Consider the following 56,961-nt stretch of genomic DNA (forward strand, 5'->3'; position numbering starts at 1 on the left):
AAGGAAACAGCTAACCACCAGTGACAACACTGCCGCCCGCGGACCACATCAAGGCACGCGGGCATATCGGCGATCCTTGAGCATGATTCACGCGCTTCCCGCCGGGAGTTAAGCCCTTAAAGAACGAAACCCGCCAACCGGATGAAGGTTGACGGACACATCGGTGATCGCTAGTCGCGGGCCACGAAACGACAGCAACGCACGCGGACTACTCGGAGGAGCTCCACGGCTCAGACTCCGCGAGGATGAGTTCATTTATGGCGCCGAACGTGTGCATGGTTCCGCGTGAAAGGTGGACACGGAGAGGCTTTCCGACTTCGCCCTCCTCGATGCGGTGCCAGGAGAAGTCGGTGCGGACGAGCTCTCGATTCTTACGCTCGATGATGTGCAGGCCGTGGTCGAGGAGGATTGTTTCCGCGTCGGTACGGATGAACCACACGCGGTCCCCCACGCTTCGGCGCTTGAGGCCTGACAGGGCTCGATGGTCCTCGCGCAGGCGGGTGACGGACTCGACAACACCGAACCGGTGCTCAAAGCCCTCGGCATCGGCTATGACGAGCGGCCGGCCGGGACCGACAGGCCGCAGCGCAGAAACTCGCCAAGCCACCGGCTGCCCGAGCTGGCCATCCTTAGACACGGGGCGTACAACCGCCACGCAATCGGACGGAGAAGTGAGCTCGATGTTCGCCCGGTGTTGAGTCGGGGCTGGTGCGGTGGACGGCTGCGTCGAGGTGGATGCGGTGGGCACCTGAGGAGCCAACGTCACCCGGTGAGATGGCGTGATGACGAGCCAGAGGCCTTCGGCGACGAGGTTGGCGTCGAGAGGCACAAGCGGTGGGTGGACGGCGGCCATGGACTCCAAGCGGGCCGTGAGGTCGTCGTCAGGCACGCCCCAGCCGTACCCTTCTGCCGCCAGCATGCCGAACAGGGTTCCCAGGGGAAGATCCGGCTGACCTTCCCACGCAGCGCGCAAGGCGGCGAGGGTGCGGTCAATGCGGGTTGGGTCAAACATGATTCTTAAGCCTAGTAGGCCCGCGATCACCAAAGCCGCCCAACCCCAACAGGGATTGAGCGGCTTTCAGACCTGCTAATCAGGAAGGGCCTTAGGCCCTAGCGAGAATTAGTCGAGGATCTTGGTAACGCGGCCAGCGCCGACGGTGCGGGAGCCCTCGCGGATAGCGAAGCGCAGGCCCTCGTCCATAGCGACCGGCTGGATGAGCTCTACAGACATCTCAACGTTGTCGCCCGGCATAACCATCTCGGTGCCCTCAGGCAGCTTGATGACGCCGGTAACGTCGGTGGTGCGGAAGTAGAACTGCGGACGGTAGTTGTCCATGAACGGGGTGTGGCGGCCGCCCTCTTCCTTCTTCAGGACGTAGACGGAACCCTCGAACTTGGTGTGCGGGGTGTAAGCGCCCGGCTTGATGACAACCTGGCCACGCTCGACGTCCTCACGCTTGGTACCACGCAGAAGCAGACCACAGTTGTCGCCAGCCTCGGTGTAGTCCATCATCTTGCGGAACATCTCGATACCGGTAACGGTGGTGGAGGTAGCCTTGTCGCGGATACCGATGATCTCAACGTCCTCGTTGACGTTCAGGGAACCACGCTCAACACGGCCGGTAACAACGGTACCGCGGCCGGTAATGGTGAAGATGTCCTCGATCGGCATCAGGAACGGCTTGTCCAGCTCGCGCTCCGGATCCGGGATGGAGTCATCGCAAGCCTGCATCAGGTCAACGATGGACTGTGCCCACTTCTCGTCACCCTCGAGAGCCTTGAGAGCGGAGATGTGAACGATCGGAGCTTCCTCGTCGTAGTCCTGCTCGGCGAGCAGCTCGCGGATCTCCATCTCGACGAGCTCGATGATTTCCTCATCGTCAACCATGTCGCACTTGTTCAGTGCAACGAGGATGTACGGAACGCCAACCTGGCGAGCGAGGAGCACGTGCTCACGGGTCTGCGGCATCGGGCCATCGGTTGCAGCAACAACCAGGATGGCACCGTCCATCTGAGCAGCGCCGGTAATCATGTTCTTGATGTAGTCGGCGTGGCCCGGGGCGTCCACGTGTGCGTAGTGGCGCTTCGGGGTGGAGTACTCAACGTGGGAGATGTTGATGGTAATACCGCGCTCCTTCTCCTCAGGAGCCTTGTCGATCATGTCGAAGGCGAAAGCGGTGTTCTCCTCCGGGTAAGCGTCAGCCAGAACCTTGGTGATCGCTGCGGTGGTGGTGGTCTTGCCGTGGTCGACGTGTCCGATGGTGCCGATGTTCACATGCGGCTTCGTACGCTCGAACTTCTCCTTTGCCACTGTTTGTCCTCCTGGACTCTATGGCGGCTACGTATTTCGCAGCCACGTGGTTTGTATTGCCATTGGCACTTCGAGCCGAAGCTCATAAGCGCTAATGACGCTTTCTTACGTGCCAGTTACACGATCCTAGATTTATGCCGCAGTTTTTTCAAACTGCCCAAATAGGAGGTAACCCCGCCCATCAGGTGCGGACGTTGACCCTCGACAAGAATCAATTTAAAGGATCCTGGGAGGGTAACGGCCGGCTCAACGCGCAAAATGTTTACGCACTCAGCGGACCGCTACCTCCCCAGCGCTGGGGCTGGTGCCTACTGGCGAAGACTACCAGCCCCACAAGGCAGGGAGTCCATCGGACCCCCCTTAAACCTTAGGCCTTGGCGCCGGTGCGCTCCTCGATGATGGCCTGTGCCACGGAGGACGGAACCTCAGCGTAGGAATCGAAGACCATGGTGAAGTTTGCACGGCCTGCGGTGGAAGAACGCAGGTCGCCGATGTAGCCGAACATCTCGGACAGCGGCACCTTAGCCTTAACCACCTTGGCGCCGGAGCGGTCCTCCATAGCGAAGACCTGGCCGCGGCGGGAGGAGATGTCACCGTTGACGGTGCCCATGTACTCCTCCGGGGTGACGACCTCAACGGCCATGATCGGCTCGAGCAGAACCGGCTTTGCCTTGGCGACGGCTTCCTTGAGGACCTGAGAACCGGCCAGCTTGAAGGCCATCTCAGAGGAGTCGACGTCGTGGTAAGCGCCGTCCTCGAGGGTGGCCTTGATGTTCACCAGCGGGAAGCCAGCGACGAAGCCGTACTGCATAGCGTCCTGGATACCAGCGTCGACGGACGGGATGTACTCCTTCGGAACGCGGCCACCGGTGACGGCGTTCTCGAACTTGTAGGTTGCGGACTCGCCCTCTTCCAGCTCTTCCGGATCCGGGTTGTACGGCTCGATGGTGACGATGACCTTTGCGAACTGACCGGAACCACCAGTCTGCTTCTTGTGGGTGTAGTCCAGGGACTCGACCTTCTTGCGGATGGTCTCGCGGTAGGCAACCTGCGGGTTACCGATGTTTGCCTCAACCTTGAACTCGCGCTTCATGCGGTCCACCAGGACGTCGAGGTGGAGCTCGCCCATACCGCCGATAACGGTCTGGCCGGTCTCTTCGTCGAGCTCGACGGTGAAGGTCGGGTCCTCGGCAGCCAGCTTCTGAATAGCGGTACCCAGCTTCTCCTGGTCGGCCTTGGTCTTCGGCTCGATGGAGACCTTGATAACCGGGTCCGGGAAGTCCATGGACTCCAGGATGATCTGGTTGTCCTTGTCACACAGGGTGTCACCGGTGGTGGTTTCCTTCAGACCAATGACGGCGTAGATGTTGCCGGCATCCGCCTGCTCCACCGGGTTCTCCTTGTTGGCGTGCATCTGGAACAGCTTGCCGATGCGCTCCTTCTTGCCCTTGGTGGAGTTCATAACCTCGGTGCCCGGCAGAACCTGGCCGGAGTACACGCGGGTGAAGGTCAGCTGACCGAAGAACGGGTGAGCAGCAATCTTGAAGGCCAGTGCGGAGAACGGGGATTCCACGGACGGCTTACGGGTGATGACCTCATCCTCGTTGCCCACAGCGTGGCCGGTGATCTCACCGACGTCGAGCGGGTTCGGGAGGTATGCCACGACGGCGTCGAGAAGCGGCTGGATGCCCTTGTTGCGGTAAGCGGTACCACACAGGACCGGGTAAATCTCAGAGGCGACGGTCATCTTGCGGATGGCGGTCTGGATTTCTTCCTTGGTCAGCTCCTCGCCACCGAAGTACTTCTCCATGAGGGCCTCGTCGGACTCAGCAACGGCCTCGAGCAGCTTCTCGCGGTACTCCTCGGCCTTCTCCTGCAGGTCGGCCGGGATCTCCTCGATGGTGGGCTCAGCGCCGGTCTCGACCTTGCCGCGCCAGGTCACGGCCTGCATGTCGATGAGGTCGACGACGCCGTCGAAGTCATCCTCAGCGCCGATCGGCAGCTGCAGAACCAACGGCTTAGCGCCGAGGCGGTCGATGATGGTCTGGACGGTGAAGTAGAAGTCCGCACCCATCTTGTCCATCTTGTTGACGAAGCAGATACGCGGAACGTCGTACTTAGCGGCCTGACGCCACACCTGCTCGGACTGCGGCTCGACGCCTTCCTTACCGTCGAAGACGGCAACAGCACCATCGAGAACACGCAGGGAGCGCTCAACCTCAACGGTGAAGTCAACGTGGCCCGGGGTGTCGATGATGTTGATCTGGTTGTTCTTCCAGAAACAGGTAACGGCGGCGGACGTAATGGTGATGCCGCGCTCCTTCTCCTGCTCCATCCAGTCGGTGGTGGAAGCACCGTCGTGGGTCTCGCCGACCTTACGGTTGATGCCGGTGTAGAAGAGAATACGCTCAGTCGTAGTGGTCTTACCAGCATCGATGTGAGCCATGATGCCGATGTTGCGGACCTTGTTCAGGTCCTTAAGCACTTGTTGTGCCACAGTAAATACCCCAACTTAATTGTCGTCGACGCCCGAGCCAGCTTGTGACCGACTCACATAAAATGACGTCTTCATGGATAGGTCTTGGTCTATTTTGCCACGTCCAGGCTTTCGCGTCAGCGTGAGGTCGCAGGGCTTTAAGCCCTACGCCATAAAAAATGGCCCGAACAACGCTATTAAGGTTTAGATTCCGCACCGACTAGCGTGCGCTGCTCCGCCGAAGGGAGCGCGTGCACGCACTGTCAGCGCAGGTAAACGATGATATCGCTGTTCGAGCCATAATGCCGTGTGGCGGGTTATACCGCAGGTATTACCAGCGGTAGTGGGCGAAGGCGCGGTTGGCCTCAGCCATCTTGTGAGTATCCTCACGACGCTTAACGGAAGCGCCCAGGCCGTTGGATGCATCGAGGATCTCGTTTGCGAGGCGCTCGATCATGGTGTTCTCACGACGCTGGCGGGTGAAGGTCACCAGCCAACGCAGAGCCAGGGTGTTGGAACGGGCCGGCTTAACCTCAACCGGGACCTGGTAGGTAGCGCCACCGACACGGCGGGAGCGAACCTCGAGGTCCGGGCGGATGTTGCCCAGGGCCTTCTCCAGGGTGCCGACCGGATCGGTGCCGGTCTTCTCGCGGCAAGCCTCGAGAGCACCGTAGACGATGCGCTCAGCGGTGGACTTCTTGCCGTCCTGGAGGATCTTGTTGACGAGCATGGTGACCTGCTCGGAGTTGTAAACCGGGTCCTTAACTACAGGACGCTTCGGTGCAGCATTCTTACGCATTGTTGATTACTGTCCCTTCTTTGCGCCGTAGCGGGAACGAGCCTGCTTACGGTCCTTCACGCCCTGGGTATCCAGTGCGCCGCGGATAATCTTGTAGCGAACACCCGGGAGGTCCTTCACACGACCACCGCGGACGAGCACCATGGAGTGCTCCTGCAGGTTGTGGCCCTCGCCCGGAATGTAGGCGGAAACCTCGATACCGGAGGTCAGGCGCACACGGGCAACCTTACGCAGAGCCGAGTTCGGCTTCTTCGGGGTGGTGGTGTACACGCGGGTGCACACGCCACGGCGCTGCGGGGAGCCCTTCAGGGCGGCCGTAGCAACCTTGGCCTTCTTGTCGTGGCGGCCCTTGCGGACCAGCTGCTGAATAGTTGGCATAAATCTAGTCTTTCTCTATGACTTCGGCTTGAACTGACCGCTTGACTCGCCCAAACATGCAAAAATAGGGGCTCTTCTCCGGGGCCCTACCGCATGTCCAGAACGCTCCTCAACCAGATACCGGCTGAGATGTCGATCAGACTTTTCATCCATAAAGATGAAACCTTGAACAGACTACCACCAGCGCGCTGATCTGCCCAAATCCGGCCTGTGGCTCCCCCCAGTTGCCTCAGTAACCGGCGCGTACTAGCGCCACTCCCAGGTCAGGTCCGCGTCTACTGCGCGCTCGGCAAAGTGCTCTTTTTCCTGCCGCTCCCACGTTTCGAACCACTCTTCATAACCGGGGTCACGCTCGAGGGCGCGCTCGCGGCGCTTCTCGCGTGGGCCGTCGATGTGCACGGTTACCACGCAGCCGCGCTGCTTGGCGACGTCCACGGTGGCCCCAGTGACTGAACCCACGCCCTCGACGATCAAGTCATCGCGCTCATCCACGCTGGCCCAATCTTTTGGCGCGTTGGCCTCCCAATCCCAGCGCCAGTACCCCGGGTTATTCTCCCGCAGCACTTGCTCCGCCACCATGGCGGAGCCTTCTTCCAACCCGTGCCAGCCGGGGTAGAACTCGTCCAGGTGGACTACCCGCCACCCGGTACGCTCCGCCAGGGCCGCAGCGGTCCAGGTCTTGCCGGCGCCGGAGGGGCCGTCGATAAGCACGGTGACCGGGCGCATCGGGCGCTTGCGCGCTGCGGCGAGCGACAGCACATCGTTTAAGAGTCTGTCCATCTCCGCGGCGTGAGTTTGGGCAGTGTCCTTACCGCCTTCCCGATGGTCCGTGCGGTCCGTGTCCTGCATGTGTTCTTTCACCACTTCTGGGTACGTCTAGCGTGCAGCGTTGCGAGAGTTCGTCCTAGAGTCCGAAGAATCTCCAGGACCCACTGAGAACCGAAACTACCACCGGTAGCGCCGCGAGGCCGGCTCCCACCACCATGGCTAGCCAGTCCCGCGCGACTAGGCGGGAGGGCCGCGCCCACGTGCGCTGGCCACCGCCCGGCGGGGTGCGGCCAAACCCGCGCGCCTCCATCGCCGTGGCCAACTTGCCTCCGCGGCGCAGGGCTAACACCAACAACCCGAAGGACATGGTGATGAGGTGCTTGATGCGGCCTTCGTCGCTCAGCCCACGCGCGCGCCGCGCCATGGCGAGGTACTGCCAGTCGGATTTGAACAGCGTCATCATGCGCACCCCGGCCACCGCCCCGATGACAAACCGGGAGGGCAGCTTGAGGATCTGGGAGAGGGCGTCGCCAAGCTCCGTCGGGTCAATATCCCGCGCCAACACCACCATGGGCAGCGCCACCGCCAGAACGCGCAGGGTGATGGCGAGGGCCAGCTCCAGCGAGTTATCCGTGACCGTCATCAGCCACCAGCTGAAGTACTCCCGCCCGCCGGGCTCGCCATAGAGCAGCATCGAGATTCCCGACAGCGGCGCAATAAGAAACAGGAACCACCCTGCCTTAAACAACCGCGTCCACGACACCCCACACAGCGGCGCGAAGAGCAACGTCATTCCCAAGGACACGGCCGCGGAGACCCAATCCACGGAGAGCAACAAGGGCGTAACCCACACGAACATCAGGAAGATGCGCGTTAGCGGATTCATCCCGCGCAAAAGATCTGTACTAGCCACGGCTCACCTCCACTCGGTGGTCCCCCAACGCGGAAATGAACAGCGGGTCGTGGGTCACCGACGCAATCGTCGTCCCCTCATCCGCCATGCGCCGCAGCAACCCCACCAACTCAGTGAAGGTGTGGGGGTCTTGACCGAAGGTGGGCTCATCAAGGAGCAGCACCTCCGGCGCCGTGACCAACGCCGTGGCCACGGACAGCCTGCGCTTCTCCCCTCCGGACAGCGTAAACGGGTTGGCGTTGAGCACATGCCCCAGGCGCAGCGACTCCACGAGCTGATCAATCCGCTTCTCTGGCACCTCGCGGCGCATGACCCGCGGTGCCACGCGCAGCTCCTCCGCCACCGTGCGGGCAACGAACTGGTGCTCGGGGTTCTGGAAGACAAACCCAATGCGGTCCGCCAACTCCCGTGACTTCCACGTCAACGGCGAGCCCTTAAGCCCCCGCCGCACGTACTCTGTCACACCAATCTCTCCGGACACTGCCGGAAGCAGCCCCGCCACCGTCATCAGCCACGTGGTCTTGCCCGCACCATTCGGCCCGGTAATCACCGTGGATTTCCCCCGCGGCAACGCGTAGCTGCGCGGCGGCCCGAAGCGGGTGACCAAGTCGGTGCTCCACAGCGCCGCCGATTCCGGCACTCCCCCAGCGCTGCTTGGCGACGTCTCCCCGTCCCCCCGCGCCTGCGGCAGGCCGATCACCGAACGCTGAGCGACAACGCTATCCACCGGACCGTCAGCGACGATGCGCCCGTCCTTGAGCTCAATCGCGCGGTCGAGTACCCCTTCCCACGCCGCGTGTTGATGCTCGACCACGATGAGAGTCGCGCCGGTGCGCTCCACCATGGTGGACACCGCCTCGATGACTTCCAGCGCGCCTTCTGGGTCGAGGTTCGCAGTGGGTTCATCGAGCAGCACCATGCCCGCCCCCATCGCAATAACACCAGCTAAAGCTAGGCGCTGCTTCTGCCCTCCGGAGAGACGCTCCGTGGGGAACGACAAGTCAACATCAGGACCCACCATCGATAGCGCCGCAGACACCCGCTGCCAAATCTCCGAGCGCGGAAAAGCCAGGTTCTCACAGCCAAAGGCCACATCATCCCCCACACGCGCGGCAATCACCTGCGAGTCCGGGTCCTGCAGGACCAGCCCCACCGGAATCGTGCGCCCGGGTGGCTCGACGTGGCCGGAGGCATCCTCCAGAAGGATCTCGCCTACGCGTGTGCCTTCATCATCCCCGCCCAGCACACCCGCAATGGCCGCCAGCAACGTGGACTTCCCGGACCCGGAATCACCGCACAGCAGCACCTTCTCCCCCGGTGATACAACCAAGTCAATATCCGCCAGCGCCGGCGCACGCCTCCCCGCGTGCGTCCAGCCATAGCCACGGGCCACAAGCTTCGTGGCCCCAGTACTACCCAGATCAGCCATCAACTAAACCAACACTTAAACCAACACTCGTCTAAGCCCTGTGCTGCTCGCGCCCAACCGCGAAGCGGTCCAGCGCACCGGTCTTTGCAAGTGCCTGAACCACGAAATAGCCCACGGCTCCCGCCAACACAGCCCCGGAGATGCTCAGCGTCACTAGGTAAATGATGTTGAACTGCAGGGTCTTGCCCAGGTTTCCGGAGGTAAACAGCTCCAGCACAAACGCACCCCAGCCCGCAGCCATACCGCCGAGCATCGCAATGCTCAGGCCAAAGCGGCGGTACAGGAAGATAGCCAAGACAATCTCCACACCAATGCCCTGCGCAATACCGGAGTACACGGTGCTCGGCCCCCACTGGGAGCCCAACACCGCGGACACGATGGCCGCCAGCAACTCCACGTAGAGTGCCGCACCCGGCTTGCGGATAACCAACCCACCGATGACGCCACCAATCAACCAGATGCCGGTAGCAATTCCACCCAGGCCCGGCGTGAGCGCATCCATTGCCTCAAACCAGGCGTATCCCACCGTGTTCCATGCCAGGAATACGAATCCGCACGCCACGCCCAGCACCGAAGCCACCACGATGTCAACAATGCGCCAGTTCAAATTGCGCGGGGCAGCACCATTCGCAGTTGCGCCACCATTTACAGACGCGCCATGAGATACAGAGTTCATTATTCCTCCCTTTCGCCGGCATTATCCGGATCAGGTTCGACGGTTCGCCGCTGCACTGCGGCGTCTCAGCCTCCTCAGCCAACCCATGCAATGCCCGGAGAACACAAGTGAAGTGAAATCGGACTAGGCACAATCGCGGTCAACGAGGAAGCACCCGTGACGATGTGTAGTTAAAGCCACCAGCTGCCAAAAGCGCTGGCTAGATGCTCTTAAAAAGCATTGTTAGCTTAGCAAGCCTCACCCACAAGAGCACATCTGCCTCTACCTGATGAGCAAAGCCGCATTAGGACTCTCTCTGCAGAAAACGAAAGCACCCCGCCGCGTCCTCTGACCTACGCGACGGGGTGCCTGCACACCGGCAAAACTCCGGTGCCATGAGCCTCCACTCTTACAGCTTAAGGAAAGGAAAAGCTTCGGCAGAGACCCAAGACTATGTGAAATAGCGTTGTGTATTTCGGAATTATCAAACAAACACAATCAAACAATGAACCGCACCGCGCGTACCCTGAGCACTTCCGCACCTACAGAGAAGCGGAAGACCCGCGCTTCACACGGCCATGCAATGGTGAGGAGGCGCGGGTCTTCGGTTCCCTTGGCGTCGAAGGACTAGAAGGTGTAGTCCTCCTCCAGCGGGACGGAGGCGCCGGTGAACTCACCGAAGCCATCGTCGCCGTAGATGGAATCACCGTAGGTCGGGATGGAGTACGCAGCGTTACGTGCGGCCTCAGTCGGCTTCACGCTGATGTTGCGGTAGCGGGAAATACCCGTACCGGCCGGGATCAGCTTACCGATGATGACGTTCTCCTTCAGACCAATGAGCTGATCCGAGCGCTTGTTGATGGCGGCGTCGGTAAGCACACGCGTGGTCTCCTGGAAGGAGGCCGCGGACAGCCAAGACTCGGTAGCCAGGGAGGCCTTGGTGATACCCATGATCTCACTGCGCAGCTGTGCCGGCTGGCCGCCCTCAGCAACCTGAGCGGCGTTAACCTGCTTGGCCTCAGAGAGGTCAATGAGGTTGCCCGGCAGCAGGTCGGTGGTACCAGCGTCGATGACGGTACCGCGACGCAGCATCTGGCGGATGATGATCTCGATGTGCTTGTCGTGGATGGCCACACCCTGTGCACGGTAGACGGCCTGGACCTCGTCGATGAGGTGCTTCTCCACACCGCGGCGACCGAGGACCTCCAGCACGTCGTGCGGATCAGCCGCACCGCGCATGAGGCGGTCACCGGTGGTGACATGGTCGCCGTCGCGAAGCGAGCGCTCAATCATTGCGTCCGGGTTGGACTCCATCGGGCGGCGGACCTGAGCCAGGCCCTGGCGCTTCGACAGCTTCTCGTAGACCACGTTGTCGGAACCGTCATCCGGGGTGATGGTCAGGGTCCAGAAGTTGCCCTCATCGGACAGGGACACGGTGCCGTCAACGGAAGCGATAGGAGCGCGGTTCTTCGGGTTACGGGCCTCGAAGAGCTCCTGAACACGCGGCAGACCGCCGGTAATATCGCCACCGACACCACCCTGGTGGAAGGTACGCATGGTCAGCTGGGTACCCGGCTCACCAATGGACTGTGCGGCCACGATGCCGACTGCCTCGCCGATATCGACGAGCTTGCCAGAGGCCATGGACTTGCCGTAGCACTTCGCGCAAACACCGGCCGGGGTCTGGCAGGTCAGCACGGAGCGGACCTTGATCTCCAGAACGCCAGCGTTGACGATCTTGCGGCTGAGCTCCTCGGTCAAGTCGGCGCCTGCCTCAGCGATGACCTCGCCGTTGGCGTCCTTGACGTCGTTAGCCACGACGCGGCCGGATGCAGAGGTCTCCCACAGCTCGTGCAGGTCGTAGGAACCTTCGGCGATCTCGACGCCGAGCGGTACGCGCACGCCCTGACGGGTGCCACAGTCCTCCTCGCGGACGATGACGTCCTGCGCCACGTCCACGAGACGACGGGTGAGGTAGCCGGAGTCAGCGGTACGCAGAGCGGTATCCGCCAGGCCCTTACGGGAACCGTGCGAGTTGTTGAAGTACTCCAGAACCGACAGGCCTTCACGGAAGGAGGTCTTAATCGGACGGGTGATGTAGTCACCCTTGGAGTTCACAACCATGCCCTTCATGCCGGCCAGGGTCCAGATCTGACGCATGTTACCGGCAGCACCGGACTTCACGATCATCGGAATCGGGTTGTCGTCGGGGTACAGCTCCTCGACGGCGTTACCCACGGTGTCCGTGGCGTCCTTCCACAGCTCAACCAGGCGGTCGTAGCGCTCGCGCTCGGTCAGAGCACCCTGCTCCCAGTACTTGCGCTCGATGCGCTCGGCTTCCTTCTCGTAGGACTCGAGCACCTCGTGCTTGTTCGGGAGCACCAGCACGTCGTGCATGGTGATGGTCACGCCGGAACGGGTGGCCCAGTAGAAGCCAGCGTCCTTCATCTTGTCCAGGACCTGGGCAACGGTGATCATCGGGTACTTCGCGGCGAGGTCATTAATGACGTCACCGAGCAGCATCTTGTTGCCGGCGCCGCCCTTACGGACCATGACGCCCTCGAGGTACGGGTAGTTCCACGGCAGCAGGTCGTTGAACATGATGCGGCCCAGGGTGGTCTCAGCGAGCCAGGCCTGGCCCTTCTGCCAACCATCCGGGAAGTGCTCTGCCTCGATGTCTGCCGGCGGGCGCAGGTGGGAGATGCGGACCTTGATCGGGGCCTGCAGGCCCAGAACGCCGCGGTCGCGAGCCATGATGGCCTCCGCGTAGGAGGAGTACACGCCCTGCTCCGGACGGTCCTCCGTGGCGGGGCGATAACGGCCCTCGCCACCGATCTCGTCCTCACCCTTGTCCATGGTGAGGTAGTACAGGCCGGTAACCATATCCAGACGCGGCATAGCCAGCGGCTTACCGGAGGCCGGGGACAAGATGTTGTTGGAAGCCAGCATCAGAACGCGGGCCTCGGCCTGTGCCTCAGCGGACAGCGGCAGGTGGACTGCCATCTGGTCACCGTCGAAGTCGGCGTTGAAAGCCTCACAAGCCAGCGGGTGCAGCTGGATGGCCTTACCTTCGACGAGCTTCGGCTCGAAGGCCTGGATACCCAGGCGGTGCAGGGTCGGTGCACGGTTCAGCATCACCGGGTGCTCGGAAATGGCCTCTTCGAGGACGTCCCACACCTCGGGGCGCTGGCGCTCCACCATGCGCTTGGCGGACTTGATGTTCTGCGCGTAGTCGTTTTCTACCAGGCGCTTCATGACGAAGGGCTTGAACAGCTCCAGAGCCATGAGCTTCGGCAGACCGCACTCGTGCAGCTTGAGCTGCGGGCCGACGATAATCACGGAACGGCCGGAGTAGTCCACGCGCTTACCCAGCAGGTTCTGGCGGAAGCGGCCCTGCTTACCCTTGAGCAGGTCAGACAGGGACTTCAGCGGGCGGTTGCCCGGACCGGTGACCGGACGGCCGCGACGGCCGTTGTCGAAGAGGGCGTCGACGGACTCCTGCAGCATGCGCTTCTCGTTGTTCACGATGATCTCGGGGGCACCGAGGTCAATCATGCGCTTGAGGCGGTTGTTGCGGTTGATCACGCGACGGTAGAGGTCGTTGAGGTCGGAGGTGGCGAAGCGGCCACCGTCCAGCTGCACCATCGGGCGCAGCTCCGGCGGGATCACCGGGATGGCGTCGAGCACCATGCCGGCCGGGTCGTTGCCCGAGCGCAGGAAGGCCGCGACGACCTTCAGGCGCTTCAGGGCACGCATCTTCTTCTGGCCCTTGCCGTTGTTGATGATCTCCTTGAGAACCTCAGCCTCGGCCTCGAGGTCGAAGTTGCGGATGAGGGTCTGGATGGCCTCAGCACCCATGCCGCCGGTGAAGTAATCCTCGTAGCGGTCAACGAGCTCTTCGTAGATGGTCTCATCGATGATCATCTGCTTCGGAGCAAGCTTGATGAAGGTGTTCCAGATTTCGTCGAGGCGAGCAACCTCGCGCTCACCGCGCTCGCGGATGTGCTGCATTTCCTTGTCGGCAGCGTTCTGGACCTTGCGGCGGGCGTCGGCCTTAGCGCCGGCGGCCTCCAGCTCGGCCAGATCCTGCTCGAGCTTGGCAGCGCGCTCGGCGATCTCTGCCTCGACGTCGTCCTCCACGTCCTTCTTCTCCAGAAGCATCTCTGCTTCCAGAGTGGACTGGTCATTGTGGCGAGCTTCCTCGTCCACGGAGGTGATGATGTTGGCAGCGAAGTAGATGATGCGCTCGAGGTCCTTCGGAGCCAGGTCCAGCAGGTAGCCCAGGCGGGAAGGAACGCCCTTGAAGTACCAGATGTGGGTAACCGGCGCGGCCAACTCGATGTGGCCCATGCGCTCACGGCGCACCTTGGACTTGGTCACCTCGACGCCACAGCGCTCACAGATGATGCCCTTGTAGCGCACGCGCTTGTACTTACCGCAGGAGCACTCCCAGTCGCGGGTCGGGCCGAAGATGCGCTCACAGAAGAGGCCGTCCTTCTCCGGCTTGAGGGTGCGGTAGTTAATGGTCTCGGGTTTCTTGACCTCGCCCTTGGACCAGCGACGGATGTCCTCGGCCGTGGCCAGCCCGATGCGGAGCTCGTCGAAGAGATTTACGTCAAACACGTAATGTCTCCCTTTCATCCCCCGTCAGGGGGAAGTTGATGGCTTTGTATGTAGGTGGTGTTTCGTTATGCCCGCCGCCTTGATAAGCGGCGGACCAAGAAGCTAGGCGATGTCTGCGTCGGAGCGCTCGTCGCGGGACAGGTTAATGCCCAAGGACGGAGCGCCGTCCATGTCATCATCGTCGGAGCCAGACAGTTCCATCGGGGTGCCGTCGGTGGAGAGAACCTCCACGTTCAGGCAGAGGGACTGCAGCTCCTTGAGGAGGACCTTGAAGGACTCCGGAATACCCGGATCCGGGATGTTGTCACCCTTGACAATGGCCTCGTAGACCTTGACGCGGCCGACCACGTCATCGGACTTGATGGTCAGGAGCTCCTGCAGGGTGTAGGCAGCGCCGTATGCCTGCATTGCCCACACCTCCATCTCACCGAAGCGCTGGCCACCGAACTGCGCCTTACCACCCAGCGGCTGCTGGGTAATCATGGAGTACGGGCCGGTGGAGCGGGCGTGGATCTTCTCGTCGACGAGGTGGTGCAGCTTGAGCATGTACATGTAGCCGACGGAAACCGGGTACATGTACGGCTCACCGGAGCGGCCGTCGAAGAGGCGGGCCTTACCGTGCTCATCCACCATGACGTCACCATCGCGGTTCGGCTTGGAGGAAGCCAACAGGCGAGAGATCTCCTCGTTGGTGGCACCGTCGAAGACCGGGGTTGCGGTCAGGGACTCCGGCGGGACGTCGTAAAGCTCTTCCGGCAGGGTCTTGAGCAGCTCGGCGTTGGCCGGATCCTCGGTGTCGATCTTCCAACCGGCGTGTGCCAGCCAGCCGAGGTGAACCTCGAGCACCTGGCCGATGTTCATACGACGGGGCACACCGTGGGTGTTCAGGATGATGTCCACCGGGGTGCCATCCTCCATGAACGGCATATCCTCCGGCGGGAGGATCTTGCCCACAACGCCCTTGTTGCCGTGGCGGCCGGCGAGCTTATCGCCGTCCTGGATCTTGCGCTTCTGAGCCACGTAGACGCGGATCATTTCGTTGACGCCCGGGGCCAGGTCGTCGTCATCCTCGCGGGAGAAGCGGGAGACGCCGATGACCTTACCGGTCTCACCGTGCGGAACCTTCATGGAGGTATCGCGGACCTCGCGGGCCTTCTCACCAAAGATGGCGCGCAGGAGGCGCTCCTCCGGGGTCAGCTCGGTCTCACCCTTCGGGGTGACCTTGCCAACGAGGATGTCGCCCGCGCGGACGTCGGCGCCGATGCGGACGATGCCGCGCTCGTCGAGGTCACGCAGAACGTCATCGGAGACGTTCGGGATCTCGCGGGTGATCTCCTCCGGGCCCAGCTTGGTATCGCGAGCATCGATCTCGTGCTCCTCGATGTGGATCGAGGTGAGGATGTCCTCCTCCACGATGCGCTGGTTGAGAATGATGGCGTCCTCGTAGTTGTGGCCTTCCCACGGCATGAAGGCAACCAGCAGGTTGCGGCCGAGGGACATCTCACCGTTGTGGGTACCGGGGCCGTCGGCAAGCACCTGGCCTGCCTCGACGCGCTCACCCAGGGAGACCAACGGGGTCTGGTTGTAGTTGGTGTTCTGGTTGGTGCGCTCGAACTTGCGCAGCATGTAAGTATCGCGCTGGCCCTCGTCATCCATGATGGTGATGAGGTCCGCGGTGACGTTCTCCACCACGCCCGCCTTCGGGGTGATGATGAGGTCACCAGCATCGTAGGCAGCGCGCTGCTCCATACCGGTGCCCACGTACGGGGCCTCGGAGCGAACCAGCGGCACGGCCTGGCGCTGCATGTTCGCGCCCATGAGGGCACGGTTAGCGTCGTCGTGCTCGAGGAACGGAATCATGGCGGTAGCCACGGAGACCATCTGGCGCGGGGAAACGTCAACGTAGTCAACGCCGGCGGCGTCGGTCACGCCGATATCGCCGTCCTTGAGGCGGACCTCAATGCGGTCGCCGGTCAGGGTGCCGTCGGCAGCCTTCTCAACCTCGGCCTGCGCGATGGCGTAGCGGTCCTCTTCATCGGCGGTGAGGTACTCCACCTGGTCGGTGACCTTGCCGTCCACAACCTTGCGGTACGGGGTCTCGATGAAGCCGAAAGCGTTGACGCGGGCATAGGAAGCCAGGGAACCGATCAGACCAATGTTCGGACCCTCAGGGGTCTCAATCGGGCACATGCGGCCGTAGTGCGAAGCGTGAACGTCTCGCACCTCGATGCCGGCGCGCTCACGGGACAGACCGCCCGGGCCCAGCGCGGACAGGCGGCGCTTGTGGGTCAGGCCGGACAGGGAGTTGTTCTGGTCCATGAACTGCGAGAGCTGGGAGGTACCGAAGAACTCGCGGATGGCGGCGGAGACCGGGCGGACGTTAATCAGGGAGGTCGGGGTAATCGACTCCGCGTCCTGGGTGGTCATGCGCTCGCGGACGACGCGCTCCATGCGGGACAGGCCCACACGGACCTGGTTCTGGATGAGCTCGCCCACGGTGCGCAGACGACGGTTACCAAAGTGGTCGATGTCGTCGGTGTGGATGGCGATCATCTCGCCGTTCGGAGCCTTCATCTCGCGCTCACCGGCGTGCAGGCGCACGAGGTACTCGAGGGTGACGGCGATGTCTTCCTCGGTCAGGGTCATCAGACCGTCGTGGTCACCGCCCAGGCCGAGCTTGCGGTTGACCTTGTAGCGGCCGACCTTGGCCAGGTCGTAGCGCTTGGCGCGGAAGAAGGAGTTATCCAGCAGGGCCTGTGCGAGGTCGCGCGTGGGCTGCTCGCCCGGGCGCTGCTTGCGGTAGATCTCCAGCAGAGCCTCGTCGGTGTTGGCCACGCCATCGGACTCGAGGGTGGACATCATGAGCTCGGAGAAGCCGAAGCGCTCCTTGATCTGCTCCTCGGACCAACCCAAGGCCTTGAGCAGCACGGTGACCGGCTGGCGACGCTTGCGGTCGATGCGCACGCCAACGGTGTCGCGCTTGTCGACGTCAAACTCGAGCCACGCACCGCGGGAAGGAATGACCTTCACGGAGTGCAGCGGGCGCTCGGTGGACTTGTCGATGGTCTGGTCGAAGTAGACACCCGGGGAACGCACGAGCTGTGAGACGATAACGCGCTCGGTGCCGTTGACAATGAAGGTGCCCTTCTCAGTCATCATCGGGAAATCGCCGATGAAGACGGTCTGGGACTTAATCTCCTGGGTGTCGTTGTTGATGAATTCTGCGGTGACGTACAGTGGCGCCGAGTAGTTGATGTCCTTCTCTTTACACTCGTCCACGGTGTTCTTCACCGGCTCGAAGCGAGGCTCCGACAGGGACAGGGACATGTTGCCCGAGTAATCCTGGATCGGAGAAAGCTCCTCGAGGATATCCTCAAGGCCGCTCGTCACGCGTGCGTCTTCGCCGCGCTCTGCCTGCTCGCGCTCGCGCCACTCGGGGGTGCCGATGAGCCACGCGTAAGAATCGAGTTGTAGATCAAGGAGGCCCGGGACAGCGATGGGCTCGCTGATTTTAGCGAAGGAGTATCGCTTCGGGGCTCCAGGGATGTTGGCCACTGACTTGGTCTGGCGGGAGACTGCCAAGATGGGTCCTTCCAGTACCTCTGGCGGATTGCCTCCCCACCCTGGCCGGTGAGGTGCAAAACCGCTGGTAGATTTAGCATTCGGTCTGCTGTGGAACGACTGGGTTTAGAATGCACAAAATCACCTTGTCAAGTCGGTTTTGCCATCACCGCTCGAAAGGCTAAATGTGCACTAAAGATCCAGATTCCAGCGCAACGAAATAGCCTATAGCATAATGGCGGCCTTGTAAAGGCGAAACGTGCCGTCGGCGTGTCGCTTCGGAGATCCGCACGCGCGGGCCTCTAGCACGCGCGGCTAGCGGGAGTGGCGGTTGGTGGGACGGCGAAAAGCGCCCAGCGCCCCAAGCAGCACCAGAAGCGCGCCAACGCCAAGGCCACCCCAGCGCACCCACTGCCCCACAGCACTCCGCGGGAAGCGCTCAGCTTGCTGGAGCATCTCCGCGCGAGATTCCTCATCAGTTGCACCATTGAAGGCGAACTGCACCTCGCGCTCGTTGCCCTCGCGGTCTGCCCAGTAGTCCTTGATATCGACGTCCATGCCCACGACGAGTCCGGTGGCCTGGTCTACAAAAAGGTCCCGGGTTGCGGCGTGGAAGAGGTAGCCCTGCTCGGTAGAGTCGTCCTCATTACTCAGCGTGGTGGTCGTGCTACCGGCATAGAGGGTGGCCACGTTGGTGGGCTCCACTTCCTGGTGGTAGCGGTAGACCGTGCGGCCGTCGATATCGAGGGATTCCTCGAAGACGGCGTCGGCCGCCTTGCGCAGGACCGGGTCGAAGACTGGGTAGGTGGTCTGCTCAGCATCGGCGGGCAGCTTCAGCCAGTAGCCCTCGACGGGCACCTCCGCCGTGGGCGAGCCCATGGTATGGGAGAGCGCCGCCGGTCCCGTGGCCTCACCGCTAAGGCGATCGACGGGATAGTTCCACACGCGCGCAAAGCTCAAGTCCTCCACGTTGCCCGTGCCGCCGCGGATGGCGGACTCCCCCACTCGCAACGTTGCGGTGTCCTTATCCGCCGGATCCTGGATGTCCATGTTGAGCTGATAGGTCATCGGCCCCTCGTACTGCGTAACGCCCTCTGCGGACAGCGCCTGCGCGGCGGCGCTGTCATCCTGCATCGTCCACGTGGTGTTCTTGATATCCAGCGGCAGGCGCGGGCTAAAGCTCAAGAAGCTCGACGCCGCCAGGCCGGCAGCGATCAGCGCAACGCCGAGGCCGAGCAGGAGGACGGAGAAGATGCGGGACTTGGGCAGCATGGTGGCTTATCCTACCGATTCGTTTGTTCAAAACACATTTCCCCGGAGGGTGCGTTTCAGTTTTGTGCAGCTACGGTGCGGGTGCACCAACCCCGAGGTGAGCACGATTGAGCGAATCCTATGAACGAGAAGCAGATTCTTCTTTGTGATTCCACGGAACGATGGCGCTGGTGTCCGTAGTCTGGCGAGCTTTCCACAGATCGTATTCCTCTTGGAGTCCGAGCCAGAACTCCGCGGAATTCCCAAAGTAAGCCGACAAACGCAAAGCCATATCGGCACTGATACCGAGCGCCCCGCGGGTAATTTTGGAAACTTGGGAACGGGTAGTGCCAATGTCACTGGCCAGGCGATACTGGGTTATTCCGCAGGGTTTGAGGAATTCTAGGAGAAGGATCTCTCCGGGATGCGGAACGGGAACAACATCAACATGAGCGCGTGCTTCAGTGGTAGTCGATAAAGTCAACGTCAACAGCTCCTTCGGGTGTCCACTTGAATATGATGCGCCACTGCGAGTTGACGCGAATTGAGTAGTAGCCTTCAAGGTCACCCTTGAGCCGCTCCAACCGATTTGCTGGTGGAATCCGAAGGTCCGTGACATTTGCAGACCGCCCAATCATAAGTAACTTGCGGCGCACTACCGAGCGCAATTCCGATGGAATATATCGCGGCGGCACACCATCCTGATGGAACCGCTCGAGACTTCTACGCCGAAATTGCACACCCCAATAGTGTCTCTTTTTGACCCTAGTGTCAAGACCTGACACGCAATCCTTAGAATCCGGGGGACCCATCAAAACGGGAACAACCCCGCACCGCGTAAAAGCGGAACGGGGTTGTCGGCGCGCAGCGGGTGCGCTGCGCGGGAAAGCTGAGTAATTCAGGTGAATTACTTGAGCTCGACGGAAGCGCCAGCCTCTTCGAGCTTAGCCTTAGCAGCCTCAGCGTCGTCCTTGGAAGCACCCTCGAGGATAGCCTTCGGAGCGGACTCAACGAGCTCCTTAGCTTCCTTCAGGCCCAGGCCGGAGACGATCTCGCGGACAGCCTTAATAACGCCGATCTTCTTAGCGCCAGCGTCGGTCAGAACGACGTCGAACTCGGTCTTCTCTTCCTCAGCAGCACCGCCGGCAGCCGGGGCACCAGCAGCAACGGCAGCAACCGGAGCAGCGGCCTCAACGTCGAAGACCTCCTCGAATTCCTTAACGAACTCGGAGAGCTCGATGAGGGTCATTTCCTTGAAAGCTTCAATGAGCTCGTCCTTGGTGAGCTTAGCCATGATTGGCATCCTTTCTCATTGTGCCTGGCCGCGCTAGGCGGCCAGAAAAGTGTGTGTGTTTAAGTTGTGCGCCTTTAGTTGGCGTCTTAAGCTTCCGCAGCCTTCTTGTCCTGCAGGGCCGCAGCGGTGCGGACCATCTTGGTTGCAGGAGCGTTGAATACGGCGGCAGCCTTTGCCATAGAACCCTTCATGGCGCCAGCCAGCTTTGCGAGAGTGGTCTCGCGGTTGTCCAGCTTGGCGATGGCCTCAACCTGGTCGGCAGACAGAGCGTCGCCGTCCATGTAGCCACCCTTGATAACGAGTGCCTTGTTGTCATCAGCGAACTTGGTGATGACCTTCGCAGCATCCACTGCCTCGCCCTTGATGAACGCAATAGCGGTCGGGCCAGTCAGCTGCTCGTCAAGACCCTCGATGCCAGCTTCGTTGGCAGCGATCTTGAAAAGGGTGTTCTTGGCGACGGAGTACTCAACGTCAAAGCCGAGGTTGTTACGCAGCTCCTGGAGCTGACCCACGGTCAGGCCACGGTACTCGGTGAGCACGATGGAGTTAGCGCCTTCGAGCTTCTCCTTCAGCTTTGCCAGGTCTGCGGTGTTCTTCGGGTTTGCCATTTTCTACTACGCCTCCTTTCGAAACATCTCTTGTGTTTTCCGCCGGGACCTTTCCCACCTCGGTTGTCGTTAACGACAATCGAAATAACAAAAGCCCCGTGCAAGAGCACAGGGCGCGCGCGGAAATCCGCGGTAATTCGCAAAGTGTCTCCTGCGTGGGCCGCCCTCTAGAGCGAGGAACCTTCGATCCGGCATTCCGGATGACCGACGGTCTTTGGTGAACCTTGACTCGACCACTTCGGGGCCGTTCAAACTTCGCTAGGTACTCTACAGCCTGCACGGGCCAACTCCAAATCGCGGTCCTGGGGCTTTGCCTTAGTGCCCTTTAGTTCTTGAGCACACCGCGCGGAACGATGACGGGGGCATCGCTGCGAGGATCCTCCCAGATGTCCACATCGATGCCATAGGCCGCCGCCAGCACCTCTTTGGTCAACGCTTGCTGCGGCGTGCCCCGCGCGATGACCTCGCCGTTGTTCATGACCACCATGGTGTCTGAGAACTGCCCAGCCAGCATGAGGTCGTGCAGCACGACGACGACCGTCTTCCCAGCGCGCGCTTGCTTGCGGACGAGCTCCAAGACGCCCATCGCGTGGGCGGGATCGAGGAAGGTGGTGGGCTCGTCGAGAAGCAGCACCGGCGCGTCCTGAGCCAAAGCCAGCGCGAGCCACACCCGCTGACGCTGGCCGCCCGACAGCGCCGCGATATCGCGGTCGATGAAATCGGTGATGCCTGTCTCCACGCAGGCCTGCGCGATGATCTCGTGGTCCCGCGCTGACAGTCCCCTTCCCCACCCAAGGTGCGCGTACCGCCCGCGGGCAACGAGCTCGCCGACGCGCAGCCCATCCGGCGCCATCGGGTGCTGGGGCAGCAAGGCCACGTGGGCCGCCGCTTCCTTCGGGCTCATGGAATGCACATCCAACTCGCCAATGCGCACGCTGCCCTGCCGAGGGCGAAGAATCTTCGACAAGGTCTTCAGCAACGTCGATTTCCCGCAGCCGTTGGGGCCGATGAGCGTGGTGACCTCCCCTGGTTGAGCCGCGAGGTCAACCCCGGAGAGAATATCTTTCCCGCCTTGATAACCGGCATGGATGCCTTGGGCCTTCAGCTCGCAACTGTTCATGGTTTTCATCCTTTCCGCCTTGCGGCATTCCACACCACGATGACCAAGGCGGTGCCGCCGATCACTGAGGACACAGCACCCACCGGCGCGTCCATCGGGAGCGCCCCGGCCACCACGGCGCAGGCGCTTAAGAGGGCCGCACCAGCAGCGCACGACACCACCGGCGAAGGAGTAGGGGTTCGGGCGATCATGCGTCCGAGGTGTGGGGCCAGCAGCGCGATAAAGCCGATGGGCCCCGCCACGGATACGGTCACCGCGCATATTCCGGTGGCAGCAATGAGGAGCGCGGTGCGCGTCCGCGTGATGTCCACGCCCAAGGAGAGGGCCGAGAGATCATCATGGGCTAGAAGCGGCAGTTCCCGGGCACGCCACGAACCAAGCAACACGAAAGGCGCCAGTCCTACGAGAAGTGGAACAATGACGTCCATCCGCACAAAGCCCGTGGTTCCCGCCAGCCACAGCTGGGACTGTGCTGCACGGAGGAGCTCCGCAGCGCGCAAGAGATAGGCCACCATGGCTTGAAAGAGCAGTGATAGCGCGATGCCGACGATGACGATGCGGTTGCTCGTACCGAGCCCACCAAGCGCCACTAGCAAGATGGCCGCCAACACCGCCCCCAGCAGCGCGAGCCCCGCCCGCCACCAGAACACGGAGACACCCTCTGCGAGGAGCGGCCGGGACATCACCGTCCCGATAACCACCATCACCGAAGCCCCACCGGTCACGCCAAGGATGTCGGGGGAGGCCAGCGGATTGCGCGACATCGACTGCGTCCACGACCCCGCCAGTCCGAGCGCGGCGCCCACGATGAGGGTTGCTAGCGCTACGGGCATGCGCAGATCCCACACAACGCGGATTTCGCTTCGGCTCCCACCACCGTTGAGGATCTCCAGAACCCGCCCCGGACTCAGCCCCACGGGGCCTTGTCCGAGCATCAGGACGTAAGAAACTGCCGCGACCAGCACAAAGAAGCAGGTGGCTGACCATATCCATATCTGGCGCTTCCGCTGTTGGGAACGCAGGCGCTTGGCGACGTCCCCCTTCACCCCATCACTCATAGCTTCTGCTCCCCTCGGCGCACGGCCCAGATGAGGAAAGGTGCGCCCACGAAAGCTAGGACGATGGACATCTCCAACTCGGAGGGGCCAGCGATAAGCCGGCCTAAGATATCCGCAGCCAGCACGGAACAACCACCCAGCAGCGCCGCGGGGGCAATCATGGCGGCAACCGCCGGCCCTGTACACCGCCGGAGAAGGTGGGGGACGGCAAATCCCACGAAAGCGATGGGGCCTGCCGCGGCGGTAGCGCATCCGGCCAAGACAACGATGCTTAAGGCGGCGCCACGGCGCGCTAGTACCGGCGAGCTACCCAAGGCAACCGAAGATTCCTCACCCATGGCCAACAAGTCGAGCGGGCGCGCCACACTCGCGGCAATGATGAGCCCGACGAGCAGACCACCGGCTGCAATCGCGACCTCCCCGGGGCCGCGCCCAAAGGTGGAGCCGATGGTCCAGCGGCGCATGCTGTCGAGCACATCCGTGGAATACAAGCCGATCAGCATGGCGCCAGAACTTAAGGCAGCCGATACTCCTGCACCCACAAGAAGCAGCGTCAGGGAATCAGGAAACCGCCGGGAAACTCCCAGAACCACTACCGTGGCCAAACCGGCTCCCACCAGCGCGAGCGCCGTCCGCATCCCCAGCGAGGTGGCAAGCCCCAACGCCGTCCCGAGCGCTACAAGGAAGGAAGCACCCGCAGTGATACCAATGAAGCCGGGATCGGCCAAGGGGTTCTTGGTCCACGTCTGGGCGATGACACCGGAGACCGCAATGGCTGCACCCGCGAAGTACGCCAAGAAGGTGCGCGGCATACGCAAGTCCCACACGATATTTTCTATCTCCGGCTGGCTTTCATGGAGGAAGGCGGGAAGGAGTTCGGACAAGGCGATGGACCGCGATCCCACCACCAGCGAGCAGGCGAGGAGAAGCAGTGAAACCACAACCAGAGCGCTGGTGAGGAGCACGCGTCCCCTCCCCCGCGAATCTAGCTCGCCGCGGGTGGCCCCGGCGTTTCTCGGTAATGCGAGCACTTAGAGTTGCTCTTCAAATTTATCGACAGCCCAAGGAATGGTGAGCGGGTTCGGCATGCTCATGGCGTTGCCGGTATCCGTTTCTAGGTAGCGGACGCGGCCATCCTTGACCACGTCTAGGCCTTGGAACGTCGAATCCTTCTTCAGCTCGTCGACTGCACCGTTGTAATCCAAGACGAACAGGTAGTCCACGTCGTTGAGCTGGGAGTAGTTCTCTGGGGCGTAGTCCACGAAGAAGCTCGAGCCATCACCCTCCAGCTCCTGCGGAATCTCAAAGCCAAGGTCTTCGATGAATTGACCGCGGCCATCATCGGAAGTGTAGAGGCCCAGCTTTCCGTCATAGGGCATGACGATGGCCGCGCGTTTGCCGTTAAGCTCCGGGTGAGATTCCTTGAATTCATCGAAGGCGCCTTGCGCCTTGTCAATAAGCTTGTCACCCTCCTCTTCCTTCTCAACGGCAGAGGCGATGGTCTTAACCTGCTCTTCCCAGGGAACCTGCCAGTCTTCGAAGCCCTCCGGCTTCATGGTCAGCGGCGCGATCTCCTCGAGGGATTTCTGTGCTTCCTGGTCCACTGCCTGATTGACAGCAATGATCTGCGTGGGGTCCGAAGCCGTGACCTGCTCAAGAACATCGGCCGTGAACCCGGAAGCGGTGTTATAGATAACCTCAGGCTGGGCATCTCCCAGAAGTTCTTTCGCCCATGGGCCCACACCGGAGGGATCACCATCACCCTGCGCTCCCCAGGGCGCTACGGCAACGGGGGTGATTCCGAGCGCGAGGACAGTATCGGCGTCGCCAAGCCCCAGGCTGGCAACCCGCACCTCCTCAGCGCTGCCTGCACCCGCACTGTCCTCACCGCTTCCGCGCGAGCACCCTGTCAGAGCAATCGCTGCCGCCGAGACAATCGCGAGCACGGCTTTCGCACGCCGGTGGATAGCAACCATGGAATCAACCTTTCCTTCGATGGGAACGAGCACACAAGCCGTCACACCCCTAATCTATTTGAGGCAAGCCTAACCTCTGCTTTATGATGGATTCAAATTTCCCTTATACCTAGGAACAATTCCTTTGACGCATCACCGCTTATTACCCGTTACCCTCGCCGGGAATACCCGCCTCAAGCCGCGACTGCACCGCCTTACTTTTCACTCGCCCGCCTTCGGCTCCTACCCCCTCGCCGGGCCTGATGAGTATTTTGGGCTCCTCATGCCCCAGGACGGGCAGGAGTTTTCGTCCTTCCCAGTTGAGGATGCCAATGTGCGCGCCGCCGTCACTGGCTTGCCTGACGACGTTCGCCCGGCGTTGCGGTGGTACACAATTCGCAGGCTCAACCACGAAGCCTGCACCATCGATGTCGACGTGGTGACCCATGGCGATAATGGTCCGGGCTCGCGGTGGATCCGCAAGGCCCAGCCCGGGGATACCGCCGGAATCTATACGGGGCAAGCACGGTGGCAGGCACCCAAGAAATCACAGCTGTTGCTCGCGGACGCCTCCGCTCTCCCAGCACTGTGGCACATCCTGGAGCACTACGAAGCCTTCTCACCGCAAACCTTGAGCGGCGTCGACGTCGTTGCACTGATTGCAGACGACTTCGAAATTGAAGACGGCTTTGAAAAGACGTGGCGCGGCAAGGTTCGTTCGCTCACCATGGTTGCCGCCCCGCACGAGGAACACAGCGCACGTGCCGTTCAGCTTCTTAGTGCTCGTTTCTCCGCGGATACAGCTCCGGATTCAGTGTGGGTATCTGGCGAAGGGGACCTGGCCAAAGAAGTGCGCTCATTGGCGGTGCACGACTGGGGAGTGCCGCGCGAGGACGTCATCTGGTCCGTGTACTGGATGAACGGCAAGCCGCGGCCCTAAATCCTTCGCACGCATCTAATCCTTTTAACCGGTAGTGGGTCTCGGTGCGCTTCCACATGGTTCCCATCAGAAGGTTCCCGTCAAGAGGTTTCAGTCAGAAGGTTCACTTGCCCCCAAACGAACCTTCTTCGCTCCTCCAGATGGTTTGTTTGCCCCAAGAGAACCTTGTGACTAGAACCATCTACATCCAGCGCCCGCGTTTGCCCCAGGCCTGATGCATCTCCGCTCAAGCCCATGTCCCGAATCCAAGGCAGGGAGCACCTGGCTTGGGGCGCACACACCACAACGCGGGCCCCGGATAATTCCGGAACCCGCGTTGCAAGGGGTCTTGACTATCAGGCGGTTTCTCACGCCGCCCGCCCTGCAAGACTCAGGGTGTTCTCTCTATCTCTCATGCGCCTCTCTCAAACGCACAAGGATTATTATGCGATACATTCCTTGAAAGCCCATCGAACCTGCCTGTGTTTTACCTGTCAGTGATTTTTACCCCTCTGACCTGTACAAATAATTCGACACGCAAGGAAAAAGGCAATAAAAAATCCCGGCTCGTGAATGAGCCGGGACCTTTACGCCGTTAACACAGACATCAATTAGTCGGTGTAGTTCTTCTCCACGGAAGCGTCGACCGGGATGCCCGGGCCGGAGGTGGTGGAGATGGTGATCTTCTTGGCGTAGATGCCCTTAGCGGAGGACGGCTTCAGACGCAGGATCTCGTCGTACAGCGCACCGTAGTTCTCAGCCAGCTTCTCAGCGTCGAAGGAAGCCTTGCCGATGATGGCGTGCAGGTTGGAAGCCTTGTCAACGCGGAAGGAAATCTTACCGCCCTTGACGTCGGCCACAGCCTTGGTCACGTCAGCGGTCACGGTGCCGGTCTTCGGGTTCGGCATGAGACCACGCGGGCCCAGGACGCGGGCAACGCGGCCAACCTTGGCCATCTGATCCGGGGTGGCGATAGCAACGTCGAAGTCGATGTTGCCCTCGTTGATGGCAGCGATCAGCTCTTCGGTGCCCACGATGTCGGCGCCAGCAGCCTTAGCGGCCTCAGCCTTGTCGCCCTCGGCGAAGACGGCCACGCGGACGTCCTTACCGGTGCCGTGCGGCAGGGAAACGGTACCGCGAACCAGCTGATCAGCCTTGCGCGGGTCAACGCCGAGGCGGAAGACAACGTCGACAGTAGCGTCAAAGTTCTTGGAGGAGGTCTCCTTGGCCAGCTTGGCGGCCTCGATCGGACGGTACTGGCGGGAGCGGTCTACCAGCTCAGCGGCAGCCTTGTATGCCTTGGACTTGGTGCTCATAAGTGCAATTCCTTTTCTTGGATTGATGTGGTGATAGCGGGCCGAAGCTGGCCCTGCCACGCGCGATACAGAACGTATCGCGCATTAAATTGAATTATTACTTAGCCGGGATGCCGTCAACGGTGATGCCCATGGAGCGAGCGGTACCAGCGATGATGCGGGCGCCGTTCTCGATGTCACGAGCGTTGAGGTCCTCGAACTTGGTCTGTGCAATCTCCTTGCACTGATCCCAGGTCACGGAACCAACCTTATCGGTGTGCGGAACGCCGGAGCCCTTCTTGATGCCAGCGGCCTTGAGCAGGAGCTTCGCTGCCGGCGGGGTCTTCAGCTTGAAGTCGAAGGAGCGGTCCTCGTAGACGGTGATTTCCACCGGCACGACGTTGCCGCGCTGGGACTCGGTCGCAGCGTTATAAGCCTTGCAGAACTCCATGATGTTGACGCCGTGGGCACCGAGTGCCGGGCCGACCGGCGGAGCCGGGTTAGCGGCGCCTGCCTCGATCTGGAGCTTGATCAGGCCAGTGACCTTCTTCTTGGGAGCCATCGAATTACCTCTTTCCTGTGGTACCGGAGTGCCGCCACGATGAATAACGGCGCCCCGTCCGGATGCTCACGCGTTGTGGGCCACCGGAGGATGAACGTTTGAACATGCGCAAAAGCGCACGGCGTTCAAGTTTAGAACACCGTGCGCCCAGCTCAAAATCGCTTTTTAGGAGATGCGCTCGATCTCCGTCGGGGACAGCTCCACTGGGGTCTCGCGGCCGAAGATAGACACCAGGCCCTGCATCTTGCCGGTCTCCGGATCGATTTCGGAGATGGTGGCGGACACGGAAGCCAGCGGGCCGGACAGGATGGTAACGGCCTCGCCCACCTCGAAGTCGTGAGCATAAGCCTTCGCGGCCTCCTTCTCCGGCATGGCAACAACCTGCTCGCCCTCGGAGTCTGCGGCGGAAGCCTCCGGGGAGACCGTCGTGTCATTCGGCATGAGGAACTTGGCCACGTCGCGGATCTTCACCGGGGTGGCGTTGCCCTCGTTGCCCACGAAGGAGGTCACACCGGGGGTATCGCGGACGACGGACCAGGCGGCGTCGTTAAGCTCCATGCGCACCAGCACGTAGCCCGGAAGCAGCTTGCGCTTAACAACCTTCTTCTTGCCGTCCTTCTTCTCCAGAACCTGCTCGACCGGCACGACGACCTCAAAGATGGAATCCTCCACCTCGAGGGTCTGGGCGCGCATGTCCAGGTTGGTCTTCACCTTGTTCTCGTAGCCGGAGTAGCACTGGATGATGTACCACTTGCCCGGCTGCTTCTTCAGTTCGCGGGTGAATGCGCGCAGGCGGGTCTTGTACTCAGCGTCGGCGGCAGCGGCATCTGCTTCAGCGCTTGGCGACGTCTCCCCCGCTCCCTCAGCCTCAGCCTCGTCCGAGCCGCCGCCGAGGGCGGCCTCCGCGGCCTTGGTAGCAGCTTCCTTCTCGGCGGCTTCCTTCTCCTCGGCAGAAAGCTCCTCCTGCGGCTGCTGGGTTTCCTCAGTAGCCTCGACCGCTTCCGCGGCCTGTTCCTGGACGTTATCAATCATGGCCTGCTCGAGGGAGGTGCCAGTGTTTTCTTCGCTCATTGTCTGCTACTCCAAAATTGTGTTCATTCTTCTAGTCCCCAACCAGGTTACCCGGCGGGACTAGGGCAAAAAGTATCCCGCCGTTTCCCCTAGTCGAGCTAGCGGGAAGGCGGCGGGATGAAAGTATGAAATTAGTTTACTAAGGCGCGAGGATTGCTTCAACTCCGAGGCCGGTCAGCGTGTCCACGCCCCACACCAAGGCGGTGAGGACGATGAGGAAGGCGAAGGTCACGAGGACGTACTGCAGCATTTCCTTGCCGGTAGGCCAGACGACCTTCTTCATCTCAGAGACGACCTCGCCCGGGAAGGACCCGACGGATCCGCCGAAGGAATCTTCCTTCTTATCCTCGACGCGCACGACGCGCTTGTCGGTGTAGGAATCGGTAGAGGTGGTCGCTGCGCCAGAGAGCTGACGCTTGCCGGTTGGGCGCGGAGCCCCGGTGCTCGGCTGCTTTTCATCGCTCACGGCGATTCCCTCCTTGAAGTGATGTGGCAGGGGCGACAGGACTCGAACCTGCAACCTACGGTTTTGGAGACCGTTGCGCTACCAATTGCGCCACGCCCCTTTGCGTGCCCTTTTGGGACAACGCACAACCCTACCAGAACGGTGATTCCCCATGGAAACCACGTGCCGTATAAGGCTGGGAGTCGGTAATGAAAAAGCGCCCGTGTGCGGGCGCTTTTCTTTCCCGGTAGCGATGGCGAGAATTGAACTCGCGACACAGCGATTATGAGTCGCTTGCTCTACCACTGAGCTACACCGCCATATTCACCTTCTGGGACCTTCCAGAAACATGAATGGAGCCCCCTGACAGAATCGAACTGTCGACCTTTTCCTTACCATGGAAACGCTCTGCCGACTGAGCTAAGGGGGCACAGCCTCTTTGAGTAACGGACTTTCATCCGCTGTGCTCTCGTTGAAGCCTTGAAAAGATTAACCCGAAACGCTTAAACAACACAAATCGCCAGTATGGGACATGTTTTTAGGGCCTTTAAGCGCCCCAAGAACACACCAGAACAAACACCGTGCCGAGTAGACGACAACTAAGCCGGGCACACGACCGTTCAATCGACGGAGCGACATTTCGATCAAATAGCGTCCCAATTCCCCGGGGCTCGGGCCCCTTATTTGATCGAAATGACCCTTAACCCCCTAGCCCTATGCCGGGGATCGAAAAATCCCGCAGACACATCTTTGCGTCTGCGGGATTCATTCTGTGCCAGGTAGAAGATTCGAACTTCTGAAGGCAATGCCGGCGGATTTACAGTCCGCTCCCTTTGGCCGCTCGGGCAACCTGGCATGCACTCTTGAGTGCGGTTATGTACTTTACTACGAAGTCCCGCCCGACATGCAAATCGCCTGGCAGGAGCACCTATTAGCCCACGCGCTGGACCGTGTAGTCCGCCAACTGGCGCAGGGCTTCGCTGGCAGTGCATTCGGGCAGCAGGGAAAGCTGGTCCTCGACCACGCGCAGGTACGCGTTGACGTCGGCAAGCGCCTTGTCCCGGCCGCCTGACTTCCACAGCAGGTCGATGGCGCGCTTCACGGAGGCGTCGTCAGTCAGCGGGCCCGTCAGGAGGGCACGGAGCTCGTCGCCGACCTCACCCTCCTCTTCCAGGGCATAGAGCACTGGCAGGGTGAACACGCCCTCGCGCAGGTCCGTGCCCGGGGTCTTCCCCGACTCTTCAGGATCGGAGAAGATGTCGATGATGTCGTCGACGATCTGGAAAATCATGCCCACGGCCGCACCGATCTGGCGCAGTGCCTCGCACTGCTCCGGGCCCGCGCCAGCATGGTAGGCACCCAGGTAGCCGGCGGAGGCGATGAGCACCGCGGTCTTTTCCCGGATGACCGCCGTGTAATGCTCCACAGCATTAGCTTCGCCGGCACCAATGGTTTCGCGCATCTGGCCGGTGACGAGCTCCTCAAAGGTCTCCGCGAAGTGCTCCACCGTGTGGGTATCCAGCTGACTCATCAGCCGCGAAGCGTGCGCCAAGAGGGCATCGCCCGCCAAAATCGCCACCGAGTTAGTCCAGCGGAAATTCGCAGAATCCACGCCGCGGCGGCGCTCCGCTTCATCCATGACGTCATCGTGATAGAGCGTGGCCACATGGACCATTTCCACAACGGTGGCTGCCTTAATCACCTCAGGCGATTGCGAGCGTTCACCAAACTCGGAAGCCAGCAGCGCCATCATCGGGCGGAAACGCTTGCCTCCAGCCAGGGAGAGGTGGCGTACCTTGTCTTTGATGAAGTCCTGCCCGCGGTCGAGCTCCGTATTCAGCAGGTCCTCTACAGCAGCCATCCCGGCGTTGATACGCTCGGTGAGCTGCGCATCCCCCAAGTCCACGTGCTTGGCGTGAGTTTGGCCGTGTGACATTAAACGTGTTCCTTTAAGCTCAAAAATCCTAGTGTTTACCTACCGTAGCCCATGGCACGGCCCTCAACACACTTGTGGCCACTATCCCGTGCAATGATAGTCCCCATGTCGGAGCAGATCGATTCCACCCTTGTTGACGTCGCCATCGTCGGTGCCGGGCCCGCCGGTGCTGCCGCCGCTATCCATGCCGCGCGCGCTGGCCGTGACACGCTGCTTGTCGACGCCTCCCCCTTCCCCCGCGACAAGACCTGCGGCGATGGGCTGACTCCTCGCGCCATGCACCAGTTGGAGCTCCTCGGCATCGAGGTCAACGCCTCCTACCGCAACCGCGGGCTCAAGCTGCACGGCTTTGGCGGCACCGTGACCGCCCCGTGGCCGTCGACATACCCCTCGCAGGTGGGAACGGCTCTGCCGCGCTATGAATTCGATGCGCTGCTCGTTGAGGCCGCGCAAGAAGCCGGCGCGCAGCTTCTCACCGGCTCAGCAACGGCCCCGCAGCTCGAGGGCAACCGGCTGGTGGAGTTCTCCGTGGGCAAGCGCCGCGTGCGCGCGCGGTGGGTCATCGTGGCCGATGGCGTGCGCTCGACCTTTGGCAAGCAGCTGGGCCGCACCTGGCACCGCGAGGAGGTCTATGGCATCGCCGCGCGCGCCTATGCCGATTCCCCGCAGGACGGCGAGGAGTGGATGCACTCCCACGTGGAGCTCAAGGACCCCGAGGGGGTCGTACAACCCGGATATGGCTGGATCTTCCCGCTGGGACAGGGGGTCAACATCGGTTTGGGTGCGCTGTCCACCGCCGCCCGCCCGGCTCGTCTCAACACCAAGAAGGCGCTTGATTTCTACGCTGAGCAGCAGCGTTCGGAGTGGGGCTTGGGCGAGCTGCGCAACGTCACCTCGGCGATGCTGCCCATGGGTGGCGCGGTGTCCGGGGTGGCCGGCGCGAACTGGATGCTGATTGGTGACGCCGCCGCCTGCGTCAATCCGCTCAACGGCGAGGGCATCGACTATGGCCTGGAAACGGCGGCACTCGCCGTGGAGATGCTCGGCACCAAGGACCTGACCTTAGCGTGGCCGGAACGCCTGCGCGCCGAGTATGGCGAGGCCTTCCTGCTCGCCCGCACGGCCGCGCGCCTGCTGACCTATCCGCAGTTCCTGCCGCTGGCCGGACCTGTGGCCATGCGCGGCCCCATCGGCCGCATGCTCATGCCGGCCGCCGCACGCCTCATGGGCAACCTCATCACCGACGAGGACAAGGACCTGCTTGCCCGCGCCTGGCGGCTGGCGGGCGGGGCGGTCTCCACGCTGCGCCGCGATACTCCCCTTTGGGCCTAAGGCCTTTAGGCCGGCTTCACCGCGGAGTGCAACGCCACGATGCCACACGTGAGGTTGCGCCAGCCTGCTTGCTCCCAGCCATTGCGGTTGATGGCGGCGGCTAGCTCGTGCTGTTCCGGCCACGCGCGGATGGATTCTGCGAGGTAGATATAGGCCTCCGGGTTGGAGGAGACCACCTTGGCAATCGGCGGCAGCAGGCGGGTTAAGTACTCCTTGTAGACGGTGCCGAAGACCGGGATGACTGGCTTGGAAAACTCCGCTACCGCCAGGCGCCCGCCGGGTTTGGTCACGCGCGCCATCTCCCGCAGGCCCAGCTCGAAGTCGTGGATATTGCGCAGACCATAGGAGATGGTCACCGCATCGAAGGTGTTATCCGCAAAAGGCAGGCGCATTCCATCGCCGGCCACCTTGGACACATCGCGCTCCGCGCCAGCCGCGAGCATGCCGAGTGAAAAATCACAGGCCACGCACCACGCGCCGGACTTGGACAGCTCCTCCGTGGAAACAGCCGTTCCGGCAGCCAGGTCGAGGACCTTCTCCCCCGGCTTCAGGTTGAGCCGCTCGCGCGTCAGACGGCGCCAGCGTGCGTCCTGACCAAAGGACAGCACCGTGTTGGTGATGTCGTACTTCTTGCCCACCGCGTCAAACATGCGCGCAACATCGAAGGGCTTTTTATCCAGATCTGCCTTAGACACAAGCGCCTAGTCTAGGCCACGCGCGCCCCCAGGGCGCGAGCGGCCCAGCGCGGCAGCTCCGGGCGCTGGCCCAAAATGGTCAGCGGCACCTCGCGGACATTCTCCAAAACTTCCTCGTAATAGCCCAGCAGCTGCTCGCATAGCGCCGGCCACGTCTTGGAAGCAATCGACTGCCTAGCGTTCTCCCGCAGCTCTTCGTGGATCTCCGGGTTGAGCAGCGCGTCGACGGCATTGGGGAGGTCCTCGACGAACGTGGAAACGTCGAGAAGCAGCCCGTTATAGCCCTCCTCAATGAGGTCCACCGGGCCGCCCGCGCGGGGGCCGATGGTGGGCACGCCCGAGGCCTGCGCTTCCTGGATGGCCTGGCAGAAGGTCTCGAACTCACCGGCGTGGACGAAGATGTCCAGGGATGCATAGGCTGCGGCGAGTTCTTCGCCGCCCAGCGCGCCTGTGAATACCGCGTCCGGCAGTTGGGCCTCCAGCAGCGGGCGCTCTGGGCCATCACCAACGATGACGAGTTGGATGTCCTCGCGTCCGTTAAGCGCGGACAGGCGGTGCACGCCCTTCTCTGCGGCCAGGCGGCCGACGAAGCCGACGATTTTCTTCTTCCCCGTGGGATCCCAGCTCCGGCGCAACGCCGCCGAGCGCTTCGAGGGGTGGAAGCGCTCTGAGTCCACACCGCGGCCCCAGTGGCGCACGTTCTTGATGTGGTGCTTCTCCAAGTCACTGATGGTGAGCGAGGACGGCGCGAGAGTCATCTGGCAGGCGTTATGGATGGTGCGCAGCCACTCCCACACCCCATAGGCCAGTGCGGAAGCGTGGTACTTGGTGGCGAAACCGGCCACGTCGGTCTGGTATAGCGCCACCGCCGGAATGCGCAGCTGACGTGCAGAAAATGCTCCCGCCGCTCCCAGGACGAAGGGGCTGGCCAGGTGGATGATGTCCGGTTTGAACTCGCGCAGCGCCTCGTCCACGGCGGACGTAGGAACGCCAACCGGGAGCGAATCCACCAGCGGCACACGCACGGTGGGCACGCGCACGATGGTGAACCCGAGGTAATCGGGGATCTCCTCCTGCCCGTCCCGGGCGCCGGGGGCGATGACGATGGCCTCGTGGCCGTGCTCGTGGAGGTGTTCGAGGACACGCAGCACGGAGTTGGTCACTCCGTTGACATTAGGCAAGAAGGATTCCGCGACGATGGCTACACGCATGCGCCCCATCATTCCTTTTCTGAGTGCTCGGTTGGTAACGCACGTACTAAATTCCGGTTAATTTTCCCGCTCCCCCACCAGCACGCGCCGGCAATCAGAGTAGCCACGGCCGCGGAGGACAGCGCCGGAATGATCGATAGCGTCCATTCCCGGCCCTCTACCTTGACCAGGTCCGGGTTGCTCTTGGCGTAGAGCACCCACACCTGCTGGCCTTCTCCCAGCCCAGTGGGATAGAGCAGGCCGGTGGGCGGGGTGTGGTAGATCCCTTCGGAGTCCTGGAAGTCCACGAAAGTACGCAAGGTGCCGACATCCGTCACCGTGGCCAGGGCGCGCCCGGGGTTGGCGCCGATGGTGCGGTCATTGAAGAAAGGGCCGATCACCATACCCGCCATGCCCACTAGTGCTGCGGCATACAACACCAGGATCAGCTGGCGCACCCGGCGCCGCGGCATTTACTGACCCACCTTGGCGTTCAGAGCCTCCTGCAGCGCGCGGCGCGAGGACCGGGTGGTGTGTGCCTCCACGACGGTGATCCCGGTGGAGTATTCCTTGAGCTCTGCGAGAACATCGAGCAGCTCCTGCGCCGAGCTCACCTCGCGGTGCTCAGCGCCGCAGGCTTCCGCCAGCTTGGCGACGCCCACCCCATGCGGCGTCCCAAAGGCCCTCTCGAAGGAGGGGCGCAGGGGCTCGCGGCCTTGTTCAAGCACCTCGAAGATGCCGCCGCCGTCGTCGTTTGAGACGACGATGGTGAGGTTCTCCGGGCGCGGGTTGTCCTCGGGGAGGATGAGCGAGGTGGCGTCGTGCAGGAAGGTGACATCCCCCATGAGCGCCACGGTGCGTGGGGCGCGGGGTGCGTCGGCCTCGCGGGACTGGGTGGCCAGCGCGATACCGATGGCCTGCGCGACGGTGCCGTCGATGCCGGCGGCCCCGCGCGGCGAGTAGGTTTCCACGCCGTCGAAAGGCAGACCGATGAAGGAGGCATCCCGCACCGCGTTAGAGGCTCCGAGCACGAGGGTGTCGCCGACGGCGAGGGTGTCCCCCACCGCGGCGGCGACGTGGAGTCCGGTAAAGCCGATCTCGGGCTTGGTGGCGTCCTCGCCTGTGGCCTCCGCGAGGACCTCGCGTACACCCTCGGCCGCCATCTGTGCGGCGCCTTCGCAGATCTTCATCCATTCGCGCGTGGGCTCGCCGCTGGTCTTGACGGTGGTGCCCAACTGCGCAGCCGCACCGCGCGGGTTGGTGAAATCCTCCGTGCGGGACAGGCAGATGAGGTCGATATCGGGATCACTGAGCAACGCCAGGACGCCGCGGTGCAGGGTGGGATGGCCCACGACGATAACCTGTTCCACCTTGGTGTTGACCACGTAATCATTGGCGGAGACTTGGGCGCGGCGGAAGAGGTGCGCCGCGGCCGGGTGCACCGGGTGATAGGGCGCGGGTGCAGTGGGCTCGGCAATGGTGGGGACGTCCTCCAGCCCCTCGACCTCCCAGGCCTCATCGCCCGCGATGACGAGCGTGTTGCGGCTGAGATCGACGGCCACCTCGCCGTGATTGGACCAGCGCGGGGTGTGCGCGCGGTGCTGCGTGTAATCCGTCGGGGTGCTGGGCAGCTCTTCGCCTACCAGCGGGGCATCGAGAGCCACGTTGATGTGCACCTGGCGGTCATTCAAAAAGCGCTCCGCGATAAGCGGGAAATCACTCGTGCTCTCCACCTGGGTGGTCTCCGCATACACGCCGAAGATGCCGGGCTGCTCGATGGTCTGGGAGGCCCCCGTGCCCACCAAGCGGGCCGGCCGGTCCGCGCTGATGACGGCCAGCGGGGTATGCGAGTAATGCGCCTCCACCATCGCGGGCAGGGCATTAGCCACCGCGGTGCCGGAGGTCATCACGATGCCGACGTGCCGGCGTTGGACGCGTGCCAAACCTAAAGCAGCGAAGGCGGCGGAGCGCTCATCCAGGCGGGTATGCACGCGAATATCGCTGCGCGCGAGAAGCGCCAAAGACAGCGGTGCGTTGCGCGAACCCGGGCAGATAACCACGTCGGTGAGGTGCCGCGAAAGCTGGGCCGCCAGTGCTTCGGCCAGCTGCATCGACTCCGGCTGCGCGGAGGCAGTGGGCTCGGTGTGAGATTCAGTATTAGGCATTGCCTGCACCACCCGTATCGAGCTCTTCCATGCCCGAATCGAATTGCTCGAAGAGGTCATTGATCAACCCTTCCAATTCGGCTCCACCCTGGTCCACACGGTCCTGGACGTCCGGCGGCAGCTCCGTCGGCAGCTCCGTCGGAATATCGGTGGGGAGGTTATCCCGCGGCGAGCTCTTGGTGGTGGTCACCGTGGTGGGAACCTCGGTGGTCACGGTCTCGGTAACCGGCTCCGGGGCGGGTTTGTCAGCATCCGCTGCCGCACCGCGCCACAGGAAGAACAGCACGCCGGCGAAAACGACGGCGATAGCAGCGATGGCCGCGAAGACATAGGACAGGGCTCCCCCGCCCTTCTTCGGCTGCTCCACCTGGTAGCTGGACGGGACCGGGTCATATTGCGGCTGCTGATAGTTCTGGTCATAGCCCTGCTGATAGGGCTGACCATAGGCCTGCGTGTTTTGGGATCCGGGCTCCGGGAAGTGTTGTTGGGGACGCTGTGGCGGCTGCTGTTGGGGCGCGCCGAACTGGCGGGTTTCGTTCTCACCGGTGACGCGGCCGAACTGCCGCGTCTCGTTGTCGCCGTTGTTGTTGGTCATGGGATTTACCTTATCGTGCACCCGCGCCACTTAGCACCCGCCCGGTGGGCGTTAGTCCCGTGGAAACCTGACCCGGCGTGCCATCCGCCACAATCTTTCCGCCATCCGAACCAGACCCCGGGCCCATCTCAATAACCCGGTCAGCGCCGGCAATGAGGTGACGGTCATGATCTGCCACCACGACAGTATGGGAGGCCTCCACCAGCGAGTGCAGCTCAGCGATGAGCAGGTCGATATCGGCCGGGTGCAACCCGACGGTGGGCTCATCCAGCAGGTAGACGGTATGGCCCCGGCGCGAGTTTCGGGAGCGCTGCAGCTCCGTGGCAAGCTTGATGCGCTGCGCTTCACCGCCGGAAAGCTCCGGAGCGCCCTGGCCCAAGCGCAGGTAACCTAGCCCCACCGCTTCCAAGGTTTGCAGCGCGTGGAGGATCGGCGCTTCATCTGCAAAGACCTCCAGGGCCTCTTCCACCGTAAGGTCGAGGATGTCCGCGATGGTCCTGTCCTTCCAGCGGATGGACAAGGTGTCATCGTTATAGCGCTGTCCCTGGCAATCCGGGCACTGGGTATAGGAGCCTGGAAGGAAGACCAGCTCGACCTCGATCTGGCCGGCGCCACCGCAGGTGGGGCACTGGCCTTGCTTAACGTTGTAGGAAAAGCGCGAGACCGTCCATTTCTTCTTCTTGGCCTCCGGGGTGGCCGCGAAGAGCTTGCGCACGTTGTCGAAGAGGTTGGTGTACGTCGCCACCGTGGAGCGCGGGGTTCGGCCGATTGGCTTTTGGGTAATGGAGACCACGCGCTTGACCTGCTTCGGACAGTCCGGCCCCGTGAGCATGTCATGGAGTGCGGCCAGCAACGTGGATTTGCCGGAACCCGAAAGCCCAGTAATGGCCGTAAACTGGCCGAGTCCGAAGTCCACGTTGAGGCCATCGATGGTGTGCGAGTGCACCCGGCGCAGCGCGATATCACCGTGCGCCGATCGCGCTTCGACCTTGGGCGTGGGGCGCGGGCGCGCCAAGGCACGCGCGGTGGGAGTATCTGCAGAGTCCGCCGCCTCTATGTAATCGGCGACGGGACCCGAGTACACCACCTGGCCGCCGCGCTCACCGGCGAGCGGGCCGACATCCACGATCCAATCGGCCTGCTTGACCAGTTCCATGTCGTGCTCCACCAGCAGCACCGAGTTCCCCTCCGCAATGAAGCGACGGCACATATCCAGCACCGCACCTCGTTCCACCGGGTGCAGGCCCGCAGAGGGCTCATCCAGAACATAGGTCACGCCATAGAGCCCGGAGCGCAGCTGCGCAGCCAGGCGCAGGCGCTGCACCTCACCGCCCGAGAGCGTGTCCGTAGGCCTATCCAGGCTGAGGTGCCCCAGGCCGAGTTCCAGTGCGGATTCAAGGGCCGGAAGGAGGGCCTTGAGGAGCAGGTCTTCCGCGTCATTCGGCTGCGGGCTTTGGCCGTTAAGCAGCTCGTAGGCTTCGCTCAGCGGGAGGGCATTGAATTCGTCGATCGGCAGCCCGGCGTAGGTGACCTTGAGCGCCTTCGCCGTCAGCCGGCGCCCGTCACAGGTATCGCAGCGGCGGGTTTCCATGAAGCTCAAGACGCGGGCGCGGAGTGTATCCGACTTCGTCTCCGCATAGGTCTTGGTCAGGTAGCTGGCCACGGAGCGCCACGTGCCCTCGTAATTGCGCTGGATCTGATCCGCCCCGCGGCGCGGCTTGACGGTTACCACCGGGCGCTCCTCGGTGAAGAGGATCCACTCGCGGTCTTTCTTCGGCAAATCCTCCCACGGTGAATCCAAGTCATAGCCCAGTTCTTGCAGAATGTCGTGGAAGTTCTTGCCCGCCCAGGCTCCGGGCCACGCAGCAATCGCGCCTTCCTCGATGCTCAGGCTGGGGTCCGGCACCATGGACGCCTCCGTGGGTTCGTGGACCACGCCGGTGCCCTGGCACTCCGGGCACATGCCTTCTGGGGTATTCGGGGAGAAGGAATCGGAGTACAGGCCCTCCGGGTTGTCACCGCAGCGCGAGTAAAGAAGGCGCACGGAGTTAGACATGGCGGAGATCGTGCCCACGGTGGAGCGCGCGCTGCTTGCCGACGCCGACTGCTGCAACGCCACCGTCGGCGGCAGCCCCTCGATGCGGCCGACCTGCGGGTCCACCGCTGAAGCGATGAGGCGTCGAGCAAAGGGCGCGACGGATTCCAGGTAGCGGCGCTGGCCTTCGCCATGAATGGTGCCGAAGGCCAGCGAGGACTTGCCGGAACCGGACACCCCCGTCACGGCCACGAGCTGGCCGCGTGGAAGGTCCACATCCACGTTGCGAAGGTTGTGCAGGTGCGCGTCTTTCACGGAAATGGTCATGCCCGCCAGCCTACGCTGCCCTCCGGACATGTACCGTGAGCTGTGTTTTTAAAGGTGCGGCCAGCACTCGCGCACGCGCTCGAACCACCACTCGCGGCGCTCGCCCGGCGCGGCGAGTGTGCTCAGGCGATCCGGGTCGGGGGTGAGGGCTTCGGCGCGCAGGTGACCGTCGACAAGCTCGCGTGGTGCTGTCACATCCTCCAGGAACAGCGACCCGGTGGCCAGGCCCGCAGCGGCCGGGGTGACGTCGATGTCTTCGTCGTCATAGATTTGCGGCAAGGCGGCCACTGCGGCAAGTCCCATGGAGATTCCCACCGAGGTATCCAGGGCAGAGGCCACCGTGATGTCCATGTGGCGCTCGCGCAGGTGGGAGGCTACCTCGAGTACTTTGCGCACCCCGCCCAGCGGCGCGGGCTTAACCACGGCGACATCAGCCGCTTGCAACTCCGCCACCCGATAAGGGTCGCTGGCCTTGCGGATAGATTCATCCGCCGCCACCCGCACGAAAATCCCGGCGCGCATGAGCTGGGTGCGCACCTCCTTGAGTTCCTCAACGGTCTTGCACGGCTGCTCCATGTAATCCAGCGGCATGAGCTCCTTGGCCGCGGTGACGGCTTCCTCAACGCTCCAGCCGCAGTTGGCGTCGACGCGCAAAACCGGCACGCGACCCTGTGCCTCGATGTAGGCGCGGACAGCGTGAACGCGCGCGATATCGTCCTCTAGGGTCTGCCCCTTCTCCGCCACCTTGATTTTGAAGGTGCGGCAGCCGGGATAGCGCTCCATGACCTCCGGCACCTGCTCGGCAGGAACCGCAGGGACGGTGCCGTTGACTTCTACCCACTCGCGCACGGGTTCCGGAAAGCCTTCGTAGGCCGCTTCCAGCCCGGCGGCGAGCCAGCGGGCGGATTCCTCCGCCCCGTACTCCAGGAAGGGGGCGAACTCACCCCAGCCCGCGGGGCCATCGATAAGCAATGCTTCCCGGGTCGTAATGCCACGGAACTTCACGGCGAGTGGAAGGGAGACCACGTGGGCGCGGTCAAGGACGTCATCAATGTGCATGACGTTCATCGTACGTGTAGGGGGTTGAGCGCGACACCTGTCATAGCCGGTGTTACCTTTGAACAGTAAGTGGATATAACCAGAAGAAGGATCTTTACATGCTCTACCTTCTCATCGCGCTACTGGCCATCGCCGCAGTTGTCTACCTCATCTATAAGAAAGTCCACGCCGCGGCCTCCATCTTTGCCGTTGGCGTAGTCCTACTCATGCTCGCCGCCCTCACCGGGCGCGCGGACTTCCGCACCACCGAAATCGAAGCCAGCGGCAATGCCTTCTACGACCAGCTGCTGGTTGTGGATGCACTGTTCAAGGCACGCTTCTCCGGTATCGGTATGGCAATCATGGTGCTCTTTGGCTTCGTGTCCTACATGCGGCACATCGGCGCCGATGCCAAGACGGTCGTGGTGCTCTCCTCGCCGCTCAAGCGCTTCAAAGGCTCCTACTGGCTGGTTCCGGTGGGCTTCATCCTGGGCACGCTCCTGTCGTTGGTGATTCCTTCGGCTGCGGCACTGTCTCTGCTGCTTGTGGCAACGCTCCTGCCAGCACTCATCGCTGCGGGCCTGACACCCCTGACCGTGGGCGCCATCGTGGTGACCTCCTCCACCATCGTTCCCACCCCGCTGGAGGCAGGCCTCATTCAGGGCGCCGACCTCACCAACATGACTCCGACGGAATTCGTCTACGGCGCCGTCGCCTACGCAACGGTTCCCACGCTTCTCATCACGGCCTTCGTCCACATGTGGTGGCAGCACCGCTGCGATAAGGCGGATGCCCGCAAGGCCGAAAGCTCCGGTGAGGTCACCGCCGATTCGATGAGTGATGAGGCAACTAAGGAAGCCATCGCCCGCGCTGCTTCCCTGCCGGGCTACTACGCGGTTCTCCCGCTCATGCCGCTGCTACTCATCATTGTCTCCGCCATCCTCAAGCAGATGGGTGTCATCCCCTTCGAAGGTGGCATTCTGCCGGTCACCGTGGTCTCCCTCTTCATCGCGATGATCATCGAGTCCATCCGCAAGCGCACCGTCACGGGTGCGGTGGATTCCATCTCCAGCTTCTTCAAGGGCATGGGCGAGGGCGCTGCGGGCGTCGTGGCCCTGCTGGTTGCCGCCGCCGTCCTGGTGGAAGGTATTACGCAGATGGGCGTCATTGACATGCTTATCGACGCCGCCGAAGGCTCCTCCGGCGCCGCCGTCCTCATCGTCCTCATCTTCGTCGCCACCGCCGCGATGGCTGCACTCACCGGTTCCGGCACCGCGCCTTACTTCGCCTTCTCTGAGGTAGTGCCCAACCTGGCCTCGCAGACCTCCATCCACGCCCCGCAGATGCTCACCGCCATTTGGGGAACCTCCAACCTCATGCGCCAGGTCTCCCCGGTCAACGCCGCAGTGCTCATTGTTGCCGGTGCCATCAAGGTCAACCCCATCCAGCTGGTCAAGCGCACCTCCGTGCCCATGATCGTTGCGACGGTGCTGAACACGCTGTTTGCGTTCATGTTTATTGGGTAGCACTCCCCGGCTGTGGCCTTAGCGCCCCTTTAAACCACCATGCGGGGCGCTAGGCTACAACTCATGCGAAAACTCTCTACTCTTTCTTTTCTCATCGCCGCCGGAATTGCATTGAGCGCCTGCGGCGATAATCCTGACGCTTCCGCACCTGCTAGTGAGGCTTCTCCCGACAGCCAGTTAACCTCCGTTTCGGCCTCAGTGACTGCCTCCACTTCCGAGGCCCCCGAGGACAGCGGCCCCGCGCCGACTCTTAACGACGCCCCCACCGCGGACGACAACGCCAACCCCAACCCGGGCGGCCACAACATCAACGTCGGGCAAGTCGGCGGTGCATGCGGCTATACCAATCAAGGAGACAAGATCCACGCAGGAGAAAACACCTCCTGTGAGTTCGCCGCCGCTATGTTTGATGAGGCCATCAAGCACACCTTCACCTGGTCGCAGCGCAGTTCTACCGTGAATGGCTCCTACAACACCCGCATTACAGCCATGAGCCCGGCGACCAAACAAACCTACGACCTGTATTGCGCCATGGGCTCTGACACTCGAACTTTCTACTGCGGCATCGACGGCGACAATTCTGTCTACGCCAGCTTTGAAGAGGCCAATCGCCAGACGTGGACTAACCGGCTGTCTACCGAAGGCCAGCCGTAGCGAGCAACCAAACATGACGTACACAACGATCAAATAAGGCCCCAGATCATCGAAGTTTTCGGCCGCTATTTGTTAGAAGTGTCACGCCGCCAATGCGAAGCCTCCTGCCTGCCGTACAATTGCCCAGACAATCAATCCCATTAAGGGTGAAGGAGGAACCATGCTACTTGCTGAAGCCTTGGCCGAGCGCGCTCAGGCGCAGGAGCGCCTCAACTCGCTGAGTGACCGACTCGCGGCAACCGTCCGCATCCAGGAAGGCGATGAACCGGATGAGAACCCGACGGATCTCCTCCGTGAGCTGGAGGGCGTAACCAAGCGCATCGATGAGCTCGTCATCGCGATCAACGCCACGAACACGGCTACCGCGTTCGACGATGAGATCACGCTGATGGAGGCACTCGCACTTCGTGATGGACTGCTGCGCAAGCGCCGCATCTACCAGGGGTTGGCAGAGCGCGCGGGTGCGCGCCACGACCGCTACTCCCGCTCGGAGATCAAGTTCGTGGCCACCGTGCCCGTGCCGAAGCTGCGCGAGCGCGCCGATGATCTGGCCCGCCAGTACCGCGAGCTCGATACCCGCATCCAGCAGCTGAACTGGAATACGGAACTGATAATTAAATAGCGACTGCCGCTAGTTGTGCCGCATTCTTGCGGCACGTAGTCATGTCGTTCGACATGTAGTCACGTCGCGCGCCTCATGCGCGCGACGGTAGCCCACACTCTTCGCAGCGAGCGCAACCCTTACTGGGCAGGGAAAAGTCCAGTGCTTCTCAGGCGCCTTCGTAGCGCAAGAAGGCAGGGAGGTTCGATTCCGTCCCACTGTATGGTGTACCGCGCTGGTACGGAGTACACGTGCACATTGACGGGGATAATCCCGCAGTATTGTTTATTGTTTATCACCGCCGCGCTGGGCGGAGAGTGTGGGTGAGGGTTGGGAATGGGGACTATACTTCCGGCGCACTGCTTTCCAATTAAGCTGGTGTGCCATGAGCGAGCAGAAGAATTACAGCACCGATAATCCGTTCAAACCGGAACTCTGGCGCCCCGTCGAGGGCTTTGAGGCCCTGACGGATATCACCTATCACCGGCTCATCAGCGACGGCCCAAAGCCACAGCGCAAGGACGGCATCGTCCGCATCGCCTTCGACCGCCCCGAGGTGCGCAATGCGTTTCGCCCGCACACGGTGGATGAGCTCTACCGCGCGCTGGACCACGCGCGCCGCACACCAGATGTTGGCACGGTGTTGCTGACCGGCAACGGGCCCTCCCAAAAGGACGGCGGCTGGGCGTTTTGCTCCGGCGGTGACCAGCGCATTCGCGGCCGCTCCGGGTACCGCTACGCCACCGAGCACGCGCACGATGACGCGACTGCCGACGAATCCACCGTCGACACCGCCCGCGAAAAAGTTGAGGGCGGCCGCCTGCACATCCTGGAGGTCCAGCGCCTCATCCGCACCATGCCCAAGGTGGTCATCGCCGTGGTTAACGGCTGGGCCGCCGGCGGCGGGCACTCCCTGCACGTGGTGTGCGATATGACCATCGCCTCCCGCCAGGAAGCCCGCTTCAAGCAGACCGACGCCGACGTCGGCTCTTTCGACGCCGGCTATGGCTCGGCCTACCTGGCCAAGATGGTGGGCCAGAAGTACGCCCGCGAGATCTTTTTCTTGGGACGCACCTACGACGCGCAGCGCATGTACGAGATGGGTGCCGTCAACGAGGTAGTTAACCACGCCGAGCTGGAGGACGCCGCCATCCAGATGGGACGCGAGATCAACATGAAGTCCCCCACCGCCCAGCGCATGCTCAAGTTCGCCTTCAACCTCACCGATGATGGCCTCATGGGCCAGCAGGTCTTCGCCGGCGAAGCCACCCGCTTGGCTTATATGACCGACGAAGCCGTCGAGGGCAAGGAATCCTTCCTGGAAAAGCGCGAGCCCAACTGGGATGACTTCCCGTACTACTACTAGTTCCCCCAAGGAGAGCCTGACGTGCTTTATTTTTCCATTGCCCTCGCGGCCATCGCGCTCGTTGCCGTCATCGGTTCCCGCGTGTGGATGCTGCGCCACATCCAGCAGGCCCAAAAGGATGGTGAGCGCCCCTTCGATCAGGAGGATGAGCTCATCAACCCTTACGAACACCGCGGGCGGTAACCTAACTAACCGTGACTTTCCTCTCTCCTCTGCCCGTCGATCCGCGTGACCCTGCCGCCATCCTCCCTGATCTGGAAGCGGCCATCGCAGGACAAGCCACCTTCCTGCCCATTCCGGCGGAGGACCGCACCCGCGCGCAGCTGCTGCGCAACCACATGCGCGCAGGAGAACCTATTGACTCCTCCATCGCACTCGTCGTGGCCACCTCTGGGTCCACGGGCACACCGAAGGGCGCGCAACTCACGGCCGCCAACTTGGTGTCTAGTGCCGATGCCACGCACCGGACTTTAGGCGGCACCGGTCAGTGGCTACTAGCCATGCCCGCCTCCCATATCGCGGGCATCCAGGTATTGGTGCGCTCCCTCGTCGCGGGCGTGGAGCCGCTCTGCCTTGACCTGTCGGAAGGTTTTTCCATCCCCAGTTTCGCCCGCGCCGCGCACGAGCTGGCCGCCACTGGGGATCGCTCATACACGGGCCTGACCCCGATGCAGCTAGCCAAGGCCATGGATTCGCTAGAAGGAATCGAGGCCCTGCGCACCTTTGATGCCATCCTCGTCGGAGGTGCTGCCACCCACCCGCAACTATTGGACTCTGCGAAAAAGCTGCGCATCAATATCGTCACCACCTACGGTTCCTCAGAAACTTCCGGTGGATGCGTCTACAACGGCCGTCCCCTCGATCGCGCTCTTGTTCGCATCGGCGACGAGGGGCGCATTTACCTTGGCGGGCCCATGATTGCGCAGGGCTATCGAAACGTGGACTCAGATGCCTTCATGGTCGATGAGTCCGGTACCTCGTGGTTTGCTACCTCCGACGCCGGCGCGCTTCACGACGGCCACCTCACCGTCACCGGGCGCCTCGACAACATCCTGAACACCGGCGGGCTCAAGCTCCACCCAGAGCAGCTCGAGCAGCACATCCTTCGCGTGCCGGGAGTGGACGGCGTGTGCGTGGTCGGCATCCCCCACCCACGCTTGGGACAGATGATCGTCGCTGCCTATACCGGATGGGCGGATGTCGGCGATATCCTTGTGGCTCTCGACGATAGTGGCCTTCCCCGGTGGCAAATCCCCAAGGACTTCAAGCGCCTGGCCCAGCTCCCCACCACCGGTCCCGGCAAGGTTGACCGCCTCGCCGTCGCCCGCATGTGGGACAGCTAAGCCTCCGCTTCGCCAAAGCTGCGTACGGCAATGCCGCGCGCAGCGGATTCCCCGAGGGGGAAGTGTGAACCTTCATCGACGGCAACCTCGAGCACACCCGCAACCGAAGGGGCAACGACGGTCAATTCTACTCCCGGCCGCACTCCATATTTATCCAGGTAGCGCAAAAATTCGCCATCAGCGTCAGTGACCTGCTCCACGGTGACGGGGGTCTGCGCGGGGACGTCGATAAGCGTAATGCGCGAGACCGGCTCGGCAGTGCCATCCGGGGCAGGTATGGGATCACCATGCGGATCACGGGCGGGGTTGCCCAGGAAAGAATCAAGACGTTCAACGAGCCTGTCGGACGTCGCGTGCTCTAGCATTTCTGCCTCATCGTGCACCTCATCCCAGGTATAGCCCAGAGTGCGCACGAGGAAGGTTTCCAGGAGCCGATGCCGGCGCACCATTGCCACAGCCAGCCGCCGGCCTTCCTCAACAAGCCGAACACCGAAGTAGCGTTCGTGTTCCACCAGCCCCTTCGCGGCCAGGCGCTTGACCGCCTCCGACGTGGTGGGCAGCTTCTGCCCCGCCGCTTTAGCTAGGTCCCCCAGCGGCATCGCGGTATTAGCGCCCTCTTTCTCCTCATAGGTCCAGAGGATCTTGAGGTAATCCTGGGTGCGTTCGGGCAGCTCACTGATGTGCATACCCCCATCGTAGTTCAGCCTATTGCTTCCAAAGGTTTCAGGACTTATGCTCTTTCAAGTTCAATCTATTGAACATCGACATTCACTTTTAATAAGAGAGGTTTCCCGTGAAGAAACTTATTGCGCTTCCCCTCGCTTCCCTCGTGGCTGCCACCGCGCTGACTGCCTGCACCAGCAGCGACTCCGCCGAAGCCCAGGACGACAATCTGACGATCTTCGCCACGACTGGTTACTTGGCTGATGCGGCCGCCAATATCGCCCCGGACGCCGACATCACCACCATGGTCGGTCCCGGCGGCGATCCGCACACCTACCAGCCCACCACGCGCGATATTGAAAAGATGCAGGACGCCGACCTCGTCCTCTGGAATGGCCTTCACCTCGAGGCGCAAATGGTGGACCAGCTCTCCTCCCTCGGTGAGAAGCAGCTAGCTGTCGGCGAACAGCTCGATACTGCTGACCTTCTGCCGTGGCCCGAGCAAGGTGACAAGGGCGAAAAACTCTACGACCCGCACATCTGGAATAGCCCCGAGCTGTGGAGCCAGGTCGTCGATCACATCGGCACCAAACTCGGCGAAATCGACTCTGACAATGCCGAAGACTATGCCGCGGCCGCCGATGAATATGAAGACAAGATTGCAGCCGCGCATGACAAAGCGGCTAAGGAACTCGAAAACGCCTCCCCGCGCGTCCTCATCACCGGCCATGACGCCTTCAACTACTTCGGCAAGACCTTCGACTTTGAAGTCCAAGCCACCGACTTCGTGACCACCGAAGCCACCAAGTCCGCCACTGAGATCTCCGAGCTCGCGGATACGATCGCGGAGAAGAAGGTCCCCGTTATCTTCCAAGATAACCAGGCGAACCCACAGGCCATCACTTCTCTCAAGGAAGCCGTAGAAACCCGCAACTGGACAGTCACCATCTCGGATGAAGAGCTCTTTGCCGATACCCTCGGCCCGGAAGCCCCAACCGATACCTACCTCGGAGCCTTCGAACATAACGCTAGCGCCGTGGCGAAAGCACTAAGCTAATGCTCAGCGTAGGAAACCTCACCGCCGGCTATCCCCGCACGCCGGTGCTTCACGACGCCTCCTTCACCCTCACCCCCGCGACTATCACCGGGCTGGTGGGTGCGAACGGGTCGGGAAAGTCTACTCTGGTCCGCACGCTGGTAGGGCTCCTTCCGCCTCTAGCCTGCGGGTCGATGACCTTCGATGGCGTCGATCTGGCACATTTTCGGCAGCGTCTCGGATATATGCCACAACATGCGGATATCGACTGGAATTACCCTGCCACCGCCTTCGACATCGCCCTGATGGGCCGCACCGCCGGGCTGCGCTGGTGGCAGTGGCCCAGCCGCGCTGACAAAGACGCCGCTCACGCCGCGCTTTCCCGCACCGGAATGCAGGCACACGCGCAGCTGCCGATTTCCGCCCTGTCTGGTGGTCAGCGCCAGCGCGTGTTGTTGGCGCGCACGCTCGTTAGCGAGCCGGAATTCATCATCCTCGACGAGCCCTTCGCTGGTGTCGATGCCGCGAGTCAGCGCGCCATCATGGATGTACTCAAGGAACTGCGCGAGAACGGCGTGACCATCCTGCTGGTGCATCACAACCTGGCGGAGGTCGCCGACTTTTGCGATGAGGTCCTCATGGTCGGCCACGGCCGGCTCATTGCTGCTGGCCCCACCGAGCAGGTACTTACCGAGTCCGCCATTGCCGACATGTTTTCCCTGCCATCATGAACCCACTCGAGCTTCTTCAGAACTACACCTATACCCAGGCACTCCTGGGCACCGTGCTCATCGGTGGCTGCGCTGGCGCGCTAGGCCCACTGGTATATGTTCGCCGCACCAGCCTGCTGGCCGATGCCATCTCGCATTCTTCCCTGCCTGGACTGCTCACCGCCTTCCTCGTGGCCACCGCCATTGGCTGGGACGGGCGAAATGTCTGGCTTCTTTCTTGCGGCGCCCTGCTCACCGGAACCCTCGCGGTGGGGTGCATTCACCTCATCCCGCGGTTAACTCCCCTGGGGCAAACCACTGCGATGGCGGCCACGCTAACCACATTTTTCTCGGTGGGAATGCTGCTCATGCAGTATATTTCCCGCCGACCATTGCCTGGCAAGGCCGGAATCCAGGATTATTTGCTGGGAAATGCCTCCACGCTCACTCGCGCGGATGTACGGTCCACACTCATCATCGGTGGCTGCGTGCTGCTTTTTCTTTTCCTCATTCACACCCGGCAGGCCGCAGTCACTTTTGATTCAAGTTTTGCCCAGGTAGCCGGCATCCGCACCTCGTTCCTCAACGCGGCTAGTTTCTTCGCCCTCACCGCCATCACGGTGCTCGGCGTCAAAGTCGTCGGCGTAGTGCTCATGGTCGCCGTGGTCATCAGCCCTGCCGCCGCTGCCCGCCCCTGGACCACGCGCTTGCTACCTTTCATCGCGCTCTCCGGGTTCTTCGGCGCGGCCACCGCTGCTCTCGGCTGCTATGTCTCCATTGCGCACGGCCCGCTGCCCACCGGTCCGGTCATCGTCCTGGCTCAGGCGGCGCTCGTCACTATCAGCCTCACCAGTAGAAAGCTAGCCTCATGACCCTCGCCGCGACCGCTTGTCTCCTTGCCGTTCTGACGGCCTTGGCCTGTGCTATCCCCGGCACCTTTGTTGTCCTCAAAGGCCAGGCCATGCTTATCGACGGCATCGGCCATGCCGTCCTTCCCGGAATTGCCGTCGGCTACCTCTTTACCGCAGATCTAGATTCACCCATCTTGCTCGTTACCGCGGCCGCTGGCGCCTTGGTGGTGGCGTTGGGAACTGACGCACTACAGCGCAGCCCGCTGGTGACTGCTGATTCCGCCCTCGGATTGGTCTTTCCCGCCCTGTTTGCCGCCGGAGTCATCCTGATTTCTACGCACATGAGCCACGTGCACCTTGATGTCCACGCCGTTCTCGTCGGTGATCTCAACCTCGCGGCCTTCTCCAATCCCAACTATTGCTACATCATGGCCGCAGTGCTGGGTATCAATGCTCTCTTCCTCGCCCTTACACTGCCGCGTTTATCCGCCACGACTTTTGACGCCGATTTTTGTGCCGCACGCGGGGTGCCCACGCGCGTTCTTCACATCATATTTATGACCGTGGTTGCCTGCACCGCCACCGCCGCCTTTCACGCTGCCGGTGCCATGCTGGTCATCGCTCTCATGGTATTCCCGACGATGACCGCGCGGCTGCTTACTCAGCGCGTGCCCACGCTGGTGTTGACCGCCTGTGGCGTTGCCGCTATCAGCGCGGTCGTGGGATTTTGGGTTGCCTATGTCCTTGACGCGGCTACCTCTGCCGCAATGACAGTCACCAATGCCGTTATTTTCGTTGCAGTGCTCATCATCTACCGCTTTCGCCAACGCACCAGCTCATTGCCGCAGCACACCACACCAGTGGCACAATAGTGAGCATGTCTGCCTATTCCGCCACTCCTGCCGATTGGCTCCAGGGTGCTCGCCCGCACACCTGGGCCAATGCCTTTGCTCCCGTTATCGCTGGTACCGGTGCCGCTGCCGCGGCCCACGGCCTGCACTGGGGCCGGGCGTTGCTGGCGCTCATCGTGGCCTGGGCGCTTATCATCGGCGTGAATTACGCCAACGATTACTCCGATGGCATCCGCGGCACCGATGATGACCGCACCGGCCCCCAGCGGCTTACCGGGGGCGGGCTGGCCAAACCACAGCACGTCAAGTTCGCCGCCTTCGTCTCCTTCGGCGTGGCGGCCATCGCCGGCATTTCGCTCTCCCTAGCTGCCAACGCGGCCTGGTTCATCCTCGTCGGCGCCGTGTGTATCGCTGGCGCCTGGTTCTATACCGGCGGCAAGAACCCCTACGGCTACCGTGGGCTGGGCGAGGTTGCCATCTTCATCTTCTTCGGCCTCGTCGCAGTCCTCGGCACCGAGTACACGCAGGCCGGCCGCATCACATGGACGGGCCTTGCCTTGGCCGTGGGCATCGGCGGTATGAGTGCCGCGGTAAACCTGGCCAACAACATCCGCGACATCCCCTCCGATGAGGCCACCGGCAAGATCACCCTGGCTGTGCGCCTGGGTGATAAGAAGTCCCGCACGCTATTCATGACCCTGTTGCTGCTCCCGGTGTTGCTCACCGTGGGCTTGGCCTTCGATTCCTGGGCAGCGCTGGCCTCCCTGCTCTACTTCCCCCTCGCACTGGGCGCTATCCGCACCGTCAACCGCGGTGCGCGCGGACCCAAACTCATCCCGGTGCTCGGTATGACTGGCCGCGCGATGCTGGTATGGGCGGTTGTCAACGCAGTAGCGCTGGCTCTGGTTTAGCCTCTGATTTAGCGGCCAGCCAGCTCCTCCTGGACCCACTTCTTGTGGGCCTTGCGCTGCGCGGAGTACTCCGCCAGGGATTGGGTTGCTTCCACGCGCCACGTGGAAAAGAGCAGCATGGACAGTGGCAGCGCCACGAACAACGCCAGCAGCGCGGAAACCAGCAGCGGAAAGGTCTGGAGCACCGCCATCGCCAGTAGCTGAATCACTACAGTCAACACGATAAACAGCACCACACGGGCCGCGCCATACTTCCACAAAGCGACGCGGGAGCGGCGCTTGAGCGCGGGGTCCGGCTGGGGCGGGTCGGGGTTCTGGGAGGCGTTGGTGGTGTTTTCTGTCTGGCTCATAATTCTCACTTTTGCTTCGCGGGCATTCCGTAGAATACAACGCATGGGTCGATTGATACTACTACTCTTGTTTGTCCTCGCGGCAGTCCTCGTCTGGAAGGCTTTTGGTCCGTCGAGTTGGAATAAGAAGGTGCAGCAGGCGCAGCAGCCGCAGCGCCCGGCAATCAAGGGCCCCGATGATGACGAGGAATTCCTGTGGAACCTAGAGAAGCAGCGCTTCAAGGAGCGCCGCGCCAAGGAGCGGGAGGCCCAGCGCAAAGAGGAAGAACGCCGGCGGCGCTCACAGGGGCAGCAGGAGCCCAAGGCCCCCGAGGACAAGGACATTGAAGGCAAAGACTCTAAGGGGAAAGAAGCCTAGTCCTTCGGCACGAAGGTCATCTCGAGGCCGAGGGCCTCGGCCACCGCAACGACCTTTTCCCAGCGCACGCCAGAGCCACCGTGCTCAATAGTATGCAGCGTGGAGCGCGAAATCCCGGCCTTCCCAGCCAGGTCCTGTTGCAGGATGCCCAGCTCGCGACGGCGCTGCGCAAAGCCCTCACCAAGGGCGATGAGCTGAGGGTTATCGCCCGCCGGTTTGCCGGGCTTGTGCCGCGGCTTATGGATATCCGCCATTTAGTTCAGCCCCGCGTAGGAGTGCAGGCCGGAAACAACCATGTTGATGAAGAACAGGTTGAACACCATGAGCAGCATCGCCGCGATGTTGATGTACGGCGCGGCCTTGCGGAAGGCCGGAGTCGCACGAGCGTGCAGGTAGGCCGCGTAGAGTATCCAGGTGGCGAAGGACACGGTCTCCTTCGGGTCCCAACCCCAGTAGCGGCCCCACGCGGACTCGGCCCAAATAGCACCCAGCACGATGCCCAGGCCCAAGGTCGGCAGCGCCACTACGCCCAAGCGGTAGGCCAGGCGGTCCAGCTTCTTAGCTGAAGGAAGCGGGCGGGCAAGCGCGCCGAAGAAACCGGACTCGCCTCGCTTCGGCTGGAACTCACGCAGCACGCTGAGCAAAGAAGCGATACCGGAGACCACGCCGATGGATGCGCCCAGCGAAACCACGGTGACGTGGATGGGCAGCCAGTGTGACTGGAGTGCCGGAACCACCGGAGCGGATTCCGCATAGAGCTTGGTGGAGCCATAGAACATCAGCGCCAGGATTGGCGTGAGCAGCCACGGCCACAGGGTGCGCCACTCCTTGCGCTGCATGGCGATGGTCGCCACCACCATCGCGCCGGCGGTCACCATGAGCATGTACTCGTAGAGATTGCCAAATGGGAAGCGGCCGGTAGCCAAACCACGCAGCACGATGGCCGCCAGGTGCAGGGCGATGCCCAGCCACAGCAGCATCTGCGTCATGCCGCCGAGCTTGTCGGCGTTCTCCTGCTTCTTCGCCAAATCATCGTCTGCGGTGCTGGACGCTGGGGGGACGTCGCCAAGCACGGCGCCATCTGCCGAGGCTCCCACGGTGGCGAGCTCACGCTGCTGCGGTGCAGCTGCGGTGCGGGCGCGCATGGCCTCAATGATGCTCTGCATCCGGCCGTAGTACACCAGGGACAACACCAAGGCGAGTGCATAAACGACGAACGCGGTTTGCACCGCGATGTCTGAGAAGTTGGACAGATTCTGATCAACCTGCATGAGTGGGAAACCTTGCCTTCACAATCGTGCCTACCCCGTGCGCCACGCACGAGGCTGCATGAACGGAGAGATTTATGGTGCCCATAAGGCTACCCCCTTTTCCCAGCTGTATCCAACTTTTGAAGGATACGGTCCGCGCCTTTAGTCGGCGGAGTAGAGTTCGTCCTCCTCCACGTCATCGGGATCCGGCAATTCCAAAAGCTCGCGGTGCAGCTTGTGGAACTCCTCGGACCAGCCCGCGCGGTCGGTGCGGGCAAGCCCGCCCATCTCGATATCGGTGCCGCCGTTGGCACCCGGGCGGATGCGTACCCAGACGCGGCGGCGCTTGATCACCAGCGAGCCGACCAGGGATACCAGCATGACCAGCGCGGACACCAGAACCCAGCTTTGGAAGGGGTCATAAGAAACCTGGTAGTTCGCAAACTCGGAGGCACCGTCGAAGGTGACCTTGGTGCCGTCGTCCAGCGTGACCGATTCACCCTGGGTCAGGTTGACGCGGTCGATCTTTTGCAGCTGCCCCGAGTGGACCAGGCTGGAATCGAGGGAGAAGAAGGACTGCGGCTTGCCCGTGTCCAGGCCGGCATCGCCGCGGTAGATATCGATAGCCACCGCCGGATCCAGCATCGCCGGGTAGGAAGATTGCAAGAGCTTACCGTTCTCACCGGACCACTCGGCGGTCGGGGCGAACAGGCCCTGGATGGCGATCTGGTTCTGGCGGCGCTCAAACAGGTCCGGGTACATGCCCGACGGCGGATCGAAACGCATCACGCCCGAGGAGAGGAAGAACGTGGTGTCATTGGGCTGGAACTGGATGGTCTGCGTGCGCTTTTCGCCGTTGGGCCACTCCACCGTCATCGTCGGCGCAAAACCATGGCCCTGCAGGTAGACGCGGTTGTTATCAATGCGCAGCGGGTGGTTGACCTGCAGCTGATAGTCCTCCCAGGTCTCCGGGTCCGTGAAGATATCATCGCCAGCGGCATAGGACACATCGGAGGTGAACATCTCCGCCTGGCCATTAGGCAGGTAGTCCGCGGTGAAGTCGTGGGCCTTAAAACAGAAGGGGTGGAGACCGGTGCCGTCGAAAAGCGGGCCGGCGCGGAAGGAGTCATAGACGGAGGTTGAGGTATTACAGAACTCCGTGGACTGCGGCTGCTCTTGGGTCTGACCCTGGGAGTTCTTCTCCGTCACCACGATGACCTGGCCCTCATAATGCACCAGGCGCCCGGCTGCCATGGTGAGCAGGATGGCCACGAGCGCGATGTGGAAGATGAGGTTACACAGCTCGCGGGCATAGCCGCGCTCCGCCGAGAAGGACTGAGCACCCGCGCGGTCCTTCTCCGGGGAAACCTCGCTCACGCGCCACTTCTTCAGCATCGCCTTGGTGGCCGCGGCGATCTCCTCCGGGGATTTCTCCGAGTGCCCGGTGGCGTTGAGCGGCATCTTTTCCAGGTACTTCGGCGCGCGCGTCGGCGGTGTGCGGTAGGCCTTGTAGTGATCCCAGGAGCGCGGGATGATGCAGCCCACCAGAGAAATCATGAGCAGGACGTAGATGGCCTGGAACCAGACGGAGGAGAAGACGTCGAAAAGCTGCAGCTTGTCGTAGATTTCCGCAACCTTGCCGTTGGTCTCAATGAAGTCATTGACGTTGGATTCATTGAGCGAGCGCTGCGGCAAAAGTGATCCGGGGATGGCGGCGATGGCCAGCAGGAAGAGCAGCGCCAGCGCGGTGCGCATGCTGGTCAACCAGTGCCAGGCCTTGCGGATATATCTCACGAAAATTCTCCTTTAGAGCAGCCTCGCGCCATAGGACACGGTCCACTGGCGGATGGCGTTGATGAAATCTCCCCAGAGCCCGGTCAGCAGAGCCAGGCCGACGAGGATCATGGCGATGCCGCCAACGATCTGGATGGCGCGGGAGTGCTTGCGCATCCAGGACACGGTGCGCATGGCCTTGGCGGAGCCGAGTGCCACGAGCAGGAAGGGCAGGCCCAGCCCCAGGCAGTAGCCGATGATCAGGATCGTGCCGCGCAGCGCGGTGGTTCCTTCGGTGCCTGTAGAAACGGACAGGATGGCGGCCAGCGTGGGGCCCAGGCACGGGGTCCAGCCCAGGGCGAAAACCCCGCCAAGCAGGGGCGCGCCCAGCCACGTGGTCCAGCGCCGCGGCGCCATGCGGGTGTCCTTTTGCAACACCGGCACCACGCCCATGAACACGATGCCCATGAGGATGGTGATGACGCCGCCGGCGCGCATGAGGGTATCCGCGTTGAGTGTGAGCGCCGAAATGGCGCCGAAAACCGACACGGTGGCCAGCACAAACACAACGGTAAAGCCCAGCACAAAGAGTGCGGCGGCACCGACCACGGCCCAACGCCGGTGCTTGCCGACGCCCACCCCCAGCTCCTCGTCATAACTGACCTCACCGCCCACCACGGAGGCGAGGTAGGAGATATAACCCGGAACCAGTGGAACCACACATGGCGAGGCAAAGGAGACTAACCCGGCCACAGCGGCGGCGAGCACTCCGAGAAGGAGTGGGCCCGACACGGCGGCATCGGCAAAGCTTTGTCCCACGCCGTCAGCGGCAAGGATCACTGTTCTTTCTCCAGTTCGTCGACGACCTCGAGGACATCCTTCTCCGTAATCTCGGTCAGGAAGACCGCGGCGGGGCGGTGCTGCTTATCCAGAACGATGGTGGTGGGCACCACGGAGGTAGGCACGCCGCCAAGAGCCGCGGCCGTCTTGAAGGGCGGATCGTAGATGGAGGGGTACTCTAGGCCGTTATCGGCCATGAAGTCCCGGGAAATCTCCGGGTTGAAGTCCTTGACGTTAATGCCCAGCACGGTGCCGACCTTGCGCTTTTGCAGCTCCGCGTGGATGGCCTGGAGGTCATCCGATTCGGAGCGGCACGGCGCGCACCATTGACCCCAGGAGTTGAGGACGACGATCTGGTCCTGAAAATCCGAGAGCTTGATCGTCGTGGACTCATCCCGCAGGTCCTCGCCGGAGAAATCCTTGAGCGGCTTGCGGTCTTCCTCCGCATAGCGGATGGTGGTCTGCCCGCCGGGCGAGATGAACTCGAAGGTGCCGCCGGAAGCCACGGCGTTCTGCGCGTTTTCCTCGCTTTGCGAGCAGCCAGCCAAGGCAAACACAGCAAGGACACCGGCCGCGGCGGCGCGGATAGTTCTGCGTCCCATTAGATGTCCTGCGCCGGTTCGGAGTAGAAGATATCGATGATCTCGCGGTCACGGTAGACCAGCGAAGTCACCGAAGCCAGCGCGCACATGCGGTCCCACGGCGCGTGGGCCAGGCGCTTGCCCAACACGGTGCGCTGCACCATGACGATGGGCAGCTGATGGGAAACCACGATGGCCTCGTGTCCCTCGGCCTTGGCGCGGGCGCGCTCGGCGGCGTCCATCATGCGCGCGGCGATCTCCTCGAAAGGCTCGCCCCACGAGGGCTCAAGCGGATTGACCATGAGCGGCCAGCGCTGCGGATTCCACAGCTGCGAATTCCAGCCCTTGGTGCGCAAGCCCTCGAAGCGGTTGCCGGACTCGATGACGCCCTTGTCGACGTCCACCTCCAAGCCCGTCACCTGCGCAATCGGCAGCGCGGTTTCCTGCGCGCGCTGCAGCGGCGAGGCCGCCAGGTAGGTCACGTCATGGCCTT

The 56,961-nt window shown here is 62.4% G+C and carries 54 protein-coding genes, 4 tRNA genes and 1 riboswitch (1 of these 59 only partly in view); of the genes, 14 read left to right on the forward strand and 44 right to left on the reverse strand.

The features are described from left to right. Positions 1-208 precede the first annotated feature (208 nt). From HMPREF2760_RS05035 to HMPREF2760_RS05125, 20 genes are all read right to left on the reverse strand, one after another. A complete protein-coding gene (locus HMPREF2760_RS05035) occupies positions 209-1,012 on the reverse strand; it encodes a hypothetical protein (RefSeq protein ID WP_070596753.1) in 804 nt (267 codons plus the stop codon). Positions 1,013-1,120: 108 nt separating this feature from the next. Then, positions 1,121-2,311: an elongation factor Tu gene (tuf, locus tag HMPREF2760_RS05040; RefSeq protein WP_070521778.1), complete on the reverse strand. Its 1,191-nt coding sequence runs from the start codon at positions 2,309-2,311 to the stop codon at positions 1,121-1,123. A gap of 367 nt (positions 2,312-2,678) precedes the next feature. After that, positions 2,679-4,808, reverse strand: coding sequence for an elongation factor G (fusA, locus tag HMPREF2760_RS05045; RefSeq protein WP_070530489.1), 2,130 nt, complete (start codon positions 4,806-4,808; stop codon positions 2,679-2,681). Between the two features lie 310 nt (positions 4,809-5,118). Further along, entirely contained in the window at positions 5,119-5,586 is a 468-nt protein-coding gene (gene rpsG, locus HMPREF2760_RS05050; protein ID WP_070521784.1) for a 30S ribosomal protein S7, read from the reverse strand. 6 nt (positions 5,587-5,592) lie between these two features. Next, complete coding sequence (gene rpsL / locus HMPREF2760_RS05055) at positions 5,593-5,964, reverse strand: 30S ribosomal protein S12 (RefSeq protein WP_005286791.1); 372 nt, start codon at positions 5,962-5,964, stop codon at positions 5,593-5,595. A gap of 246 nt (positions 5,965-6,210) precedes the next feature. Beyond that, complete coding sequence (locus tag HMPREF2760_RS05060) at positions 6,211-6,744, reverse strand: isopentenyl transferase family protein (protein ID WP_255362890.1); 534 nt, start codon at positions 6,742-6,744, stop codon at positions 6,211-6,213. A 124-nt stretch (positions 6,745-6,868) separates the two neighbouring features. Further along, positions 6,869-7,618 (reverse strand): energy-coupling factor transporter transmembrane component T family protein, encoded by a 750-nt coding sequence (locus tag HMPREF2760_RS05065; protein WP_070561715.1) that lies wholly within the window; start codon positions 7,616-7,618, stop codon positions 6,869-6,871. Positions 7,619-7,637: 19 nt separating this feature from the next. After that, complete coding sequence (locus tag HMPREF2760_RS05070; protein WP_070596754.1) at positions 7,638-9,074, reverse strand: ABC transporter ATP-binding protein; 1,437 nt, start codon at positions 9,072-9,074, stop codon at positions 7,638-7,640. A 31-nt stretch (positions 9,075-9,105) separates the two neighbouring features. Beyond that, entirely contained in the window at positions 9,106-9,750 is a 645-nt protein-coding gene (locus HMPREF2760_RS05075; RefSeq protein WP_070596755.1) for an ECF transporter S component, read from the reverse strand. Then, a riboswitch (TPP riboswitch) is annotated at positions 9,739-9,918 on the reverse strand. It overlaps the preceding gene by 12 nt. Before the next feature lie 438 nt (positions 9,919-10,356). Then, complete coding sequence (locus HMPREF2760_RS05080; protein ID WP_070596756.1) at positions 10,357-14,352, reverse strand: DNA-directed RNA polymerase subunit beta'; 3,996 nt, start codon at positions 14,350-14,352, stop codon at positions 10,357-10,359. A 102-nt stretch (positions 14,353-14,454) separates the two neighbouring features. Further along, positions 14,455-17,934: a DNA-directed RNA polymerase subunit beta gene (locus tag HMPREF2760_RS05085; RefSeq protein WP_070520944.1), complete on the reverse strand. Its 3,480-nt coding sequence runs from the start codon at positions 17,932-17,934 to the stop codon at positions 14,455-14,457. A 294-nt stretch (positions 17,935-18,228) separates the two neighbouring features. After that, positions 18,229-19,185, reverse strand: a complete 957-nt coding sequence (locus HMPREF2760_RS05090; RefSeq protein ID WP_070596757.1) for a cell envelope lipid trafficking protein PgfA — start codon at positions 19,183-19,185, stop codon at positions 18,229-18,231. A 118-nt stretch (positions 19,186-19,303) separates the two neighbouring features. Next, complete coding sequence (locus HMPREF2760_RS12525; protein ID WP_318260993.1) at positions 19,304-19,648, reverse strand: HigA family addiction module antitoxin; 345 nt, start codon at positions 19,646-19,648, stop codon at positions 19,304-19,306. Continuing rightward, positions 19,626-19,976, reverse strand: a complete 351-nt coding sequence (locus HMPREF2760_RS05095; protein WP_246823624.1) for a type II toxin-antitoxin system RelE/ParE family toxin — start codon at positions 19,974-19,976, stop codon at positions 19,626-19,628. The genes HMPREF2760_RS12525 and HMPREF2760_RS05095 overlap by 23 nt, the downstream gene beginning before the upstream one ends. Before the next feature lie 95 nt (positions 19,977-20,071). Beyond that, positions 20,072-20,458, reverse strand: coding sequence for a 50S ribosomal protein L7/L12 (gene rplL, locus HMPREF2760_RS05100; protein WP_070520955.1), 387 nt, complete (start codon positions 20,456-20,458; stop codon positions 20,072-20,074). Between the two features lie 86 nt (positions 20,459-20,544). Continuing rightward, a complete protein-coding gene (gene rplJ / locus HMPREF2760_RS05105; protein ID WP_070533886.1) occupies positions 20,545-21,066 on the reverse strand; it encodes a 50S ribosomal protein L10 in 522 nt (173 codons plus the stop codon). A gap of 325 nt (positions 21,067-21,391) precedes the next feature. After that, positions 21,392-22,186: an ABC transporter ATP-binding protein gene (locus tag HMPREF2760_RS05110; RefSeq protein WP_070596788.1), complete on the reverse strand. Its 795-nt coding sequence runs from the start codon at positions 22,184-22,186 to the stop codon at positions 21,392-21,394. A gap of 5 nt (positions 22,187-22,191) precedes the next feature. Continuing rightward, on the reverse strand, positions 22,192-23,244 hold the full coding sequence (locus HMPREF2760_RS05115; RefSeq protein WP_070533890.1) for a FecCD family ABC transporter permease: 1,053 nt from the start codon (positions 23,242-23,244) through the stop codon (positions 22,192-22,194). Beyond that, positions 23,241-24,209: a FecCD family ABC transporter permease gene (locus HMPREF2760_RS05120; protein ID WP_118781230.1), complete on the reverse strand. Its 969-nt coding sequence runs from the start codon at positions 24,207-24,209 to the stop codon at positions 23,241-23,243. Before HMPREF2760_RS05120 ends, HMPREF2760_RS05115 begins: the two co-directional genes overlap by 4 nt. Before the next feature lie 66 nt (positions 24,210-24,275). Then, complete coding sequence (locus tag HMPREF2760_RS05125; RefSeq protein WP_070596789.1) at positions 24,276-25,220, reverse strand: ABC transporter substrate-binding protein; 945 nt, start codon at positions 25,218-25,220, stop codon at positions 24,276-24,278. Between the two features lie 124 nt (positions 25,221-25,344). Between HMPREF2760_RS05125 and HMPREF2760_RS05130 the strand changes: the two genes are divergently transcribed. Beyond that, a complete protein-coding gene (locus HMPREF2760_RS05130) occupies positions 25,345-26,139 on the forward strand; it encodes a siderophore-interacting protein (protein ID WP_070596759.1) in 795 nt (264 codons plus the stop codon). A 590-nt stretch (positions 26,140-26,729) separates the two neighbouring features. On the opposite strand, the gene rplA is transcribed toward HMPREF2760_RS05130, so the two are convergent. The 9 genes from rplA to HMPREF2760_RS05175 form a co-directional block, all read right to left on the reverse strand. Beyond that, the gene (gene rplA / locus HMPREF2760_RS05135) at positions 26,730-27,434 is read right to left on the reverse strand and encodes a 50S ribosomal protein L1 (protein WP_070520973.1); all 705 of its coding nucleotides are present in this window, start codon (positions 27,432-27,434) and stop codon (positions 26,730-26,732) included. A gap of 97 nt (positions 27,435-27,531) precedes the next feature. Beyond that, the gene (gene rplK / locus HMPREF2760_RS05140) at positions 27,532-27,975 is read right to left on the reverse strand and encodes a 50S ribosomal protein L11 (protein WP_070520976.1); all 444 of its coding nucleotides are present in this window, start codon (positions 27,973-27,975) and stop codon (positions 27,532-27,534) included. 165 nt (positions 27,976-28,140) lie between these two features. Next, entirely contained in the window at positions 28,141-29,046 is a 906-nt protein-coding gene (nusG, locus tag HMPREF2760_RS05145) for a transcription termination/antitermination protein NusG (RefSeq protein ID WP_070520979.1), read from the reverse strand. Positions 29,047-29,185: 139 nt separating this feature from the next. After that, entirely contained in the window at positions 29,186-29,512 is a 327-nt protein-coding gene (gene secE, locus HMPREF2760_RS05150) for a preprotein translocase subunit SecE (RefSeq protein ID WP_070520982.1), read from the reverse strand. Between the two features lie 24 nt (positions 29,513-29,536). After that, positions 29,537-29,612: transfer RNA gene (locus tag HMPREF2760_RS05155), tRNA-Trp, on the reverse strand. Between the two features lie 127 nt (positions 29,613-29,739). Continuing rightward, positions 29,740-29,811: transfer RNA gene (locus HMPREF2760_RS05160), tRNA-Met, on the reverse strand. 34 nt (positions 29,812-29,845) lie between these two features. Then, positions 29,846-29,921, reverse strand: a tRNA-Thr gene (locus HMPREF2760_RS05165). A gap of 343 nt (positions 29,922-30,264) precedes the next feature. Beyond that, positions 30,265-30,346: transfer RNA gene (locus tag HMPREF2760_RS05170), tRNA-Tyr, on the reverse strand. Between the two features lie 76 nt (positions 30,347-30,422). Beyond that, positions 30,423-31,427 carry a polyprenyl synthetase family protein gene (locus HMPREF2760_RS05175; protein ID WP_070533895.1) on the reverse strand — a complete coding sequence of 335 codons (1,005 nt, stop codon included), beginning with the start codon at positions 31,425-31,427 and terminating at the stop codon, positions 30,423-30,425. A gap of 93 nt (positions 31,428-31,520) precedes the next feature. Here HMPREF2760_RS05175 and HMPREF2760_RS05180 point away from each other — a divergent pair, with 93 nt between their 5' ends. Then, a complete protein-coding gene (locus HMPREF2760_RS05180) occupies positions 31,521-32,759 on the forward strand; it encodes a geranylgeranyl reductase family protein (RefSeq protein ID WP_070596760.1) in 1,239 nt (412 codons plus the stop codon). A 5-nt stretch (positions 32,760-32,764) separates the two neighbouring features. On the opposite strand, the gene HMPREF2760_RS05185 is transcribed toward HMPREF2760_RS05180, so the two are convergent. From HMPREF2760_RS05185 to HMPREF2760_RS05215, 7 genes are read right to left on the reverse strand one after another with little or no spacing between them, the layout of a single operon-like run. Further along, on the reverse strand, positions 32,765-33,454 hold the full coding sequence (locus HMPREF2760_RS05185; RefSeq protein WP_070562613.1) for a demethylmenaquinone methyltransferase: 690 nt from the start codon (positions 33,452-33,454) through the stop codon (positions 32,765-32,767). 11 nt (positions 33,455-33,465) lie between these two features. After that, entirely contained in the window at positions 33,466-34,665 is a 1,200-nt protein-coding gene (locus tag HMPREF2760_RS05190; protein WP_070596790.1) for a glycosyltransferase family 4 protein, read from the reverse strand. 8 nt (positions 34,666-34,673) lie between these two features. After that, on the reverse strand, positions 34,674-35,117 hold the full coding sequence (locus HMPREF2760_RS05195; RefSeq protein WP_070596761.1) for a DUF3592 domain-containing protein: 444 nt from the start codon (positions 35,115-35,117) through the stop codon (positions 34,674-34,676). Further along, a complete protein-coding gene (gene menD, locus HMPREF2760_RS05200) occupies positions 35,118-36,809 on the reverse strand; it encodes a 2-succinyl-5-enolpyruvyl-6-hydroxy-3-cyclohexene-1-carboxylic-acid synthase (RefSeq protein ID WP_070596762.1) in 1,692 nt (563 codons plus the stop codon). Next, the gene (locus tag HMPREF2760_RS05205; RefSeq protein ID WP_070447990.1) at positions 36,802-37,404 is read right to left on the reverse strand and encodes a hypothetical protein; all 603 of its coding nucleotides are present in this window, start codon (positions 37,402-37,404) and stop codon (positions 36,802-36,804) included. Before HMPREF2760_RS05205 ends, menD begins: the two co-directional genes overlap by 8 nt. Before the next feature lie 10 nt (positions 37,405-37,414). Then, positions 37,415-39,766, reverse strand: a complete 2,352-nt coding sequence (locus HMPREF2760_RS05210) for an ATP-binding cassette domain-containing protein (protein WP_070596763.1) — start codon at positions 39,764-39,766, stop codon at positions 37,415-37,417. 48 nt (positions 39,767-39,814) lie between these two features. Further along, on the reverse strand, positions 39,815-40,834 hold the full coding sequence (locus tag HMPREF2760_RS05215; protein ID WP_185963243.1) for an o-succinylbenzoate synthase: 1,020 nt from the start codon (positions 40,832-40,834) through the stop codon (positions 39,815-39,817). Positions 40,835-40,923: 89 nt separating this feature from the next. Here HMPREF2760_RS05215 and dcuC point away from each other — a divergent pair, with 89 nt between their 5' ends. From dcuC to menE, 6 genes are all read left to right on the forward strand, one after another. After that, positions 40,924-42,330 carry a C4-dicarboxylate transporter DcuC gene (gene dcuC / locus HMPREF2760_RS05220; protein WP_070596764.1) on the forward strand — a complete coding sequence of 469 codons (1,407 nt, stop codon included), beginning with the start codon at positions 40,924-40,926 and terminating at the stop codon, positions 42,328-42,330. A gap of 63 nt (positions 42,331-42,393) precedes the next feature. Continuing rightward, entirely contained in the window at positions 42,394-42,984 is a 591-nt protein-coding gene (locus HMPREF2760_RS05225) for a hypothetical protein (protein WP_070596765.1), read from the forward strand. Positions 42,985-43,144: 160 nt separating this feature from the next. Then, the gene (locus HMPREF2760_RS05230) at positions 43,145-43,606 is read left to right on the forward strand and encodes a DIP1984 family protein (protein ID WP_070596766.1); all 462 of its coding nucleotides are present in this window, start codon (positions 43,145-43,147) and stop codon (positions 43,604-43,606) included. 364 nt (positions 43,607-43,970) lie between these two features. Then, positions 43,971-44,951, forward strand: coding sequence for a 1,4-dihydroxy-2-naphthoyl-CoA synthase (locus HMPREF2760_RS05235; protein WP_070596767.1), 981 nt, complete (start codon positions 43,971-43,973; stop codon positions 44,949-44,951). A gap of 21 nt (positions 44,952-44,972) precedes the next feature. Further along, on the forward strand, positions 44,973-45,134 hold the full coding sequence (locus tag HMPREF2760_RS12855) for a hypothetical protein (RefSeq protein ID WP_168164088.1): 162 nt from the start codon (positions 44,973-44,975) through the stop codon (positions 45,132-45,134). Between the two features lie 11 nt (positions 45,135-45,145). Further along, the gene (menE, locus tag HMPREF2760_RS05240; RefSeq protein WP_070561621.1) at positions 45,146-46,294 is read left to right on the forward strand and encodes an o-succinylbenzoate--CoA ligase; all 1,149 of its coding nucleotides are present in this window, start codon (positions 45,146-45,148) and stop codon (positions 46,292-46,294) included. On the opposite strand, the gene HMPREF2760_RS05245 is transcribed toward menE, so the two are convergent. After that, positions 46,291-46,980: a metal-dependent transcriptional regulator gene (locus tag HMPREF2760_RS05245; protein WP_046647781.1), complete on the reverse strand. Its 690-nt coding sequence runs from the start codon at positions 46,978-46,980 to the stop codon at positions 46,291-46,293. The two genes, menE and HMPREF2760_RS05245, sit on opposite strands and share 4 nt — an antisense overlap. Positions 46,981-47,087: 107 nt before the next feature. Between HMPREF2760_RS05245 and HMPREF2760_RS05250 the strand changes: the two genes are divergently transcribed. Genes HMPREF2760_RS05250 through HMPREF2760_RS05270 form a run of 5 tightly spaced genes read left to right on the forward strand, consistent with a single transcriptional unit; the run spans position 47,088 to position 51,316 of the window. Beyond that, a complete protein-coding gene (locus HMPREF2760_RS05250; protein WP_070521016.1) occupies positions 47,088-48,014 on the forward strand; it encodes a metal ABC transporter substrate-binding protein in 927 nt (308 codons plus the stop codon). After that, a complete protein-coding gene (locus tag HMPREF2760_RS05255) occupies positions 48,014-48,724 on the forward strand; it encodes a metal ABC transporter ATP-binding protein (RefSeq protein ID WP_010189751.1) in 711 nt (236 codons plus the stop codon). Before HMPREF2760_RS05250 ends, HMPREF2760_RS05255 begins: the two co-directional genes overlap by 1 nt. Continuing rightward, positions 48,721-49,575 carry a metal ABC transporter permease gene (locus HMPREF2760_RS05260; protein ID WP_010189752.1) on the forward strand — a complete coding sequence of 285 codons (855 nt, stop codon included), beginning with the start codon at positions 48,721-48,723 and terminating at the stop codon, positions 49,573-49,575. Before HMPREF2760_RS05255 ends, HMPREF2760_RS05260 begins: the two co-directional genes overlap by 4 nt. After that, on the forward strand, positions 49,572-50,426 hold the full coding sequence (locus tag HMPREF2760_RS05265) for a metal ABC transporter permease (RefSeq protein WP_010189755.1): 855 nt from the start codon (positions 49,572-49,574) through the stop codon (positions 50,424-50,426). The genes HMPREF2760_RS05260 and HMPREF2760_RS05265 overlap by 4 nt, the downstream gene beginning before the upstream one ends. Positions 50,427-50,431: 5 nt before the next feature. Continuing rightward, positions 50,432-51,316 (forward strand): 1,4-dihydroxy-2-naphthoate polyprenyltransferase, encoded by an 885-nt coding sequence (locus tag HMPREF2760_RS05270; protein WP_070596768.1) that lies wholly within the window; start codon positions 50,432-50,434, stop codon positions 51,314-51,316. 8 nt (positions 51,317-51,324) lie between these two features. Here HMPREF2760_RS05270 and HMPREF2760_RS05275 read toward each other — a convergent pair whose 3' ends face one another. Beyond that, positions 51,325-51,666: a DUF4229 domain-containing protein gene (locus tag HMPREF2760_RS05275; RefSeq protein ID WP_070533925.1), complete on the reverse strand. Its 342-nt coding sequence runs from the start codon at positions 51,664-51,666 to the stop codon at positions 51,325-51,327. A gap of 43 nt (positions 51,667-51,709) precedes the next feature. Here HMPREF2760_RS05275 and HMPREF2760_RS05280 point away from each other — a divergent pair, with 43 nt between their 5' ends. Then, entirely contained in the window at positions 51,710-52,024 is a 315-nt protein-coding gene (locus tag HMPREF2760_RS05280; RefSeq protein WP_070521026.1) for a hypothetical protein, read from the forward strand. On the opposite strand, the gene HMPREF2760_RS05285 is transcribed toward HMPREF2760_RS05280, so the two are convergent. The 6 genes from HMPREF2760_RS05285 to HMPREF2760_RS05310 form a co-directional block, all read right to left on the reverse strand. Further along, on the reverse strand, positions 52,021-52,278 hold the full coding sequence (locus HMPREF2760_RS05285; RefSeq protein WP_070533927.1) for a helix-turn-helix domain-containing protein: 258 nt from the start codon (positions 52,276-52,278) through the stop codon (positions 52,021-52,023). The two genes, HMPREF2760_RS05280 and HMPREF2760_RS05285, sit on opposite strands and share 4 nt — an antisense overlap. Further along, a complete protein-coding gene (ccsB, locus tag HMPREF2760_RS05290) occupies positions 52,279-53,295 on the reverse strand; it encodes a c-type cytochrome biogenesis protein CcsB (protein WP_070562576.1) in 1,017 nt (338 codons plus the stop codon). 141 nt (positions 53,296-53,436) lie between these two features. Then, positions 53,437-55,068, reverse strand: a complete 1,632-nt coding sequence (locus HMPREF2760_RS05295) for a cytochrome c biogenesis protein ResB (protein WP_070562573.1) — start codon at positions 55,066-55,068, stop codon at positions 53,437-53,439. Positions 55,069-55,080: 12 nt separating this feature from the next. Next, positions 55,081-55,887: a cytochrome c biogenesis CcdA family protein gene (locus HMPREF2760_RS05300; RefSeq protein WP_070561619.1), complete on the reverse strand. Its 807-nt coding sequence runs from the start codon at positions 55,885-55,887 to the stop codon at positions 55,081-55,083. Beyond that, entirely contained in the window at positions 55,884-56,489 is a 606-nt protein-coding gene (locus tag HMPREF2760_RS05305; protein WP_070596769.1) for a TlpA disulfide reductase family protein, read from the reverse strand. The genes HMPREF2760_RS05300 and HMPREF2760_RS05305 overlap by 4 nt, the downstream gene beginning before the upstream one ends. Then, positions 56,489-56,961 carry the 3' portion of a histidine phosphatase family protein gene (locus HMPREF2760_RS05310; RefSeq protein ID WP_070596770.1) on the reverse strand. The gene runs 136 nt beyond the window's last position, so only the last 473 of its 609 coding nucleotides appear in the window; its start codon lies off the right edge, out of view; its stop codon occupies positions 56,489-56,491. The genes HMPREF2760_RS05305 and HMPREF2760_RS05310 overlap by 1 nt, the downstream gene beginning before the upstream one ends.

It is taken from the genome of Corynebacterium sp. HMSC065D07, from assembly GCF_001810695.1.
Lineage (GTDB): Bacteria > Actinomycetota > Actinomycetes > Mycobacteriales > Mycobacteriaceae > Corynebacterium > Corynebacterium hesseae.

Excerpts from the sequence above, each read along its gene's own strand:
- HMPREF2760_RS05035 (WP_070596753.1), bottom strand. The coding sequence starts at position 1,012 with ATGTTTGACCCAACCCGCATTGACCGCACCCTCGCCGCCTTGCGCGCT.
- rpsG (WP_070521784.1), bottom strand. The coding sequence starts at position 5,586 with ATGCGTAAGAATGCTGCACCGAAGCGTCCTGTAGTTAAGGACCCGGTT.
- rpsL (WP_005286791.1), bottom strand. The coding sequence starts at position 5,964 with ATGCCAACTATTCAGCAGCTGGTCCGCAAGGGCCGCCACGACAAGAAG.
- HMPREF2760_RS05060 (WP_255362890.1), bottom strand. The coding sequence starts at position 6,744 with ATGGACAGACTCTTAAACGATGTGCTGTCGCTCGCCGCAGCGCGCAAG.
- HMPREF2760_RS05065 (WP_070561715.1), bottom strand. The coding sequence starts at position 7,618 with ATGAATCCGCTAACGCGCATCTTCCTGATGTTCGTGTGGGTTACGCCC.
- HMPREF2760_RS05070 (WP_070596754.1), bottom strand. The coding sequence starts at position 9,074 with ATGGCTGATCTGGGTAGTACTGGGGCCACGAAGCTTGTGGCCCGTGGC.
- HMPREF2760_RS05075 (WP_070596755.1), bottom strand. The coding sequence starts at position 9,750 with ATGAACTCTGTATCTCATGGCGCGTCTGTAAATGGTGGCGCAACTGCG.
- HMPREF2760_RS05090 (WP_070596757.1), bottom strand. The coding sequence starts at position 19,185 with ATGCTGCCCAAGTCCCGCATCTTCTCCGTCCTCCTGCTCGGCCTCGGC.
- HMPREF2760_RS05095 (WP_246823624.1), bottom strand. The coding sequence starts at position 19,976 with ATGGGTCCCCCGGATTCTAAGGATTGCGTGTCAGGTCTTGACACTAGG.
- rplL (WP_070520955.1), bottom strand. The coding sequence starts at position 20,458 with ATGGCTAAGCTCACCAAGGACGAGCTCATTGAAGCTTTCAAGGAAATG.
- rplJ (WP_070533886.1), bottom strand. The coding sequence starts at position 21,066 with ATGGCAAACCCGAAGAACACCGCAGACCTGGCAAAGCTGAAGGAGAAG.
- HMPREF2760_RS05110 (WP_070596788.1), bottom strand. The coding sequence starts at position 22,186 with ATGAACAGTTGCGAGCTGAAGGCCCAAGGCATCCATGCCGGTTATCAA.
- HMPREF2760_RS05115 (WP_070533890.1), bottom strand. The coding sequence starts at position 23,244 with ATGAGTGATGGGGTGAAGGGGGACGTCGCCAAGCGCCTGCGTTCCCAA.
- HMPREF2760_RS05125 (WP_070596789.1), bottom strand. The coding sequence starts at position 25,220 with ATGGTTGCTATCCACCGGCGTGCGAAAGCCGTGCTCGCGATTGTCTCG.
- rplA (WP_070520973.1), bottom strand. The coding sequence starts at position 27,434 with ATGAGCACCAAGTCCAAGGCATACAAGGCTGCCGCTGAGCTGGTAGAC.
- rplK (WP_070520976.1), bottom strand. The coding sequence starts at position 27,975 with ATGGCTCCCAAGAAGAAGGTCACTGGCCTGATCAAGCTCCAGATCGAG.
- nusG (WP_070520979.1), bottom strand. The coding sequence starts at position 29,046 with ATGAGCGAAGAAAACACTGGCACCTCCCTCGAGCAGGCCATGATTGAT.
- HMPREF2760_RS05175 (WP_070533895.1), bottom strand. The coding sequence starts at position 31,427 with ATGTCACACGGCCAAACTCACGCCAAGCACGTGGACTTGGGGGATGCG.
- HMPREF2760_RS05180 (WP_070596760.1), top strand. The coding sequence starts at position 31,521 with ATGATAGTCCCCATGTCGGAGCAGATCGATTCCACCCTTGTTGACGTC.
- HMPREF2760_RS05190 (WP_070596790.1), bottom strand. The coding sequence starts at position 34,665 with ATGCGTGTAGCCATCGTCGCGGAATCCTTCTTGCCTAATGTCAACGGA.
- HMPREF2760_RS05195 (WP_070596761.1), bottom strand. The coding sequence starts at position 35,117 with ATGCCGCGGCGCCGGGTGCGCCAGCTGATCCTGGTGTTGTATGCCGCA.
- menD (WP_070596762.1), bottom strand. The coding sequence starts at position 36,809 with ATGCCTAATACTGAATCTCACACCGAGCCCACTGCCTCCGCGCAGCCG.
- HMPREF2760_RS05205 (WP_070447990.1), bottom strand. The coding sequence starts at position 37,404 with ATGACCAACAACAACGGCGACAACGAGACGCGGCAGTTCGGCCGCGTC.
- HMPREF2760_RS05210 (WP_070596763.1), bottom strand. The coding sequence starts at position 39,766 with ATGACCATTTCCGTGAAAGACGCGCACCTGCACAACCTTCGCAACGTG.
- HMPREF2760_RS05215 (WP_185963243.1), bottom strand. The coding sequence starts at position 40,834 with ATGAACGTCATGCACATTGATGACGTCCTTGACCGCGCCCACGTGGTC.
- dcuC (WP_070596764.1), top strand. The coding sequence starts at position 40,924 with ATGCTCTACCTTCTCATCGCGCTACTGGCCATCGCCGCAGTTGTCTAC.
- HMPREF2760_RS05225 (WP_070596765.1), top strand. The coding sequence starts at position 42,394 with ATGCGAAAACTCTCTACTCTTTCTTTTCTCATCGCCGCCGGAATTGCA.
- HMPREF2760_RS05230 (WP_070596766.1), top strand. The coding sequence starts at position 43,145 with ATGCTACTTGCTGAAGCCTTGGCCGAGCGCGCTCAGGCGCAGGAGCGC.
- HMPREF2760_RS05235 (WP_070596767.1), top strand. The coding sequence starts at position 43,971 with ATGAGCGAGCAGAAGAATTACAGCACCGATAATCCGTTCAAACCGGAA.
- HMPREF2760_RS05245 (WP_046647781.1), bottom strand. The coding sequence starts at position 46,980 with ATGCACATCAGTGAGCTGCCCGAACGCACCCAGGATTACCTCAAGATC.
- HMPREF2760_RS05255 (WP_010189751.1), top strand. The coding sequence starts at position 48,014 with ATGCTCAGCGTAGGAAACCTCACCGCCGGCTATCCCCGCACGCCGGTG.
- HMPREF2760_RS05260 (WP_010189752.1), top strand. The coding sequence starts at position 48,721 with ATGAACCCACTCGAGCTTCTTCAGAACTACACCTATACCCAGGCACTC.
- HMPREF2760_RS05265 (WP_010189755.1), top strand. The coding sequence starts at position 49,572 with ATGACCCTCGCCGCGACCGCTTGTCTCCTTGCCGTTCTGACGGCCTTG.
- HMPREF2760_RS05270 (WP_070596768.1), top strand. The coding sequence starts at position 50,432 with ATGTCTGCCTATTCCGCCACTCCTGCCGATTGGCTCCAGGGTGCTCGC.
- HMPREF2760_RS05275 (WP_070533925.1), bottom strand. The coding sequence starts at position 51,666 with ATGAGCCAGACAGAAAACACCACCAACGCCTCCCAGAACCCCGACCCG.
- HMPREF2760_RS05280 (WP_070521026.1), top strand. The coding sequence starts at position 51,710 with ATGGGTCGATTGATACTACTACTCTTGTTTGTCCTCGCGGCAGTCCTC.
- HMPREF2760_RS05285 (WP_070533927.1), bottom strand. The coding sequence starts at position 52,278 with ATGGCGGATATCCATAAGCCGCGGCACAAGCCCGGCAAACCGGCGGGC.
- ccsB (WP_070562576.1), bottom strand. The coding sequence starts at position 53,295 with ATGCAGGTTGATCAGAATCTGTCCAACTTCTCAGACATCGCGGTGCAA.
- HMPREF2760_RS05305 (WP_070596769.1), bottom strand. The coding sequence starts at position 56,489 with ATGGGACGCAGAACTATCCGCGCCGCCGCGGCCGGTGTCCTTGCTGTG.